This is a genomic window from Propionivibrio soli, assembly GCF_025770765.1.
GTDB lineage: Bacteria > Pseudomonadota > Gammaproteobacteria > Burkholderiales > Rhodocyclaceae > Propionivibrio > Propionivibrio soli.
In genome coordinates, this window is sequence record NZ_JANZKY010000002.1 from 1 (window position 1) to 57671 (window position 57671).

Consider the following 57671-nt stretch of genomic DNA (forward strand, 5'->3'; position numbering starts at 1 on the left):
CTGGAGAACGGGGACATCGTGCATTTCCGCCCCTCGGGCAATGCGCCGGAACTGCGCTGCTATGCCGAGTCGGGCTCGTCCGAGAAAGCCACCGCCCTCGTCCGCGACGGGCTTAGGCGGTTGGCAGCGCGCCGACATGCGGCGTTTCACCTCGCGCCGGCCAGCGTGCAATAAATACTCGCCACCCCGATCAAAGACACATTCGAGAGAAACGAGAGGACAACGAATGGCAAAAGGAATGATTCTGGCCGCCGGCCAGGGAACGCGCGTCCGTCCGCTGACCAAGGACCTGCCCAAGCCGATGGTGCCCATCCTCGGCAAGCCGGTCATGGAGTACCTGATCGAGCATTTGGCGCGGCACGGGGTCACCGACATCATCATCAATGTCGCTTACCACCATCGCCGTATCGAGGAGTATTTCGGCGACGGCCGCCGCTGGGGCGTGAACATCGGCTACGCCTTCGAAGGCGTTTACGACAACGGCGAGATACTGCCCAAACCCAAAGGTTCCGCCGGGGGCATGAAGGCGATCCAGGATTTCAGCGGCTTCTTCGACGAGACGACGCTGGTCCTGTGCGGCGACGCCATCGTCGACCTCGACATCGGCGCCGCGCTGGCCGAGCATCGCCGCAAGGGCGCTCTGGCCAGCGTCGTGGCGCTCGAAGTGCCGCGCGACCAGGTGCAGAACTACGGCATCGTCGTTGCCGATGACGACGGCCGCGTGCGCTCCTTCCAGGAAAAGCCGACACCCGACGAAGCCAAGTCGCAGCTCGCCAGTACCGGCATCTACATCTTCGAACCCGAGGTGCTCGACCTCGTTCCTTCGGGCAAACCATTCGACATTGGCGGCGAACTTTTTCCGTTGTTGATCGAGAAGGATCTGCCGTTCTATGCGCAGGGCCATTCGTTCAACTGGATCGATATCGGGCGCGTCACCGACTACTGGTCAGTCCTGCAGCGCGTTTTGCGCGGCGAAGCGGGCGCGTTCCCCATGCCCGGTCGCGAGGTCAAACCCGGTGTCTGGGTTGGCGTCAACACATCGATCGCCTGGGAAAGCTGCAAGATCGTCGGACCGGTCTATATCGGTTCCAGCGTCCGTGTCGAGCCCGGCTGCTCGATCATCGGACCGGCGTGGATCGGCCATGGCAGCCATCTACGCCGCGATTCGAAGGCGATACGCAGCGTACTGTTCGAGTACACGCGCCTTGGGGAGGCGATGGAGTTCTCGGAGATGATCGTTTCGCCGCGTTACTGCGTCGATCGCCTCGGGCAAACGTTCTTCGCCGGCGATGACCGCAACGAGTTGCGCTGGGGCGATGCCCGGGCGGAACGGCGCCACTTCCAACGCGAGGTCCTAGTCGCCGGGAAGAGGCAAAAGGGCGATAATCGCGCGATCGATCGCCAGTCGGCATGACATTCGCAGCCATCTTTGCGCCGAAGCGGAGCGATCGGCCATTCACCGATTAACCCAAACTCCCTTTCGGAAAGAACTCGTGATGACGAAACGCAAAGGCATCATCCTCGCCGGAGGTTCGGGGACACGTCTCTATCCTGCGACACAAGTGGTCTCGAAACAATTGCTGCCGATCTTCGACAAACCGATGATCTACTACCCGCTGAGTACCCTGCTCCTGGCTGGTATCCGGGACATCCTGGTCATTTCGACGCCGCAAGACACACCACGCTTCGAGCAACTGCTTGGCGACGGCCATCGATTGGGCATCGAGCTCAGCTACGCCGTCCAGCCCTCGCCGGACGGGCTGGCGCAGGCCTTCCTGATCGGCGAATCGTTCATCGGCGGCGACCTGTCGGCGCTCGTCCTCGGCGACAACATCTTCTACGGACACGATTTCGCAACCCTATTGCACGAGGCGAACGCGCAGGCCGAAGGGGCGACGGTCTTCGCCTACGCCGTCAATGATCCCGAGCGCTACGGCGTCGTCGAATTCGACACGACCGGCCATGCGATTAGCCTCGAAGAAAAGCCGAAGCAGCCACGTTCTCGCTACGCCGTGACGGGCCTCTACTTCTATGACCACCATGTCGTCGAACTTGCCAAGTCGATCAAGCCATCGGCACGCGGCGAACTCGAGATCACCGACCTCAATCGCCTCTATCTCGACAGCGGACGGCTGAGCGTCAAGACGATGGGGCGGGGCTATGCATGGCTCGATACCGGCACGCACGAATCGATGCTAGAAGCCGGCCAGTTCATCAACACGATCGAGAGCCGGCAGGGCTTGAAGGTCGCCTGTCCGGAAGAGATCGCCTGGCGCAACGGCTGGATCGACGACGGACAGCTGGAACGCATGGCCCACATCCTCGCCAAGTCGGGCTACGGACAATACTTGCAAGGTTTGCTGCGCGACAGGGTGTTCTCATGAAGATAACGCGGCTTGCCATTCCCGACGTCGTTCTGCTCGAACCGAGAGTTTTCGGTGACGAGCGCGGCTTCTTTTATGAAAGTTTCAACGCGCGCGCCTTTCAGGATGCGACCGGCGTCGACGCCGAGTTCGTTCAGGACAATCATTCGAAGAGCGCCCGCGGCGTGCTACGCGGCCTGCACTACCAGCTGGCGCCGCGGGCGCAAGGGAAACTCGTACGCGCGGTCGTCGGCGAAGTGTTCGACGTCGCCGTCGACCTGCGCCCCGACTCGCCGACACGCGGGCAATGGGTCGGCGACCGGCTCTCGGCCGGGAACAAACGGCAGATGTGGATCCCGGCCGGATTCGCGCATGGCTTTCTTGTGCTCAGCGATACCGCCGAGTTTCTGTACAAGACAACCGACTACTACTCGCCTGCGCACGAGCGCTGCATTGCCTGGAACGATCCGCAGCTGGCTGTGGACTGGCCGCTCCGTGAGCCTCCGGTGCTGTCGGCCAAGGACGCCCAGGGCGTGGCGTTCGGCGAGGCGGAGGTTTAGCACTGAGGAATTCCGCACGGCACACGTTGCGAAACTCGGATAGTTTCGCAACGTGTGTGCCGTCTGCTTTTTCTGGAACCATCAACATGGAGACCGTTGTATGCTGATTCAGCCCGTAGTTCTTTCCGGCGGTTCAGGAACCCGCCTGTGGCCGCTGTCGCGAGAGAAGTATCCGAAGCAGCTGCTGCCGCTGATCTGCGAAGACTCGCTGTTGCAGGCGACGGTGCGACGCGTCGAAAACATCGCCGGCGCTCAGATTGCAGCACCGATGGTCGTGTGCAACGAGGAATACCGCTTCGTCATTGCCGAGCAGCTGCGCCTGATCGGCAAGGAAGGTCCGATCGTACTTGAACCCTTCGGCCGCAACACTGCACCGGCGCTGACCCTCGCTGCCCTCGCCGCCATGCGCGACGGCGGCGATCCGGTCCTGCTCGTGATGCCCGCCGATCACGTCATCATCGACGTTCCGGCCTTCCAGGCCGTCGTTGCGGAGGGGGCGGCGCTCGCCGAAGGGGGCGCCGTGGTGACTTTCGGCATCACTCCCGAGTCGCCGGAAACCGGTTATGGCTACATCCAGGCCGACGGCCCGGCAGGCGAAGGACATGCGGCGACGATCGCGCGCTTCGTCGAGAAGCCCGATCTTGCGACGGCGCAACGTTATCTCGACGCCGGAAACTATCTCTGGAACAGCGGCCTCTTCATGATGAAGGCGTCCGTGTGGTTAGCCGCCATCGAAGCCTGCCGTCCCGATATTCATGCGGCCTGCCGGACGGCATGGGAACGCGGTACGGCGGACGGCGATTTTCTGCGCGTGGACAAGGAGGCGTTCAAGGATTGCCCGTCCGATTCGATCGACTATGCCGTCATGGAACGTATCGCCTCGCGTGAAAAGGAATCGTTGCCCCAAGGGGTGGTCATTCCGCTCGCCGCCGGCTGGTCCGACGTCGGTGCCTGGGATGCGCTGTGGAAGGTGCTCGAAAAGGACGAAGCAGGTAATGTCGCGCAGGGCGACACCTTGCTCCACGACTGCCACAATACGCTGGCCTTCTCGGGCAGCCGCCTCGTCGCCTGCGTCGGCGTCGAAGACCTGATCGTCGTCGAAACGCCGGACGCCGTTCTCATCGCGCACAAGGACAAGACCCAGGACGTGAAGCAAATTGTCGACTCCCTGAAGCGTGACGGCCGCTCCGAAGGGCAGCTGCATCGCAAGGTGTTCCGTCCTTGGGGTTCGTACGACGGCGTCGATTCCGGCGAACGCTTCCTGGTCAAACGCATCGTCGTCAAGCCGGGCGCCAGCCTTTCGCTGCAGATGCACCACCACCGCGCCGAGCACTGGATCGTCGTGCGCGGCACGGCGAAGGTGACGCGCGAGGACGCGAGCTACCTCGTCTCCGAAAACGAGTCCACCTTCATCCCGCTGGGCAAGAAGCATCGGCTCGAGAATCCGGGACGCATTCCGCTCGAGATGATCGAAGTTCAGTCGGGAACCTATCTCGGCGAAGACGACATCGTCCGCTTCGAGGACATCTACGGGCGCTCTGCCTAAGGCGGACCCAGGGGTCTTCCCGCCGGGAAGGCCCGTCCCCGCCTGGCTGACACGGTCAGGACTACTCGCTCTCCGGGAGGCAGTCACCTGCCGCGGCCATTTTGCGTGTTAGCCAAAGGCCGATATCCGTCAGTTCTTCCTGGCACACCGAGTGCGTCATCGAATACGTATGCCACTCGACCGGATAGCCGTGCTGTTGCAGGAAGTTGCGCGCGGCAATGCCAAGGTCGATGGCGACAACCTCGTCGTCGCTGCCATGGCCAGCAAAACAGGCGATCCCGCGATTGGCGGCCGCAGCTTCATGAGCCAACCGGCCCGGCCCTGGAATGTAGGTCGATAATGCGATGACACCGGCCAATCGGTGCGGATAAGTGAGCGCCGTCGTGTAGGCAATCGCGCCGCCCTGCGAAAAGCCAGCTAGAAAGACGCGCTCGCTCGGGACCCCACGCTCGTTCTCGCGTTCGATCAGGCGGCCGACTGCTTCGCATGACGCGCGGATTCCGGGGTCGTCGACATGGCGGCTGCGCGAATCGAGCGACACGATGTCGTACCAGGCACGCATGATGTACCCGCCGTTGCACGTCACCGGAATGTGCGGCGCATGCGGAAAGACGAAACGAATCGGGTATTCGGCAGGTAGCTGCAGCTCCTCCACGACGGGCACAAAGTCCGACCCGTCGGCTCCCAAACCGTGCAGCCAGATGATGGAGAACCGTGGCGATTCGCCTGTCTCCATTTCGATCGCGGGTAACAAAGGCTCCACGAATACCTCCCGATGCGTTACCGAAGGACAACAGCTTCTGAGCGACGTTAGCACACCGTCAGCGCCTGCTGTAGCCCCTCGCCCGTCAGAAAACGCGGTAGCCGCCGGAATGCGGCGTTCACGCAACGTTCGATCGGCGCAATACGCGCGTCAGCTCACTTTCTCGAAACGCAACAACGAGTGGCATATACCGAGACCATCCCGAATATCTGCCAGACGCAAGCCGTTACGCTCGGCACAAGCGACCACCGGCGCCGATTCATGCATCTTGCTGTTGCCGCTCGCCATCGACGTGAAATAAGGCGATGTGTTGATCAGGCAGTAGCTGGCAATGCCGTACTTCTGGCGGTCCCAGAAGGTGTCGAGAACCCAGACCGAGCCTCCGTCGGCGAGCGAATCCGTCGCCCGCCGGAAGATTTCGCCAACGGTATCAAGGCTGAAACAAGTCAGGAACTGGCTCATCCAGACGGCGTCGGCGTTGCCGGGAAATGCGGCGTTCGTATCCAGAATGTCAATCGGATACAACGTAGCCCGCTCAATCAGCCCTCGGTCTTCCAGCGCCGCCCTCGCACGTTCGAGTTGGATCGGGAGATCGAGCAAGGTGACACGAACCTCCGGATCGTGCAGTAGGCACTGCGAGGCCCACTTCCCCGTATTGGCTCCGATGTCCACGAGATGCCGCGGATGCCGCGCAAACACGTATTCGAGTGCATCGGCGAACGCCGAGTCCGAATAATAGTGATCAAAATTGAACCAGCTCGTACGCGCCGGTTCCGGCAGTTCGGAGAGTCCCTCATAGATCGTGGCCCAGTCGCCAAGCGCCTTCAGCCCAAGCGGCTTTTCCTCACGTAGCGACTCGTCTAGCATGAACAAGCCTTTGTAACAGACATCGTGGATGTAATCGATGTTGATCTGCGTAAGCTCGTCATGAAGAACGTTGTCGCCGACACGGGTCAGCGTGTAGCGCCCATCGACGCGCTTGACGACGCCTGCCGACAGCGCCGTTTCCAGTACGACGGAAATCGCGTAGGCCGACAAGGCAACGCTCTTCGCCAGTGTGCCAACCTCGGCACCCGGCGCTCCAGCCTCCTCGATGTGTTTGAGCAGGCCACTCTTCCATGCTGTGCGCACGCATTGGAATACGACCGGGCCAAAGGCAATGCGCTGAGCTTCGAACCGGGCGGGCAGCCCTCGCAAGCGGGCGGGTTCGAACTCGAAAATTTCGGGGGATCGATCGACAGTGGTATCCATGGTGTTCCTTAGAATCTGGGGCAGGCAAGGCAGGCCGCCGGCGGATCATCGCCAAGCATGCGTTGACGGTGTCGGATCATCGCCGGGCCGTTCCACCAGGCGTGCAGCGGCTGCCGATGAATGTTGCCGATAACTTCCGTGGGTTGGCAGTCACACAGCGTTATGTCGCCGTCTACGCCGACGGGAATGCTCTGCCAAGGAGAGGTACAGCGCGCACGCCGCGTCGAACGTTGCGCCACTTGGTAGCCGCGCGTAACGAGGAAATCCAGGTAACGTTGTTCGAGCGCGAACTCCTCCAAGGCATGCACGGAGAGTATGGGCAGGCCCCGCGCCACGGCTTTCCTAAGTGTCTTGCGTAGCCGCCGGTTTTGCGCGTCGTCCAGCGTTTGGTGCAACGAGCGTGCTTGATTGGAGGCGAAGTTGAGATCGCTCACCATCAAGGCGTCGAATTGATGGTCGGCGGCGAAATCGACAACGGCATCGAACTCGTCCAATGTATCGGCCGCAAGCGCGGTAAACGCCGAGACGCCAAGCCCTGGATTTAGGGTGCGGCGAGCTTCAATTAAGTTGGCCACATTCCGCCGGAATTCTGCTACATCGCACCCTGTACGGACCCGATCGGCGCTCGCCTGCGTCACGGCGTCGAGGCTCACCGTAATCGCGGACAACCCGGAACAACAAAGCGCCTGCGCTTTGTCAACCGTCAGCACCGTTCCGTTGGTGACCAACCCGACGCGACGGCCGGATGCAACGGCGAGTCCGATGAAGTCGATCGCCTCCGGGTGCAACAGCGGCTCGCCGAGGCCGACAAGGACGACCCGATAGGCATGGGGAAGATGGTCGAGCACTTTAACAAAATCGTCCTTGCTCATAAACCGAGACTTCGTTTTCAGTTGCGTCCGCGCGCAAGCCGGGCAGCCGAGGTTACACCGCGTTGTGATCTCGATGTTCGCCACGGTCGGCTCGCCCGCCATCTCCGGCACCGGGCGGAATTCCTTGCCGCATGCGCTTCGAGCAGCCGGGCTAAACCCAAGATGTCTTGCAGAGTCCGGCCAGGCGGTGACGAACGATTTTAGAGGCGGCACCATTTCGAACGACGTCGAGAGCCTCGTAGACGTTTGCGCTTGATGGCGGCGGGCGGCATCGTCTATGGCTCGACAAACGACGTCGATCGCCACGTCCGCTCCCGTACCGGAAAACAGGTGATGTTTGGCGTCCGCGATCCGTACCTGTCTGTGCGGTACGGTTCTCAGGAGGTCACCCCACTGGCTCGTCGCTGCAACGGGTACGAGTTCATCGGCTTCGCCCTGCACGATGAGCACCGGCGACGGTACGGCGAGCGGAGCATGCCGAGCAAGACGGTTAATCATGCTCACCAGTTCACCGACGTCATGCAGATATGTCGTGCGCGATTCCGTGTGTAACGCCCAACGTTGCGCGTAGCCGAGGTCGATCACCGGCGGCGTAGCACACAGAACAAGCAGATCAAGGTCGCTCAAGCTTCCCGGGTCACCAGCAAGGCGACGCGAGATCTCAGCCAGGAGAAGGCTGCCGCCGGTCGAGTGCCCAAGCAGAATCAGCCGGCGGCCGCGACTCCGTAGCATGTCGATCGTGGAGCCAATGACGTCCAGGCACGCGTCTTTGTCGAACGGTGGAATTTCAGTCCCATCCTCATGAGCGGGCAGGCGAACGGCGTGGACCGAGTCCGGACCGAAGCGCTCGGTCAGTGCAGACTCCAGCCGGGAGAGATCCGACGCACGGCCAAGATAGCCATGCACCAGAACCACAGTAAACGGGTCGGTCCGGCCACTTTCGTCGGCTTGCCGGTTCATCGATCCTCCAGCACAGTCGCGAGTTGCTCGGCACCCCGATATCCAGACTGTGTCCGCGCCGCCTCTTCGAGGCGTCGATGCAACCCATCGCTGGCAAGAAACGCGGCCATCTCATCGGCAAGGATGTCGATCGGTCGCTCCAGGAACGCATCAAGGTTATGGCTGGCTCGGCCTCCGAAAACGTTACCGCGCAGCAGGCGCGTCCCACACCCCATTCGTTCCAAACAGCGGCCGTTCTGCGCCTGTTCAGGTTGCATCGGCAGAACGAAAACCGGCACGCGTGCGCTCAACGCTTCGAAAATCAATCCTTGCCCGCCATGGCAAACGACGAGGCTGGCACGCGGCAACGCGACCTCGACGGGCAGGAAGTCGAACACGGCCAGCCGCAACGGATCCGGCGGTAGGTCGACCAGCACGGGCCGCCCGCCGAGCGCGATGGCCACGGAATAACCGATGTTCCACAAGGCCCGCACAAGGTGCGTTAGCCACTCGGGCGGCATGTCTCCGGTACCGAAGGCTACGTAAGCCACCGGTCCTTTCAGCGTATCGAGTTCGTTCCCACGGAGCTTAGGCGTCGGCCATTTGGTCCACAACACCGGCCCCACATGATGGAAACCCGGTGTGGCCGGCAAAGGCTGGAATTCGGGATAGTCCCAAAGGTAGGTACGGTGGCCGACGAGGAGTTGCCACGCATCGTCCACAGGTGGCAGGCCGAACGACGAGAAAACCGGATGCAGACGCTGTGCGCAGGTGCGACGAAAGAACCGCAGCGCCTTGCTCTGCTCCTCCTCACCCGGTTCGCCCGGTTCGAAGCCGAGAACATCGGGACACGCCGGCGTCATGCAACCGCAGATCAGCGAGTCGTAGGGGATCCCGGTCAGCGCCGCGGAGAGCGGACCAGTGAAACGGAACACGCCGAGAACCACGTCTGGCCTAAGCCGGTTCAGCAAGTCGACTTCGGCGCGCACACACGCTTCGAAACGTTCGGGACGAAACCAAGAAAAACAGGGCAACGGTGCCCCACTGGCTTCTTGGATATCCGGCAGGATGACGTACCGCCGTTCATCAATGCTTTCGAGGAAGGATGCACGCGCGGCCGACACGGCGAGGTGGACTTCATGCCCTCGGGCCTCAAGTTGCTCCCGCAGCGCCAACCCTTTGGCGATGTGCGACAGAGTGTTGTTGCAGGGCGTAACAAGAATCTTCATGCGCGGCACTCGCATAAGCCAAGTCCGCCGGCAGTTTCTGCGTCAACCTGAGGTAGCGGCTGACACTGCGGCCGAAATAGCGAAATTGAAGCAAGCTCGGCACGGTTGCATAGGCGAGCGAACCGATGGTTTCGGCGCGCTGATTCTCGGCGGGTCTCCCTGTTCACACGAGCTTTCTTCTTTTGTTGATTGTGTGGGCTTGGCTTATTTGACGCGCCATTCCAACAGAGCGCCTATGCGGCCAAGGTGTCGGCTCGCCGATCGAAGGTCGGATGGTGTGAACAAAGCCAAGAACGCCGCGTCGCTGCAAAACCCGAGGCCGGATTGTACTCGATCAGTGAAAACGCCGTCTTCACGCGGGTTGCCATGGGTCGGCAACACTCCGCATTGGCGACCTTGATGCCCTTTCGTCCCGGCAGCAACGACAGAAACGCAAGGGACTAAGGAAATGGAGCCGGGATTGCGGCATAATTCCATGCTTTACAAACGATGGGCGCAAACGAAAGATTTGCCCCGTCAAGAAGGTGCCGACCGGGAAACGGGCCGGCCAGATGACCGTGTGCCTCGTAAATCCGCCGCCCCGCCGGGGCGTCACCTCTTTCTCGCCGTGCTGCCGTCATGAGTAAGTCTCGCCGCAGCGCTCCGCAAGTTTCCAAAGGCGTGTCAATGGTCATGGTCGCCGTCGCCATCTTTTCTCTTGGCGACCTGCTGGCGAAATACCTCACCCGCTTCTACCCCATTCCGCTCATCGTCTGGGCGCGATTCACCTTCCACCTTCTGCTGGTCGTCGCCGTGCTTGGCCCTCGTTACCGTTGGGCGCTGGTCCGCACACGACACCTGGGGACCCAAATCGCCCGCGGTCTGCTCCTCGTCCTCGGCTCGGTCTTCTTCGTCAGCGCGCTAAAGTTCATGCCGCTGGCGGAATCCACAGCCATTGCCTACCTTGCACCGCTGATTGTCACGCTGATGTCGGTCGTCTTCCTCAAGGAACGCGTCGAATTCGCCCGCTGGGTGGCCGTGTTTGTGGGCTTCGCCGGTGTGCTGACGATCATCCGCCCGGGAAGCAGCGTTTTCAGTTGGGCCGTGTTGCTGCCCATCGGAAACGCGCTGGCCTTCGCGTCGTACCAGATTCTTACGCGCCGTATCGCCGGGCTCGAAAGCCCGTACACGTCGATTTTCTACGCCGGGCTCGTGGGCTCGGTGCTCTCGCTGCTGTCCTTGCCCAGCGTGGCGATGCCGCTACAGTCGCCCTATCACGCGATAGCCTTCGCGGGACTCGGTATGCTGGGCGGTCTGGGGCACCTGATTCTGATCAAGGCCTACGAGCACGCGCCGGCATCACGCTTGGCGCCTTTCAGCTACTCGCAACTTATCTGGGTTGCCGCCATCGGCTTCTTCGCGTTCGGGGATTTTCCTGACGGCTGGTCGCTGCTCGGGATCGGCATCCTGGTCGGTAGCGGGATCTACATCGCAAGGCATCAGCGCCGCACGGAGCAGGAGCAACGGATGATCGAGGAACCGCCGGACACGCCTTGATCCCGGCGCGAACTCCCTGCTCCGCATGACCGATCGCTTTCCGGGTTCCTATTCGCTCCTGGCATTCCTCGCTCGCCCTTGCGGCGGATGTCGATATCGCATTCTCTGAATCGTCGTATGCCTGAGGCAGCGGCTTTCGCCGCGTCGATCAAGGAGACCAACATGCGATTCATGATACTGATCAAGGCTGGCCAGGACAGCGAAGCGGGTGTGATGCCAAGTGAGCAGCAACTTGCTGAAATGGGGCAATTCAACGAGGCTCTGGCGAGGGCGGGCGTTCTAGAGGCAGGCGAAGGCTTGCGGCCGAGTTCGAAAGGTGCCCGGGTGCGTTTTTCCGGGGCCGAGCGTGTCGTCACGCGCGGGCCTTTCCCGGAGTTGAACGAACTCATTGCCGGGTTCTGGATATGGAAGTGCGCTTCTCTAGAGGAGGCGATCCAGTGGGTAAAACGCTGTCCCAATCCGATGCCGAACGACTCAACAATCGAGATTCGGCAGGTATTCGAGGCCGACGACTTCGGCGAAGCGCTTACGCCAGAACTGCGAGAACGAGAAGCAAAACTGCGGGCGCAAACGGCTCAACAATCGGCCGGTCGGCAGCATTGAGGCCGCCCAATCGGGCAGGCACTCGGCGATGCTGCGTTTTTGTAGTTGTCCGTCGGTGATCAGCCATCCTCCGGGAGCCTGAACGCGTGCCAACACCGCACGCGAGGTTCCCGGCAAGACAGAGACCGAGCGTCTTGGGCAAGCACGTCAGTCCACGCCACGGTGTCCCCGATTTACGAAGATAGCCCCTCCGCTGGGAGGCAGCGTCAGCCCTCCCGGCCGGCCAGCTTCAGTACCTCGGCCCATACACCGTCGTCGACGATGATGCCATTCGCCCGCTGATCGGCGCGGATGCGGAGCGTGGACTGTCCGGGGTACCGAACTTCCCGACCGTCTTCAGCCGGAACCGATCCGTTCACATAGTCGGCTACGCTATCGGCCACTTGATCCGTGAAGTCTTCCCCGCCCAACTGCCGGGGGTCGAAGACGATGAACACTTGCGAACAACCCGTGCAGCTGCCTCGGCCGATTTGGTCGATGCGGTTGGTGGGTAGGCCCTCCGAAAGAACAGCGGCCAGCGTGTCGAGAAGAATGGCAAAAGCCGACCCCTTCCAGTATCCCGTTGGCAAGATGCGCATCGACTGCTCGATCGGCCCCGGTTCCGACGTCAGATTTCCATCCTTGTCGAAACCGCCCGGATAAGGCAGTTTCTCCCCCTTAAGACGCGTTACCTGAAGCTTTCCGTATGAATACTGGGACATCGCCATGTCGAGAACGATGTGCCCCTTCTTGCGGGGAACGGCCATTACGAAAGGGTTGTTTCCCAGGCGCGGATTCTTTCCCCCCCAGGAAGGCATGCACGATTCCGTATTCGTCCAGCTGATTGCCACAAAGCCCTTGTCGGCAGCGCGCCAGCCGTACGTTCCTCCCCGCATCCAGTGGGTTGTGTTCCTCAAAGTCACGATCCCAACGCCATTCTCCGCGGCAATGGCCATCGCCCGGTCAGTGGCAAAGAACGCGTTCAGTATCCCCGGCCCGTAGCCGCCGTCATAGATCTCGATGACGCCGAGCTTCTTCACCGGCGCCGGCTTCGCCTTGGCGTCGACCCACCCGCGCTGCAGATAATCGACGAAGCGCGCGACGCGGTTCAAGCCGTGCGAATAAACGCCGTCACAACTCGATTCGGTGTGCACGCGGGCACAAGTCTCCGCGTCGCTCTGGTTCATGCCTGCGCGCACGAAGGCATCGGTCACGACTTCGTACATGCTCTCAAACGGGATACGCGTCATTTGTGCTCCAAGGATTTTCGGGGTTACACCGCCCCGGTTGTTGGGACGATCGATGGGGATTCTTGTTGGGCAAAACAAGCCCGGAACTTGCCCGGCATACCGCACTCATGGATGCTTCTGGCCACAACTCGCTTTGGAAGGCAAGAATAGTGGATTTCAGGGCGGCTACCATACTAGCAATCCGATTCCAGACCGGTCAAACGCTAGCCTACGTGATAAGGCACTCGTGCTTGAAATGTGAGCTCGGCGGCACACGCGAAACAAAAAAACCCGCAGAGCCATAAGCCGTGCGGGTTTTTCTTTACTGGCGGAGACGGAGGGATTCGAACCCTCGATTCAGGTTTATGCCCGAATGCTCCCTTAGCAGGGGAGTGCCTTCGACCTCTCGGCCACGTCTCCGGAAGGGCGCGATAATAGCGTTTCCGCCACGCCCGGTCAAACGGTCGTCAGTCCGCCTGATCAAGGCCGAACGTCTTGTGCAGCACGCGGACGGCCAGTTCCAGATACTTCTCTTCGATGACGACCGAAATCTTGATTTCTGAGGTCGAGATCATTTGAATATTGATGCCTTCTGCGGCGAGGACGCCGAACATCTTGCTCGCGACGCCCGGGTGCGAACGCATACCGACACCAACGGCTGACACCTTGCACATCTTGTTGTCACCGACGACACCGCGCGCGTTCAACTTCCCTGCGCTCTCGTTGAGAATCTTCAGCGCCTTGTTGTAATCGCCTCGCGTAACGGTGAACGAGAAATCGGTCGAACCGTCATGCCCGAGGTTCTGTATGATCATGTCAACATCGATGTTGGCGTCAGCGATGGGTCCCAGGATCTGGTAGGCGATACCTGGCCGATCGGGAACTCCGAGCACGGTGAGCTTGGCTTCGTCGCGATTGAAGGCGATCCCGGAAATAATCGGTTGTTCCATTTGCTTTTCTTCCTCAACAGTGATCAGTGTGCCTTCGCCCTCATCCTGGAAGCTGGAAAGCACGCGCAGTTTGACTTTGTATTTACCGGCAAACTCGACCGAGCGAATCTGGAGAACCTTCGAGCCCAGACTGGCCATCTCGAGCATCTCTTCGAAGGTGATCGTATCGAGCTTCCGAGCCTCGGGAACGACACGCGGATCGGTCGTGTAAACACCGTCCACGTCGGTATATATCTGGCATTCATCAGCGTTCAGTGCCGCGGCCAGTGCAACGGCTGAGGTATCCGAACCGCCGCGGCCAAGCGTGGTGATGTTTCCATCCTCGTCGGCACCCTGGAAACCGGCGACCACGACAACGTAATCATCGGCGAGATCCTTGCGGATCTTGTCGTCGTCGATCTGGAGGATGCGGGCTTTCGTAAACGTGCTGTCAGTCAAGACGCGCACTTGCGGCCCCGTGTAGCTTTTCGCTTTCAAGCCCTCTTCGTGCAGCGCCATGGAAAGCAAACCGATGGTGACCTGTTCCCCGGTCGACGCGATCACGTCGAGTTCGCGTGGATCGGGAGTCGCGGATATTTCCTTCGCCAGCCCGATAAGCCGGTTGGTTTCACCCGACATGGCCGAGGGCACCACAATGATGTCATGCCCCTCTTTTTTCCACCGTGCGACGCGTTTTGCCACGTTCTTGATGCGGTCAGTGGTGGCAACCGACGTACCCCCAAACTTCTGAACTATCAGAGCCAATTCATACTCCAAATGCGAGTCACGAAAGTCGTTGATTCTACCCGATTGTTTGCTTGATCTAGCAAGTAATTTTCGGAGTTTTTGGTCGTCGAAGGAACGGGCTTTTTCGGGCCCGGGCATGCCACTTGCAATCGTTTATGTGCTTGTTCTATACTGTCATCACTATTACCAAAGTTATATATCAATGATCATATTTCGGGGATAAAAACCTCGACTTCCACAGGGCAAGAAGCCAAAAACGAAAGGACGAACATGAACACCTCAAAAGCCGCCGAGAAGACCGATCCGCGAGAGATTCGCCGCAAGCTCGGTCTGAATCAACAGCAGTTCTGGTCGAAAATCGGAGTAACCCAGAGTGGTGGCTCGCGTTATGAAAGCGGCCGTAATATGCCGCGGCCCGTACGCGAGTTGCTGCGCCTCGTGCATGTCGAGCAGATCGACATTCAACGGATCAAGCGCGAAGACCTTGACGTCATTGACTATCTGAAGAGCGAAGAGTCGGACCTTTACAAACAGCTGAAGAAGTCTGCCAAGGCCAAGAAGAAGGCGGGTTGATTTAGCGTCGGCGTCAGGGATTGGCAACCACCTTGACGCCAAGCGAAGCAATAGCTTTGGCATAACTGTGGAAGATATCCAGAGACGGCTTCGATAGTTTTTCGGCATCAGGTTGCATCGAGGGGCGTGCCAGACCGTAAAGGTGCACGCCCCTGATTTTTTCCCTGACCGAAGCGATCAATTCTAGATAGGCGGCCTGCTCCGCTGCGTCCGGGACCACACCGTCGATCGCGAAGTAGCAAGTCTGAACCCAGGTCGGCGCGAGTTCAGCACATTTGAGCAGCGACGCGCGAACCTTCTCCGGATCGAGATTCACTTTGTTGACCTGCGCAGCTCCTGCCGAGGTCGCGCGGTCCACCTTGAACCAGACCTCACCATCTAGGGTTCCAATATCCGCGATGCCTGCGCACACATCGGGACGATGCATGAGGCTGCCGTTCGTAATCAAGCGGATCTTCACCGTATCCACGAGACCGAAATCGCGCAGAACCAAGGCCACACGGCCAACGGCGGGTGCGAACTCTGCCGCGCTCGTCGGCTCCCCATTCCCCGAGAAAGCCACATCCACGAGTCGGCGAGCGCCTTCCGGGACGTGTTTCTCCATGAAGTCACCGCTGGTGGTCCTTTCGAGAAACGTGCGCAATTCCCCCTCGAGGAGTTCAAGGTCAACGGGAGGCGGCCCGCCTCGTTTGAGGTCGGGCACCTGACAATACACGCAGGCCCAGTTGCAGGCGTTATTGACGTTCAGATTGACGCCCACCGAAACGCCTCCGGCACGCCTCGACACGACCGGATAAACGTACTTCATTCCCGCACTATCGCGACTGTGGTCGCTGACACCCAGCATATTCCAACTCCTCAACGATCCGGCTCCGGCAAAAGGGAGCTCACCTGCCAATGATATAATCCGCAGCGTTTTTTCTCCCCCGTTTTCCCGATGCTCATCACGCGCCGTCTGGAGTTCGACGCCGGTCACCGCATTCCCGATCACCGCAGCCAATGCCGCCATCTCCATGGCCATCGCTACGCGATCGAGATTACCTTGTCCGGCAATATCATTGCCCAGCCTGGCGACCCGGCCAATGGAATGGTGATGGACTTCTCGGAAATCAAGACCTTGGCCCGCCGGCATCTGGTCGACCTCTGGGACCATGCGTTTCTCGCCTATGAGGGAGATAACGCGGTCGTAGACTTCCTCAATACTTTGCCCGGCCACAAAACAGTGGTGCTCGATTGCATTCCAACGGCCGAGAACCTCGTTGAACGGGCCTTTGCGATTCTCGACGGAGTATACAAGGACACGTACGGCAATGCCTTGCGCCTGGAGCGCGTCCGTCTGTACGAGACACCGAACTGCTGGGCCGACGCCGTTCGAAGTTAGCCTAGGGTCGTTGGCTTTGGCGGTTGCCGGGCTTTCGTCTACTCCGTTTTACGCCTCAAAGTCGTCGCCACAGCGTGCGGGCTGATAATCTCCGCAATCAGTGTCGAGGAACAGCCATGGGCCGTGGCAATCCTTGCGTCCCGGGCGGCATCTCTGCCTTCTTTGCTATGATGCAACATACTGCGGCGGCGAGAGGCGTCTGCATTTCTGCTGAAGCTGGATAACAAAGGAAAGTGGCGCCAAGAAGCGCCAGCACTGGAAACACGGGGAACAGAACGGGAAAGAAGCACGCAGACGGCGTGCTCAGCTTGCCGGCCGGCCAATGCAGCATGGCTGGACTGGTGCCCCCGGTCGGAATCGAACCAACACCTGATGATTACAAATCAACTGCACGACCTTCATGCTACGGGGGCGGGCCGTATGGCCGAGGCGCGAATTATAGCCGAAGCGTCTGGGGCTCGCATGCTCTGCGAGAAGGACTAGCGTCGGCCGGAACAAGTCGACCGCGTCGCTCGGTACAACAATCAAACACCATGGCAAACCCATCGAATCCATCAGAAATCGCGCGCGAAACGCTCAAGCAGTTGATGGTGCGGCGTTTGGCCCCGTCGCCAGACAACTACCTGGCGATCTATAACGAGATCGCCGGAGTCACCGATAAAAGCGCGGAAGCCTTCCCGGAACGCGAACTGAAGAGCCTGTTGCTCGCCCTGCCAAAAGAAACGCCCGTTCAGCAGCGCCTCGCCCGCGAACTCGACCAGGCGTTGAAGACGGCCAATTGGGAGGACTACCGCAAAGGCTTGGTCGACTTCATCGTCGAGCACAGCGCCGAATCGGATCTGGTGTGGAATGACCTGATCGCCGACTTGCTACGCCAATGGGACGCGAAGCAGAGCGGCTTGACGCCAGCACGCAAGCGCGAATCACTTGAGCGCGTGCTGAACACTGCCAAGAACAACGAACTGCTTTTCTCTCGCCTGCAGAATCTGACCAAGTCGTGGTCGCTCAACGAGCCCGCCGCGGATTCCATCGAGGTGGCGGATTCGACGTCAGACACTGAGACCGAAGGGGCAATGGCCTCCCCCGTACAGACTGCCACGCCGGCAACGGGCCCGCTGAGCCGCGCGAGCGAACTGCTCCCCGAGTTGCGCGACATCTTCGCCTACACACTGGAAACCGTCGTCGCCACACAACTCGATGACGAGCCCGAATTGGCCAATCAGGTCAAGGCGCTCGCCGCCTCCGCGCGCAAGGCATCGACGATCAAGGCGATGAACGATCTGCTCGCCGAGATCAAACGCTTCGCCTTCCGTCTTGAATTCCTAGCCGAGGATCGCAACGAGCTGCGCACAGGACTCCTCAAGCTGCTGCAACTCGTGATCGAAAACGTCAGCGAGCTCGTCATCGACGACGGTTGGATGAGCGGCCAAGTCGCGGTCGTGCGCGACATCGTCGCCAAGCCGATGAACCTGCGCATGGTCACCGACGCCGAGCACCGGCTCAAAGAGGTCATCTTCAAGCAAAGCCAGTTGAAGCACAGCCTGGTTGAAGCCAAGGAAGCGCTCAAGCAGATGCTCGCCGGCTTCGTGGACCACCTCGCCGAGTTCGCCGACTCCACGTCGGATTACCACGACAAGATCGAAGTCTGCGCAGAAAAGATCAGCAAGGCAAATGACATTTCCCAACTGGAAAACGTGCTCGCCGAGGTGATCAAGGAAACGCGAATCATCCAGCTCAACGCGCAGCGGTCGCGTGACGATCTGCGTCTTACACGGGAGCGTGTCGAAGCCGCCGAGCGGCGCGTCAACGAACTGCAGCAGGAACTCGACAAGGCCAGCACCCTCGTCCGGCACGATCAGTTGACGGGCTCGCTGAACCGAAAAGGACTCGAGGAAACCTTCGAGGTCGAAGTGGCACGGGCGCAGCGGCGGAAATCGCCTTTGTGCGTCGCGCTCCTCGATATCGACAACTTCAAGAAGCTCAACGACACCCTCGGCCACGATGCCGGCGACGCAGCGCTGATCCACTTGGTCAGCGTCGTCCGCGAAACGCTGCGGCCGCAGGACACGCTCGCCCGCTTCGGCGGCGAGGAGTTCGTCATCCTGCTGCCCGACACGCCGGTCGAAGACGCCACCAAGGCCCTCGTGCGCCTGCAGCGCGAACTCACCAAGCGGATCTTCCTCACCGACAACGAGAAAATCCTCATCACTTTCAGCGCCGGGGTTACCGAGTACCGAACCTCAGATACGCAGGCGACGGTCACGAAGCGTGCCGACGAGGCCATGTACGCAGCAAAGAAGGCGGGTAAAAACCGGGTAATATCGGCCTAGATAATCGGCGCCCGGCAACTCGCCGAACGCGGTGCTGTTCAGCGGCGACAAGGACCCCATATGCCCCCAACCGAGTCGGAAACCCAAAAATCCTACTGCGTCGTACTCATCCAGCCCGAGGGCTACCAGCACAGCGCCGCGTTGTCCGAGCTCGCTGAAACGCTGCTCTACGGACTCGCCGAACTGGGTGTCGATTTCCAGCTTTCGATCAACGAAATCGTCCCTGGGCGAACCCACATCGTTCTCGGTGCCCACTTGCTCGCTCAGCCGCTCGCCGCCGGTTTTCCACCCGGAACGATCATCTACAACTCGGAACAGGTCGATTCGAAGTCGGGTTGGATGAAGCCGGCCTATACCGACCTGCTACGTGCGTTCGAAGTCTGGGACTACAGCGAGGAGAACATCCGGCGGCTAACAGCGCTCGGTGTGACCCGCGTCAAGTACGTCCCGATCGGTTACGTCCCTCAACTCACCCGCATACCGACAGTCGCACAGGACATCGACGTGTTGTTCTATGGGGCCATCAACGAGCGACGCAAGAATATCCTCGAAGCGCTGATCGCACGCGGCCTGCGTATCGAATTCCTCGCGGGAGTCTATCGGGAGGAACGTGATCGCTACATTGCCCGCGCCAAGGTGATTTTGAACGTGCATTACTACGAGGCAAGCGTTTTCGAAATCGTGCGCGTCTCTTATCTGCTCGCCAACGAAAAGGCGGTCGTCGCGGAATGCGGAGATGCGACAACGCTCGAGCCGGATATCCGCGACGCCGTGTGTGCGGTGCCCTATGACGGGCTGGCCGATGCTTGTGTGAAGCTCGTCCGCAACGCCTCCGAGCGAGCAAACCTCGCCCGCCGCGGGTTCGAAGTGTTTGTGCGGCGCAAGGAGGGAGCCATTCTCGGCACCGCGCTCGGACTGGCTGCCTCCCCTACCAACAGCAACCTGCCGGCATTTCTCAATCTCGGAAGCGGCAAGGATTGGCGGGAAAACTGTTTCAACGTCGATATCAGCGAAACCGTCCGGCCCGATGCCATCTTCGATGCCGGACAACCGCTCGGTGCGGGACAGATCGTCGAAACGAAACGTTTCGGGGCGGTTAAGCTCACTGACAACCAGTTCGAGGCAATCTTCGCCAACGATGTGCTCGAGCACATTCCAGACCTGCCGACCGCGATGACGAACTGCCTGCGCCTCCTCAAGCCGGGCGGAACCTTCCATATCTATGTCCCTTACGACCTGTCGCTCGGCGCCTGGCAGGACCCGACGCACATCCGTGCCTTCAACGAGAACAGCTGGCTCTACTACACCGACTGGTACTGGTACATGGGGTGGACTGAGGCGCGCTTCGAACAACTCGGCCTCGAATTCCGCCTCAGCGAACTCGGCAAACGGTTGCAGTCGGAAGGCATGCCGATCGACGTGCTGGCGCGTACGCCGCGTGCCGTAGACGGCATGGAGGTCGTTCTCAGAAAACGCTACCTGCTCGAATCCGAAGCGGCACGCGCCGCGACGGCGATGCGGCGGCCGTGGGACGACGAGGCAGACGCTTGAGAGGCATGATGTGACGGGACCATTCCCTGGCTTTGCGGAGGAGTATTACAAGAACGTCGACCTGCGCGTCGTACAGGCGGTCCCTGCAGAGGCACGCTCTATCCTCGACATCGACTGCGGTGAGGGCTACCTCGGGGAGGTACTCAAGCACCTCAACCCCGAACGCCATGTATCCGGCATCACGCGCCGTACAGAGCATTCGGAGGCATCCGCGCGCCTTGATCGGGTGATCGTGGCCGATCTGGATCACGATGAACCGAACCTGGCAAAAGGATCGTTTGACTGCATCGTCGCCGATAACGTCCTGGCTCGATACCGGGACCCCTGCGCCGTACTCAAACGACTGCGCCCCCTCCTCCGCTCCGGCGGTCGAATCGTTGCTTCGCTACCGAATCTCCAGCATTGGTCCTTCTACGAACGTCTGTTGCGCGGCGAATTGCCGTGGCAGGAGAACGACGCGCTGGCGAACACGCGCTTTCTCTCCGCACCCGGTCTAGTCCGGCTCTTTCTCGACGCCGGGTTTCTGCCGCTTATCGTCGACCGACGTTCGGTGGAACCACCGACCGGCTGGCACGAGGCCATGCGGCCAGCAATCGAGCGTCAACGACTCGATCCAGCCATCTTTGCCGCCCGCTCGCGCACCTGGCAATACATCGTCACGGCGCGAGCGATCGACGGCCTTCCTGACGCCACCGCCACCACCCGTCCTGTCACCTTCGGGGCCTGTACCAATGACGCTGATGTCCTGCGTGAAAACCTTCTCGCGTCGCCCTGTCTGCAGGACGCGATGCACCAGACGCTAATGGTCGAAGGCGCGGCAAGCGCGGCCGAGGGTTTAAACGCCGTAATTGATCAGGCCCAGCACGAGCTTGTCGTTCTTGCTCACCAAGACGTTTACCTCCCTGAATGGTGGGTCGCGAAGCTCTGGCAGCAGTACGAACTAGCCCGCCGGCTAACCGGCGACCGAGTCGGCGTTATGGGCGTTTATGGAATCAGGGGATCGCCTCAAGGCGTCGACCGGTTTGGCCGCGTCGCCGACCGCGATTTCCTGCTCGACGAACCGATGCCGCTCCCGGCCGGCGTGGAAAGTCTCGACGAACTCGTACTCATCATTCCTCGTGGTGGTGGCGCTCGCTTCGACCCCGCCTTGGGTTTTCACCTTTACGGCACGGACATCTGCCTTTCCGCCGTCAACGCAGGCAGAGAAGCGATTGTCATAGACGCTCCCTGCCACCACAACTCAAAACAGGGAGATCAACTGCCAGCCGCGTTCGAACGCAGCCGACGCAATCTGGGGGAGAAATGGGCATCCAGGCTTCCTGTGGCCACACCGTGTTGCATTATCATCTAGACACTTTCCGCCCGACTGACAAACGCTTTTTCGAAGCTTGTTCGTGTTGGATGGTTAGCACCAGTGATAAGCAGCGATAGCGAAGGGCGAAAGATGGATGAAGCGTCAGACCGATTGAATGCCGACTTGGCGGAGTATCAGCGCGCGATCGAACTCCGCAATGCCGGCGATGAGGCCGGCTTCTTTTCGCTTCTGCTTCGGCTTGCCGAAAGAAAGACGAAGTGCTGGCAGGTGTTCAACGATCTTGCGCGGCACGCTCTCCAAAACGGGGACACGCAACTGGCTGGCGAACTCCTCGACATGGCGATCGCCCGCGAGCCGTATCCGGCCGAAGCGACATTGCAGAAAGCCGGCCTCCTCATTCAGCAGGGGAAGGAGCAGGACGCCCGGACGCTGGTGGCCTATTGCCTGGAACATGACGCGACGAACGTCCACGCGCTCAAGATGTGGGAGCAACTGGAACAACCCGTCGATCTCTCCGTTCCCGGCCTCCCGAAACTAATCGCCTACTACTTGCCGCAATTTCACCCTATTCCGGAGAATGACCGCTGGTGGGGAAAAGGATTCACAGAGTGGACGAATGTCGTCAGAGCACAATCTCTGTTTTCCGGCCATCATCAACCGCGCCTGCCAACCGACCTCGGGTTCTACGATCTACGCGTACCGGAAACACGCGAAGAACAAGCCCAACTCGCGCGAAGGTACGGAATCTTCGGCTTTTGCTATTACTACTATTGGTTTGCCGAAGGCCGCCGCCTCCTCGAACGGCCGCTCGAAGAAATGCTGAAAACGGGAAAGCCGGATTTCCCATTCTGCATCTGCTGGGCCAACGAGAGTTGGACGCGTCGTTGGGACGGTGGCGACGAACTCGTGTTGATGCGCCAGGACCCGTCTGAAGCGAATGCGCTCGCCTTCATTCGCGGGCTGGTTCCCGTGGTAAACGACTCCCGTTATATCCGCGTCGCGGGGAAGCCGATGATTCTGGTGTACCGGGTGGATACCATCCCGGGCATGGCCGGCATCACGTCACTCTGGCGCAAAACGATGCGCGAAGACGGCGTTGGAGAAATCTACCTCGTCGCAGTCCAGACGACTGTCGAGGTCGACCCTGCAGCCATCGGTTTCGACGCAACGTGCGAGTTTCCGCCGCACCAACTCCCGCGCACAACGTATCACGAACGGCTTTGTTTCAACCAACCGTTTACGGGAAAGACTTTCGACTACAGGGAAGCCGTTCGCGCCAAGGAACGCGAGCCGGCCCATCCATACAAACGCTTCGGCGGCGTGATGACGCAATGGGACAACACCCCGCGCCGCAAGGAGCGGGCACATGTTTTTCTCAATGCGACGCCGGGCTGGTATCGTCATTGGTTGGATGACGCGCTGAGAAGGACTGTCAAACATAACGCACCTGACGAGCGCTTCGTTTTCATCAACGCCTGGAATGAATGGGCGGAGGGGGCGTATCTCGAACCCGACGAGCACAACGGTCATGACTACCTGCGCGCAACGCGTGCGGCCCTTGAGTCATGCAAAGACCTTTCTGGGACACCTGTTGGCAAATATGCAGAAATCACCGGAGATACGCCCGAAGACGACAGTCTATGGGAAGCGCGCAGCCGTGAGTACCCGGAAAATCTCTCATTTAGCTTGATCGTCGATTGCCGTTCGGCGGCACGCGAATCGGTGAAGCTTACGTTATCCAGCATCGCCGGCCAGAGTTATCGGCGGTCCCGCACTTATCTGGTGTTCGAGGAGGACGTCCCGGATTTAGGTTCGCTTGCGGCTCCGTTGCCCACCGAAATAACGACGTGGTACGCCAGCCGTATGGACGAAGGTCTTTGGAAATGCGCGGAGCCGTGGGTTATCTGCCTGAATGCCGGGGACATCCTGACGCGCCGTTGTCTGCACGTCTTTGCCGAGAGCATCCACCAGACACCAAGCGGCCAGCGCTTCGCGGCGGAAGCCGCGGCGTACGCTGGAGATGATCCGTGGGAATCGCGCTACCGCCCCAGGGTCGGGTTGTCGTCAGAGACAGGGCTGCAGGGCGAGTCGCTCAGCGTTAGTGCAAACCCGGGCCCTGAGGTGCTGCGCCGTCAGATAATGGACGACACCTCCGAGAGCAACGTGGCAGCTATTCGTATCCCGCGCCTCGCGGGGCTGCGCAAGACAACCGAATCACACCGCCTCCGTACCGATATTACGCGAGCCGGTCTGGATGCAATTTGGCCCACGCTCCCGTGGAAGCCGTTGCTGCGCGTCCTCGCGTATTCATGCGCCTGGAACGATCGCTGGTTCGAGCGCATGGCCGACCCGCTGCAAAGCTTGCGCCAACGTCAGCGCATCGAACTCAAGATCGTGAATACGCTGCCCGATCCGAAAACCGTCGCCGGCTTCGAGGCGGATGTTCTTTACGTCCATAATCCGTTCTCGCCGCAAGTCCCGGAAAAGATCGCGCGTATCAAGGAATCGTGCAGACTGTTCTGCGTGTTTTCGCTGGATCACAGTACCCCCGAACTTGCGTCAGACGTGCCCACGGAGCGCTTGAAAGTGCTCGCCCCCCTCGCTGACCGCCTCATCGTCGCCGACCCTGGATTCGCCGAAAGACTACGCGTGGTGCACCATGACGTCGTTGCGATTCCCGAGGCTCTGCCCGACATGTGGAGCCGCGATCCGATCGTCTCGCGTGCACCATCGCGGAAACTGCGCATCGGATGGTTCTCTGACCTGATGGCCGTGTCGGAAAACAAGCTGATTGCCGAGATCATGCGGGCGCTCACCAAAGAAGCGGACTGGATCTGCCTGGGTGCCTGTACGGACGAAGCACGCTCGATGCTCGCCGAACAGCGTGAGGACGTACCCCTCGAGCAAATGCCGGATTACCTGCGGCAGGCGGACCTCGATCTGGCACTGGTTCCGCTCGATACGTCGTCGCGAACCGACGACGCCAGTCTGGTTCGACTCCTGCGGTTCGGCGCCTGCGGATACCCCGTCATAGCGTCGAAGATGCCACCGCACCTGCAAGAGCTCCCCATCGTCCTGCTCGATAACGAGGCGAGCCTCTGGGTTGAGGCGATTCGGCGTCTTAGCAAAAACGACCGCGAGCGCAGGCAAATGGGCGACGCCTTGCGAAAGGCTGTCCTCGAACGGCACCTGCTCTCGCGAATGGAGGCGCAATGGAAGGCGGCCTTATCTCCGGCAACACGTACCCAGGAGTCGGAGTCAAATGAACCCGTCATTGAAGAGCCGCCCACTGATGCGGCGTTCGTGCGTGCCAAGCGATGTTTACAGCAGGGTGACGTCGAGCAAGGGCTTGCACTCCTGATCGAACTCGCCGAAAGCGGTACTGCGGATTGGCAGGTCTACAATGAACTCGGCTTGTACGCCTTGAGCACGGGCGATGCCGAGTCCGCTGCCGGTTTGTTCCAGCACGCGCTTCGCCTCAACCCCGGGTCGGCCGAGCTTTCCGCAGCCCTACAGAGGGCTATCGCGAAACAGGCCGAGAACAAAGCGTGAAGCGCCCCGAAGCGTCATAATTCTCCGAAGCAACCCTTTCGCCGAGAAAAGAGACCATGAAGAAGGATGTCTACGTAACGCAGCCGTTCTTGCCGCCCCTGGACGAGTTCCTTCCGTACCTGGAAGAGATCTGGACGAGCAAGATCCTCACGAACTGCGGCCCCTTTCACCATCGGTTCGAAGAGGCCCTCTGTCAGCATCTCGGCGTCGATCACATTGCGGTTTTCACCAACGGCACCCTTGCCCTGGTGACGGCGCTGCAATCGTTGCGCATCACGGGCGAAGTGATCACCACGCCCTACTCCTTCGTCGCCACCTCGCACTCCTTGCTGTGGAATGGCATCAAACCGGTGTTCGTGGATATCGACCCGGAAACGCTGAACCTCGACCCGCAGAAGATCGAAGCCGCCATCACGCCGCAAACGACGGCCATCATGCCCGTGCATTGCTACGGCCATCCGGCGGATGTCGAGGCGATCCAGACGATCGCGGACAACTACAACCTCAAGGTCATCTACGACGCCGCGCATGCCTTCGGCGTACAGGACGCGAACGGCAGCATCCTCCGGCACGGCGATCTCTCGGTCCTGAGCTTCCATGCGACCAAGGTATTCAATACCTTCGAGGGCGGCGCCATCGTATGCCCGGACATCAAGACCAAGACGCGTATCGACCAGCTCAAGAACTTCGGCCACGTGGGCGAAGTCACGGTGGTCGCGCCGGGCATCAACGGCAAGATGAACGAATTCAACGCTGCCCTGGGGCTCCTGCAACTCAAGCACATCGACGAAGCAATCGCCAAACGCCGCGTCATCGACGCCACCTACCGCGAACGACTCAAAGGCGTACGCGGTATCCGCTGCCTCGACAACAATCGCGAGAGGATCGCCAACTACGCCTACTTCCCGATCCTGGTCCAAGACGATTACCCGATCACGCGCGACGACTTGAACCAGAAGCTCAAGGACATCGGCATTCATCCGCGGCGCTATTTCTACCCGCTGATTTCCGAATTCCCCATGTACCGCGGTCTGCCCTCCGCGCACAAGGACAATCTCCCCGTCGCCACGACGATCTCGCGGCAGATTCTCTGTCTGCCGATCTACCCGGATTTGCCGCTGGAGGTTGTGGAGCAGGTTGCGGAGTTTGTTGCGGGGCAATAGGACCAAGCAGAGAATGGCCCATGGAAGTCGGTCGCAGAAGCATCCCAAAGCCTTCACTTTAGGTTCCCCTGTTCGAACGTGACTTCGAACGGGGTTGCGTATTGGAGGTTTTGTGCTGCGCGCAAGAATCCTAAGTGACTGAACTGTATAAACAGAGGACGACACCTCCAGCCATATCAATATCGTCAAGCCGCTGATGCCAAATTCTCCCGTACCTCCGCCGCCGACAGCAACAGGATTCCATATCACCCGTGGTGTAGCGCTTCGTATACCCTCTGGCGGACTCGCGCTGACGCTCGATGACAACGGTGAAGCCAAAGTTGAGTTGAAGGCGCTACTCTTGCGTCTCGACACGTCCGTTCACTGGCTTGAAATAGCGCTTGACCATCTCGCTCAAGCGAAAAGCTCGCATGAATCAATGGTTGCCGCTCATATAGAAGGCAACAAAGTAGGAGATCTGCTTGAAGCCACCTTCAAAGCTTCGATGCAGGCAATCGTAGCGAGTGCGACATTCTTTGAGGCTCTGTACGCTGCGTCAAGGGACTGCATGCCGTCTGCACGATTAGCACCAAAGGCTTCAGATCGTTCGGGAGCCAAACGATCAGCCCTTGTCGCTGAACAGATGAAGAGGTCATTCGGGCTCAAGCTAAAGAAGACGGCCGAGCTGGCTAGCGTTTCGGCCGAAGTCTACCGCTTCCGTGATGAAGCAGTGCACCCGTCATCATCCTTCGGTCCTCCTGCCGTCCATCCCACGCTTGGAGTGCTAGTCGAAAGGCGCCTTGCGATGTTCAGTTACCCCAATGCGCATCTGCTTGTCCGGGCCGCGCTCGCCTACTGCAAGATTCTTCCGACCATCGGAACAAAGAACGGTCCGAAAGAGGTGCAGGAATTTGCGCAGTACCTGCTCACTGCAGGACAGCCGTGCTTCCTCTTGTGGGAACAGACGTATGGTCCGCTGCTGGATGCGACGTAAGGTCGGTACTTCTGAAAACCTATATGTCCTATACAGACCATCCTTTTAGGGTCCATTCCAGCTAGGCGCGCCAGCGTAGGCAGCCAAAAGACAAATAACCGGCAGATGAAGGAAACACCGTGAAACTGGCGATTATGCAGCCCTACTTTCTCCCGTACATCGGCTACTACCAACTGATGGCGGCGGTCGACCTGTTCATCGTCTACGACAACATCAAGTACACCAAGAAGGGCTGGATCAACCGCAACCGGATGCTGCAGAACGGCGCTGATGCCATGTTCTCGGTCCCGCTGAAGAACGACTCCGACGCGCTGGATATTCGCGAGCGGCAGATCGCGGTGGATTTCAAACGGGACAAACTGCTCAACCAGTTGCGCGCGACCTACGGCAAGGCGCCGTATTTCGAGCAGACCTTTCCGCTTATCGAGGGGATCGTACGGCATGAGGACGCGAACCTCTTTGGCTACCTGCATCACGCCATCGAGAAGAGCGCCCGGCACCTGGGGATCGGAACGCCGATCCGTGTGTCGTCGACCGTTCCTATCGACCACGCACTGAAAGGCCAGGACAAAGTCATTGCCCTGTGCGCGGCAGTCGGAGCGGACACCTACGTCAATCCACCGGGCGGTGTTGACTTGTACTCAGGGGACGCTTTCCGCGAAAAGGACATCGACCTGAAGTTCATCCGGCCGCGCTTGGTTGAATACGCGCAGTTCGGCCAGCCTTTCGTTCCCTGGCTGTCGATCGTCGACGTGCTGATGTTTAATTCAATTGGGGCCGTCTCCTCGACACTCTTGAAACAATATGATCTGATCTAGCCGATGTTCATCTGGGAAAAACTGGGAAAAGCATTCACCCCTCAGGAAGCCACCGGTCGGCCCTGGCTTAAGGAGTTCGCGCAGGGACCGGCAACGTTGATTTTCGACGATTTCGTCCGAGTTTATTTTTCGTGTCGCCCGCCGGCCGACGCACAAGGGCAGTACGTCAGCTATTCGGCTTTCGTCGATCTCGACCGCGCCGATTTGCTCCGGGTAAGGCGGGTTGCAGACCGCCCGATCCTGCCGCTGGGAAGAACAGGCGAATTCGACGAATTCGGCACTTACCCGGTATCGATCGCCCGCAACGGGCCGCAGGTATGGGCCTATTACGGAGGGTGGACGCGCTGTGAATCCGTGCCCTTCAACGTGGCCATCGGCCTGGCGACCAGCGACGACGGTGGCGAAACCTTCGTCAAGGCGGGTCCCGGCCCGGTACTTTCCTATTCTCCTGACGAGCCGTTCGTTCTCAGCGGCCCCAAAATCCGCCGTTTTGAGGACACCTGGTACCTGTGGTACATCGCCGGCCGGAAATGGAAAATGGACAACGGGCGACCGGAACCCGTGTACAAGATTCGCCTCGCGACATCCGCCGACGGCATTCACTGGACCAAGCTCAACCGGGATCTGATCGAAAGCCGCATCGAGGAGGACGAAGCACAGGCGAGTCCCGATGTTTTTTTCTCCAACGGGAAATACCACATGTTCTTCTGCTATCGCCGCAGCGAGAACTACCGCAACCGGGAAAACGGCTATCGCATCGGGTACGCATGGAGTGACGACATGCTCCGCTGGACACGCGACGATGACAAGGCGGGACTCGATGTTTCAGCCGAGGGATGGGATTCCGAGATGGTCAGCTACCCGCACGTCTTCGAACTCGACGGCAGCATCTACCTGGCCTACCTCGGCAATCAGGTCGGCCGCTTCGGGTTCGGTCTGGCCAGGCTGCAGGGGTCACTGGAGTAAAGGCGCGTACGATGAGATGGCACAAGCTGGGGCACATATTCGACCCGACCCGATTTTCGCTGCCCAACGGCTGCACTGAGTTTGCCCAATCTCCTCAAGCGTTGGTGTTCGACGATTTCGTGCGCATCTATTTTTCGACACGCGCGCGTGATGCCGGCGGCAAATACCTAAGCCATGTCGCCTTCGTGGACATGGACAAGAACCTACGCGACATCCTTCGCGTTTCCGACCGTACCGTCGTTCCGCTCGGCGGCCTCGGTTGTTTCGACGAGCACGGAATTTTCCCGATCAACGTCGTGCGCCATGGGAAATCGGTCCTGGCCTATACAAGCGGCTGGAGCCGCCGGGTCTCGGTGTCCGTCGAAACCGGCATCGGCCTCGCGATCAGCGAAGATAACGGCGAGACATTCCGTAAACTGGGCACCGGCCCGGTGCTGACGGCCTCGCTGCACGAGCCGTTTCTGGTCGTCGACGGTTTCGTGAAGATCATCGATGGGCGCTTCCACATGTGGTATATCCGCGGCACCGGCTGGCAACATTTTTCTCCGAATGACGCGCCAGATCGCATCTACAAGATCGGCCACGCCACGTCGGCCGACGGTATCGAGTGGATCAAGGACGAAGGCTCGCAGCTCATCGCCGATCGGCTTGGAGAACAGGAGAGCCAGGCATTGCCCTGTGTCGTCGAAATCGACCGCGCGTACCACATGTTCTTCTGCTATCGGCAGTCGTTCGATTTCCGGAGCAACCGGGACCGAGCCTACCGCATCGGCCACGCTCGTTCCGCCGACCTCACCACATGGGTACGCGACGATGACGCCATTCCGCTACCCACGGCCACGGGCGAATGGGATTCGGACATGCAGTGCTATCCGCACGCCTTCGCATGCGACGGGAAAACCTATCTGCTTTATAACGGCAACGAATTCGGGCGATACGGTTTCGGCCTGGCGGTGCTTGAACGATGAACGGCGCAACGACCGACGAAGTTCGTTTCGTAACGAACAGCGCAGACATCGATGAAGTGGTCCGGCACCTCGAAGACTGCGACAAACGCTTCGTCCCGCCACTCGGCACGCGCGTCGACATTCGACTCTACGCGGCCAAGCTGCTCGAACGGGCGATGCGGTTCGAGGCCTGGCACAACGGGCGGTTGATCGGACTCGTCGCGGCCTATGGTAACGACCGCGAAAGCGGCGCGGTATTCATTACCAGTGTCAGTGTGCTGGATACATGGACCGGCCGGGGAATTGCTTCCCGCCTGCTCCAGGACTGCATCGGGCAGGCGTGCCAGCTTGGTATGCAGCGGATAGTGCTTGAAGTGTCGGGCGACAACCAAGCCGCCGTCGCCTTTTACGCAAACCACGGCTTCACCACTGGAAACCGAGCCGAACAGGGAATCGCCGGACCCCTCACCATGACACTCACCTTGCGGAACGGGAGCTAGCCATGCCTCGCAACTACGACAACGAACTGCGCGACACCGAGGATCACAAATACGCGTACGGGTTCGACTTCGACGTGATGCATCCTTTCATGGTCCGCAGCTTTGCCCCCTTCTTCAACCCGGGGAACCTGCTCGAACTCGGTAGCTTCAAGGGTGATTTCACCCAGCGGCTCATGCCCTGCTTCGACGACATCACGTGCGTCGAGGCGTCGGCGGCGGCCGTCGGCGAGGCACAGCAGAAGCTCGGCAACCGGATCAGCTTCATCAACGCGCGCTTCGAGGACGCGATGCTGCCCAGTCGTTACGACAACATCATCATGACGCACGTTCTCGAGCATCTCGACGATCCGGTCCGTGTTCTGCGTCGCATCAACGAAGAATGGCTGGCCGAGGGGGGGCGTTTCTTTCTCGTATGCCCGAACGCCAACGCCCCCTCGCGACAGATTGCCGTCAAAATGGGCCTTATCTCGCACAATGCCGCCGTCACGCCCGCCGAAGCTGAACACGGCCACCTGCGTACCTACTCGCTCGACACGCTCGAACGGGACGCTGTGGCGGCAGGTCTTCGCGTCATTCTGCGCAGCGGAATCTTCTTCAAGGCACTGGCCAATTTCCAGTGGGATCGCCTGCTGCAGACGGACATCGTGTCCAAGGAGTATCTCGAAGGATGCTACGCATTAGGCCAGCAGTACCCTGACCTCTGTTCAAGCATCTTCCTGCTGTGCGAGTCCGGGAACCGGGCAGGCTAGATGAAATTGATGTGCGGCACGTCCTGCCGTTCGAGGCGGTCGAGATAGCGGTTGACCTCGTCCATCCGACAATTCAGCCGGCATTCATGAATATCCAGTTCATGGCGCACATGGTGCCAGTTCTCCCGCCTTCGTTCGCCTTCCCAGATCGCCTGGAAGGATGACTCGTTGACGTTGCCGTACTCAAAGCGCTTGTCGAGCAGGTAGGCGCTGCAGCCATACACCGCGCCGGTAGCCATCACGTAGGCCCAGAAGTACGGGGTCGCGCGGCACTTCTCGTAACGCGCTCCGCCGCCGGCGTCGTGCTTCTGCATCGTCTTCTCGCGAAAGACCACGTGGAATCGGGCTGTATTCAGAGCGTCGAGCCGCTCCCCGAGTCCGCTGAATTCCTGATAGTTCAGCCCTTCGTAAACGTGGGTCAGGCTGGCGTTATGCTGCGAATACGGCTTGACTACGAGGTAGTCGAGACCGATCTCATCGCGGCACAGACGAGCCAGCGTCTCGACCTCGCCGGCGTTCTCGGGCAGCAGGAGGATCTGCGCTCCGAGTACGCACGAATACCCGTGGCGCCGCCGCGCGTCCGCCAGACGCTTGAGGTTGTTGACGGCGATATCGAAATCGCGAGCCTTGGTCCGGTGAATCGCCGCGTACGTCTCTGCCGTTCCCGCGTTGACCGAGGCTTTGATCCACGACATGCGTGGGAAGGCGTGGTCGACAAATGCGCCCGACAAGACCGTGGCGTTGGTCGTCATCGCCGTGTCGATCCCGGCTTTCGCGGCGGCGACGACCATGCGATGAATTCCCGTGTGCAACATGGGTTCGCCTTCGCCGGCGAACATCACGCTCTTCACCCCTAGGCGACCCATCTCGGCCAGCGTGCGCTCGGCCACGCCGACATCCAGGCGGATCGGTTGATACCCGACATAGTCGACGGCGCAGAACGTGCACCGATGGTTGCAGGCGCCGACCGGCGACATTTCGACGTAGATCGGGTAGACCCGCTTCGCCTTCTCCCAGTCATCGCCGGCCGACAGGTACTGAGCGACCCGCTGCGGGTGGTAGATCAGCTTGTGGCTGTCGATGGCGTAACGATCTGACACGAGAAGTTCTCTCAGAAAGGCCCGCGAAAGTCCTTTTGAGGGACGTCGCATGGCGTTGATCGGAAAAGCCTTTCGGCGAGTTCGGCGTCCGGGACCTCGCGCCCGAGGTGGGCGGCGATGTGGCGTGCCAAATACAGCGCGTCGGGATAGTAGTCCTTGACGAGGTACGGCGACGTCGGCACCGGATAGTCCGGAAGCGCAATGCGCACCGGCGGACGACGCAAGGCATCGAACGCGGTCTCAGCGACAGCGGCAATCACCTCCCCGGCAATTCCGCCTGTTTTCCACGCCGTATCGGCAACGACCAGGGTGCCGGTGCGCCGCACGGACTCGATGATGGTCGGCATATCGAGCGGGCGCACGGAACGGGCGTCGATCACCTCGATGTCGATTCCGTACTGAGAGAGCGCCTCCGCCGCCAGAAGCGCCTCGACGACCATGTAGGAAAACGCGACCAACGTCGCATCCTTTCCGGACCGGCAAATGGCGGCGCGGTCGAGCGGCACCGTATAAGGCGGTTCCGGAACCAGGTCCTCGATGCCATGCAGCCAGCGGTGCTGGATGAAGATCACCGGGTTGTCATCGCGAATCGCGGCCAGCAGCATGCCCTTCGCATCGTACCCGCTCGTCGGCATGACGACTTTCAACCCCGGGATGTGACCAAAAAACGCCTGCAAGCTTTGCGCATGCTGAGGACCGGGCCCCCAGCCACGGCCAACGATGACCATGATTACCAGAGGAACGTTGACCTGGCCGGCGAACATGTAACGCCATTTCGCGGCGTTGTTGACGATCTGGTCCATCGCCAGCAAGGCGAAATCGATGCGCTGGTGCACCATGACCGGGCGCATGCCGGAGATGGCGGCGCCGATGCAGATGCCGGTCATGCCGTTCTCGGACAGCGGGCTGTCAAACACGCGCGACGGGCCGAATTGCTGTTGCAACCCGGCGGTCGTGCCGAATACGCCCTTCGGGTCGGGAACCCCCTCTCCGACGACGATCACTCGTTCGTCCTCCTGCAACGCTTGCGCCAACGCTTCGCGGATAGCGTCGGCCTGCGTGATGTGGCGCTTCTTGTCGTCACGCATAAAGATACCCCGGAAGATCGGCGCTGTTCGGCAAGGGGCCCTCAAGTGCAAAGGCGAAGGCATCCGCAATTTCGGCAGCGATCTGCTTTTCAGCGCTTTCGATGAGCGCCGCCCCGTCTGGCATCGCTCGCAGAAAGGCCGCGGCGCGCTCCACCGGACAGACCGACTCCCAGCGAGCGAGCTCGCCTTGGGGCCGGTAGCCGAGATTGTCGTCGAGATTGGGACCGCAATGCTCGCGCCAGCGGTACGTTGCGCACTCGATGAAAGCCGGCCCCTGGCCGCTGCGCAGTCCGGCGACCGCCTCGCGCGAGACGTCGAAGACGGCCTGCACGTCGTTTCCGTCAGCGGTAAAGGTGCGACACCCTTGCGCAGCCGCCACTCCGTGGATGGGCCGATCGGGCTGACGGTCGTCGATGCGGCTGTAACAGGCGTAAAGGTTGTTCTCGCACACGAAGAGAATCGGCAAGCGGTGCAGCGCGGCGAAATTGATCGACTCGTGCACCACGCCCTCTTCGAACGTCCCATCACCGAAGAAAACCGCGATCACCCGGTTCTCGCCGCGCAGCTTCGCGGCCCATGCGGCTCCGACCGCCAGAGGAACCGTCGCGCCAACGATCGGTACGGCGCCGAGGAATCCGGCCGCGAGGTCGACCATATGCATCGATCCTCCGACGCCACGGCAACAGCCGTTCTCCCGCCCGTAGATCTCAGCCAGCATGGCTTTCAGATCACCACCCTTGGCCAGGTAGTGCGCATGCGCCCGGTGGTTGCTGAATACGCCGTCTTCTTTTCGGAGCGCGGCGCACACCCCGACGGCGACCGCTTCCTGCCCGATCGACAGGTGAACCGGACAGCGCATCTGCTGCTCGGCGTAACGGTCGGCGATCGCCTCCTCAACTCGCCGGACGCGCAGCATGCTCCCAAAGGCCTTCTCGAAGTTCATGGTGCGGCTTTCTGCAATCGCTCGCGTACGGCGGCGGCCACCGATTCCGGCGTGATGTGGCTCATGCACGGCGTGTCCCGCTCGCAATCGGCCCGTCCGCAGGGGATGCAATCCCACGTGAGCGGTGGAGTGAGCCGCATCAGCTCCGGACCTTCAACCTCACTGGCAATGGTCGGTCCGAACAGAGCGACGACTGGCATACCAAGACTCAATGCAATGTGCAGGCCTAGCGAGTCGTTCGTCACCAACAGGCGGCAGCTCGCGATCCAGTCGATATAGTCCTCGATATTGTTGACGCCTTCCTGCCACCCCACGGACAAGTCCTGGGACAGATTGTCATGCAGGGCCCGCCAGTGCTCGTCCGGCCAGCGCTTGAACGGAAATTTGGCACCGACCATATGGTTGAAGCCCACGTCGTACCGAATCCCGCCGGTCGGCTTGTAGCCGAGAACGTAGCGCTGCCCCTCATAGTGCTGTCCGAGCATCTCGTAGAGGATGTAGGACCACGATTTGGCTTTTAGGCGTTTGGCATCGGGATCGCTGGAGAACGACAACGCCTCGTCCGAATGATCGTACGAAACGGCCGTATGCGTCTGCGGATCGAGCCGGAAGCCATAACGCCGCCAGGCGGGGATCCGGTCCGATACCGCGCAAATCCCCGGCTCTTTCTCGAAATTGACGACGATGTCGAACCACTCGGAAAGCAGCAGATGCGGTGTGAATGCGTTCACGACGAGCAGCCGGTGAATGAACGGATTGCCCTTCAGCAACGGAACGCCGCGCTTGTCGACGACCCACGTGACGTGAAATTGCTCCGGCGGAAAAAGATGCAGGATGACCGTCGTGCGCAGGATGTCACCGAGACTCACGATACCGCTGTCGTCCGGGTCGAGCGTTTCGCTGTATCCGGGCTTGATGATCAGAACGCGCTTGCGACCGTCTTGGCCGCGCGCCCCAAGCTTGTCGCTATCCATGCTTTCCATTGCCGTCGTCGTTGCGGAAGAAGTGCGCCACCCGATCTATATCGTCGATTCCGGCGCGGAGTTGAGCCGGCATTTCGATGTTCCTGATCATGACCGAGGTGTGAGGAATCTGTTTGTCGTAAAAGCTTTGAAAACGGTCGTTCTTGATCTTCGTATCGCAACCGACGCAGCGCCCATAGTGCGTGCATGGGCGAAAGATCTCCAGATCGCTCATTGCGAACGCCGGGTCGAGAAGATGTCCCACAGGCGCCATCGATCTGCCTGAGAACAACCCTTCACCTCGTTCGCGGAAGCGAAATTGCATCGCTTCCAGTGCCTCGAACTCTTTGAGCGGTCCGCCCTGGACCCAGCTTTCGTAAAGGAAGAAATGACATCCCCAGACAAAACCGAGAGGATCGACGAGAAGCTCCGTCGTCCGGCATTCGCATTTCAAGGTGCGTGGGTAAATGCCACGCGCGACGAGATCGGTGGAGTACGGGTAAAGATAGTGGCCATACAGCCTTCCCTCGTGCACGCCCAGGAACTCTTTGCCCTCGAACGGCACTCGCCCCTCGACGAGTCGCTCCATCTCCGGAGTTACCACGTTGGCCGGATGCTCCACCATGTAGATTCCGACGTCGCTCTCGGCCTTGTCCGGCGAAACCCGGAAACCGTGCTCGCCAAGTGCCGCGCAACGCTGGACCAGTTCTGCGAACCCTTGCCCATGCCATACCCGGTCCATCTCCTCGGCGTGGTAGCTGACGCGAATCGACGGGTAAGGCGCATTGCGCTGCAACTTGGCCTGCTGGCCGTTCAGATTACGAGCAAAGACTTCGGGGCGCAAAGCGAAGTTGGTGAGGAGATCGAAGTAGTGCGGCAACCCCGCGAGCAGGGTCCCGAGCCCCCGCCCTCCGCCGTACAGCATGGGCTCGCCGCCCTGGAGAGTGATCGGCAAATCGGCCGAGAAGGGTATTCGGCCCAATCCTTCGATCCACTGCTCGGGACTCAACTCCTTGCGCACCGTTTTTGCCGCGATCGGAAAAAGCGAATTGCGGCGCCCGGCCTGCTGCGGGTCGTTGATGCAATAGCTACAGTTCAGGTTGCATTCGAGCGTCAGGAATACGCCGATGTAGTTCAACGACTCGGGCAACTGAAGGTGCGGCAGCGGCATTCGCTTAATTCTCCTCAACGGGCGTCCATCGCCGTGCTTTTCCGTGCAGCCGGCTCCCGCAACAGGCGTTCAGGAGGGATCCCGATAAATCCACTTGAATTCGTGCTGGAACACGTACCTCGCCGACTCCGGATAATAGTAGCTTTCGGCCTTCCGTCCGGCGAGAAAATCGCAATGGCGCGTCGGCCCCGTGAACTCGGCCCAAAAGAAGTAATCGCTGTCGTCGATGAGACGTAGCGCCCCGCTTTTGAACGCCGAGTCGACGAAATCGTGGTCCACCGTGTAGAAGCTCGCGATGGCATGCGGGCCGCACAACGGATTGCGCATCATGTGGTCCAGCATCTCCTCGCGCGCGTAAAAGCACAGCGGCGGTGGCGCCCAGTTGTGCGCCGAGTAATAGCCGTCTCCCTCGCGGTAGCGTAAACACGGGCTGTCGCTCACTAGTGCCGAATGTGTTTGGGGGTGCCTGAACTCGGTCATCGCTCTGTGCACGAAGTCTCGCGAATTCAAGGCGCCTTGGCCTTCGGCAAACCTGGCCCTCAGCGCTGGGTAGGCAAGATCGGTATTGATGCGCGGCATGGCGCAGACGACGGTCTCGCCCGGCTTCATATCGCCGATTACGCGATGGATCGACCCCGAGATGATCGCGTCGGGCAATGCCATGACGACGATGGAACGCATGGCCAGGGAACGCCTGACCTGGTCGATGATTGGCAGCGAAAGGATCGCGTACAGATCCTGCGAGAGACCAAGGAGTTCCACGTTGACGCGATAACGGATCCCCCGCTGTTCGAGTTTGCTGAGGAATCCCTTGAGCGCGCCCAGGTCGGAGGGTGTCGTATAGATGTTGTAGACGACGGTCCGCTCCTGCAGCAGTCGATCGAAACCCTCCGTCGAAGACAATGCGGGATAAGCGGCGTACTCGAGGAAATCGACGTGTTCCTGCCCGCTGACCATGCAGAAGAGTTCGACGATCTGGCCCGCACCGAAATCCGGTTTCGCCGGATCGAGCCCGGTGGTATCCACGAGCGATCTCGTTCCCGTGCACAGGCGGCCGGCGATTTCCTCAAGCCGGTAAAAGATGAGGCGGCTCTCGAGATTGGACGGCAGCGCCCGCAACCCCCAGTTGTTCGCCTCCCGGATCACGCGAGCCGCGAACAAACAGGCTTTCTCCGCCCCTTCCTTGTTACCGCTGCGGTACAGAAAATCCGCGAGCTGCAGCTGGCTATCAAGATTGCCAGGCGACATCTCAACGTTTTTCTCAAGCACCGCCAAAGCTTCGTCGGCACGCCCGCTCTTCTCCAGCAGTTCCGCGTAGAACTGCCATAGGGCGAGGTCGTCCGGAGCGCTGTTGATGGAGGCCGCAAGAATCGTTTCAGCATCGGAAAAACGCTCTTGCCTGAGCAGCACCCGGGCCAATGCAAGAGTCATACCCTGATTCTCGCCTCTAGCCTCGAGGAAGCATCGGCATAACGCTTCTGCATCCTGAAGCCGATCATCCCTGTTCAAGAGATCGAGCAAGGTTTCGTAAGCGCGAGCGTCACCAGGCGAGGCCTCGATGTATTGCCGCAGATGCCTCTCAGCGGATGGAAAGTCCCCCAGTTGCCAAAACACGTGGGCCAGAATGAATTCGATTTCCTGATTGGGAAGCAGGGTTTCCAGAATCTGAGTAGCTTCCTGCAACCGTTTCTCTTTCATCAACAGCTGAGCCAGACCGACCGCCGCATCAACATCGCGCGGCGAAGCATCGAGAACCTTCCGGTATGCCCTCTCGACTTCCGCCCCCGAGAGATACTTGGCAAGCTGCGCCCAAGCGGCCGTGTTTGCCGGGTCGGCCGCCACCGCCTTTTTCAGGCTCGCGGTAGCGCCTGAAGCATCGCCGCGTTGCGCCAGCACGAGGGCGTCCTGAAAATGCCGCGCCGACTGCGTCGCGCCGATGGCCCGGTAGATCCCGAGGGCCTCGGCAACTTGACCTTCCTGCGCCAGCTTCTGCGCTTCGACGAACCGGGGATCGAACATATACGAAAGGAAGTCATCGCATGCAAGCGCGGGTCCTGTAGCGTCGCTTGCGTGCACGAACAGAGAATTGCTGGTCATTTGAACGTTTCCCGGTACATCGGACTGGCACGATTATAGGGGCACCGCTCAAGAACGGCGACCGGGCTGACCGAAATTGGCATAATCTGCCTGCCGGCCAACCGTGGCATAAACAACGGCGTTCGCAACCCGAAAACGAGTCGTCAAATGAATCCCATCTATCTCCATCTCGGCGCAGGCTCTCGAAGAATCCCTGGATTCATCAATATCGACATAGAACCGGGCGCCGAGATGCAGCTCGATCTCACGCAGCCTCTTCCGTGGCCCGATCGGAGCGTCTCCGGAATATTCAGCGAGCATTTCATCGAGCACATCGCGCAGGCGGACGCGATCCGGCTGCTGCGGGAATGCCGTCGCGTTCTCGCCCCCGGCGGCGTCGTGCGGATCGCGACGCCGGATTTGACCGAGATGATCAAGGACTACACGGATCATCGCATTCACCCGGATTGGGAACATTTCGGCCTTGGTTGGACGGCGAATCGCTGCGAACGCCTGAATATCGGCATGCGTTGGTGGGGTCATCAGTGGATGTACGACGAAGAGGAACTGACTCGTCTCGCCCAGATGGTGGGGCTTGCTCCAGACGGCCGTTACGCGCTGGGCGAAAGCCGCCGGCCGGTGTTCCGCAATCTCGAATACCGGGAATCGTCGTCGCTGATTCTCGAGTTCATCAAGCCCGACCGGCAGCTTCCCGCGGACGCTTCACCTCTCGTGAGCATCACGATCCCCTCGTATCGGCCGCGCTTCTTCGAAGCAGCCCTGCAAAGCGCGCTGAATCAGACCTACCGAAACTTTGAGATCGTCATCTGCGACGACTGCCCAGACGACGCGATATTCAAGATCGTCGAGCGGTACACCAGCCGCTATCCGCAGATCCGTTATTTACGCAATAGCGAACGGCTCAATCGCGGGAACCTCGTCAAGTGCGTAAACGAGGCGCAGGGCGAGTTCGTGAAATTCCTCAACGACGACGACCTGCTGACCCCGAACTGCCTGCAACGGATGCTCGACTGCTTCCGAACCGTACCCGACATCACGCTCGTGACGTCGAAGCGGACACGGATCGATGAAGACGGCCGCATTCTTCCCGAGGTCTTCGAGACTCTCCCCGTCGTCCAGGAAGACGCCATCATCGAAGGCGTGACGCTCGGTGCCGCGCTGCTTTCCGCTTTCCGGAATTTTGTTGGAGAGCCGACAACCGCCATGTTCCGCAAGGCGGACGTGATTCACCTCAAGCCCGACTATTTGGCCGTGGACAATCACGAGGTCTTCGGTATCAACGACATAGCGGTCTGGACTAACCTGGCCACGCAGGGCAATGCGGCGTACCTCGTCGAGCCTTTGAGCCGTTTCCGCATTCACGCCAACCAGTCGCAGGCTGAACTGAGGGACGAAGTGTTTGCCGGTGCCGTTGAGGGCATCAGAGTGATGCGTGCCTCGTGGGATCGCCGAGGCCTGTCGAAAGGGCAATTTTTCGGCACGATTCTTTGGAAGCCGACCGGGGATGTCGATGGCTCTTGGCGGGTGCGGACGATCGACGCCGATTACTCAGGCTGGCGCGACGTTGTCCCCGATCAATCGAGTGCATCGGGCGAATCCCAACTTCAGGAAGAACCACTGGGGTTGTCGGCTGGAGAAAACTCCAGCGCGATGTCTCCAGCCGATAACGCTCATCGCTCCGAAGCGTTGTCTGTACCCACAACAGGCGCCGAGAAGCGGGAAGCCTTGGCCTATCAGCGCTGGATGACGACAAAAACGCTCGACGACCTCGACGCCACCGTTTTTCAAGAACACGCGACGAAGCTCTGGAAAAAGAGGCTGCTCTTCGAGTTTCTCCTGGTCGTTTCTCCCGGCCAGGAAGCGTTGCTTGCCGACAGCCTCGACTCGATATCCCAGCAATACTATGACGGCTGGCGGCTTACGATCTTCGCGCAAACGCCCTGCCCGGAACCGGAGTTCACACGCGACGGCAGCACGGTACGCTGGTTCGAGGTACCCGATGCGTCGCAAATACCGATTCGGATCAATGAGCATCTGCTCTCGGCGCGAAGCGACTGGGTCGGTCTCTTCACTTGCGGCATGCGGTTCGCGCCGCAACTGTTGCTATCGCTTGCCGACTACCTCGCCATCAACCCGGCGTGGAAGCTCGTCTACACCGATGAGGACAAGCTGAACGCGGACGCAGAACGTTATGCCCCGTTGTTCAAGCCCGATTTCAATCTCGAACTTCTGCGCTCGACCGATTACGTCAGGAATGTGCTCGTCGAACGAAATACGTTATTGCTGGCCGGCGGATACTCTCAGATCGCCGGCGCCGAGTGTCTGGACACGACTTTGAGGGTGTTCGACAAGGTCGGACAAGGGTCGATCGGCCATATTCCAGATGTCCTCGTCCATGTTCCGGAGATCGTTTTCGGTCCCGAGGACGAAGGCGGCGCGGCGGAGGCGGTGCAACAACACCTCGCTCGCCGTGGCATCGACGCCGAGGTGTTCCAGGGGCTTGCCGAAGGGCGAACGCGGCGCCTCGTTTATCGGCATCAGGAATCGCCAAAGGTCTCGGTCATCGTTCCCACCCGGAACCAGCCAACGCTGCTGCGCGCGTGCATCGAGTCGCTGCTGCAACAAACGGGATACCCGGATTGGGAGCTTCTTCTCGTCGACAACGCGAGTGACGACGCCGGCGTCCTCGCGTACTACGAGGAACTCCAGTCCCGGCTTGAAGAGCGGGTGCAAGTTCTGCACTTCGACGCTCCGTTCAATTTCTCGGCGATGAACAACTTGGCGGCAAGCCATGCGCGCGGCGAGTATCTGTTGTTGTTGAACAACGATACGGAGTGCATTCACGACGATTGGCTCGACGCGATGATGGCCCACGCGCAGCGCCCCGACGTCGGCATCGTCGGCAGCCGTTTGCTGTTCCCCGATTCGCTGACCGTTCAGCATGCCGGTGTCGTGCTCGGCTTAACGGGCACTGCCGGCCATGTTTTCCTGGGCTCGCTGTCGCACGAAGCACCCGGCTATCTCAATCGGGCGCTAGCCGACCAAGAGTACTCGGCCGTCACCGGCGCCAGCCTATTGATCCGCAAATCACTGTTCGACGAGGTCGGCGGGCTCGACGAACAAGCGTTTGGCATCAGCTTCAGCGATATCGATCTTTGCCTCAAAGTGCGGGCACAAGGTTATCGCATCGTCTGGACCCCTTTCGCGACCCTGCTTCACCACGGTTCGGCCACGCAGAAGAACGATATGCAAGACCCGCAGAAGGTCGCGACCTTCCAACGGGAATGCAACGAGTTCTATCGCCGCTGGAACAGCGTTCTCATCGCAGACCCTGCATGGAATCGCAATTTGAGCCTTTGCCTGCCGGCCCCGGTGGTCGAGGATGAACTGGCTGTGCCTTGGAACACGGATTTCCACGATCGCCCGCGCATTCTCGTCATGCCCGTGTCTGCGCAAGGAGCCGCCGAATACCGCAGCCTGACGCCGTTACGCGCCCTGCACGCGGCCGGAAAGATCCAATTTGCGTCCGTCTGCCAACCCCGCCCCGACTTCGAGCGGGCGCCGATGCCTATCGAGTTGGCGCGGCTGGCTCCCGACACGCTGGTCATGCATGCGCCGGTCGATAACGTTCGGGGCCAGGCGTTGCTTGCCTACGAGCGCTTCAACGACGACATCTTCCGTATCTATGCACTGGACGATCTCATCACCGAGGTGCCGGAGAGCAATCCGACGTACAGCGCCCTGCCCGCGGACGCGATTTCCGAGCGGCTGGCCCTCGGCGTCAAAGCCTGCCACCGTCTTATCGTCAGTACCGAGCCGTTGCGCGAGGCTTACCGTCACTTGATCGACGACATACGCGTCATTCCCAACACCTTGCCTTGGTCGGTGTGGGGCGGCCTCCGGTCGCAGCGCCGGCGTGGCAAGAAGCTGCGTGTCGGCTGGGCCGGTGCGCAGCAGCATGCGGGTGACCTGGTTTTCATGCAAGAGGTGGTAAAAGCCACGGCCCAGGAGGTTGAGTGGATCTTCCTGGGCATGCTGCCCGAGGGCACACGCCCGTTCGTCGCGGAGTTCCACGATTTCGTCCACGACTTTGCGGTTTATCCGGCGAAGCTCGCCTCACTCGATCTCGACCTGGCCGTCGCACCGTTGGCGAACCATCCCTTCAACGAGGCCAAGAGCAACCTGCGGCTACTTGAGTACGGAATTCTTGGCTGGCCGGTCATTTGTACGGATATCTTCCCTTACCGGACGGGCAACCCGCCGGTAACTCGGCTACCCAACGAAACGAGCCGGTGGATTGATGCCATTCGGGAAAAAATCGCCGAACCGGAAGCGTTGGCACGTGAAGGCGATGCTTTGCGCGAGTGGGTCAAGCGGAGCTATCTGCTGGAGAACCACCTCGACGAGTGGCTCGCCGCTTTCATCCGGTAAGCTCACGCGCCTATGTGCCCGTCAAGTGTTTGGACCGACCTCTCCGCCGATCCGCCCGCCCTCCTTGCAGCGGTGCTGCGAACCACGAGCGATCGCCAGCTCGAGACCACTCTCTGCTCGTTGCTGATTGAAGAGGTGCCGCATCGCGGCGGTAGTCTTGCGCGTATCGCTCAGCTTACGGCCAAGCACATGGGTGCCAACCTTGCCGACGAAGCCGTTGCACTTGCGTCGGCATACGCCGCCTATGCGCAAACAAGGCATGGACCGATCCTGTTGCAAGCGCTGGAGAGTCTGGCCGACCGGGTGCTACGGCAATCCAACGGCATCGAACGCCTGCATCTGCTCGAAAAAATCTGGTCCAGCGCCCGTTCTTCGCTAAAAACCTACGGCTACCTGCGCACCTGCCTTCTCGATGCCAGTCTGGACGAGATCTATCGGGCTTATCCCGACGAGCAGATTCCAACCGGCGATATATGCACGTGGATCGCCCTCGCCCAAGTAGCTCTTCGCGGCGGAGAGGGAGCCGATGCCTTTGCCATCCTGGACGTGCTCGACAAGCGAGACCCCGACAATCCCTTCGTTCGGGAGTTTCTGGCGAACGCGCACGTCGCCAGGGGGGACTTCGCTGCAGCCGACGTGCTCTATCGCAAGCTGGAGGATGACTATGTCTGGCCTGCCGGACTGATCCGGCTGGCCGACGCTTCGTTCGGCGCGGACATCGACTCTCCCCGTTGGGATGAGCCCCCCGACCGATTCTCCTGGATCCCTTGCGGGAACATTGATGCAAAGGCGCGGATATTCGTCGTGGGGATCGACGACCGCTATGCGCAGCGCTACCTTCCGGACCTCATCGACTCCCTGACGCATACACAGGCGGAGAGTCCTTGGTTGCTTCACGCACACCTCGTCAATCCTACGCAGGAAACGCTCAACTGGATCGCCGCGCGCCAACATGCTGGGACGCCGGTCGCCGCCACCGTCGAAAGCGTCCCTTTCCGCGAAACCGAGATCGTAGGAACTCGCCGGGTGGTCGAGATGCGCACGTATTACGCCTGTGCTCGTTTTCGCATGCTCCCCCACCTCTTGGCGCATTACGCGCAACCGTTGTGGGTAATCGACGCCGACATGCGTGCCTTACGGCCGGTCCACACCTTGCTCGAAGAGGCAGGGTACGGGGCCGCCAATATCGACGCAGGCATCGTTCCGCTCAACGAACGTGCCCGCTGCCTTACCGAGTACGTCTGGCTTTCACTGAGTTACTACGCACCTTCGCCGGAAACGCAACGCTTCACACAAGTGCTCGCGCGCTACCTGAATCGGCAATTGGCCCACGACCTGTGGGGCTGGGGCCTCGATCAGGCCGCGTTCTTTGCTGTGCTCGCCTGGTCCGAGCGACACACGCCGAGCTTTCGGGTGGCGCGGCTTCCGTACGATTTCATCGCCGACAGGGACGTACAGCACCCGCAGGCTTACTTCACAAGCCGGGTTGCTTCGCTGGAATAGCGGGAACGGCAACTTCTTCGAGCAATGCCTCGATTTTCCGCGCAAAGGCGGTGCCATCGAAGACCTCTGAGTTTTCCCGCAACTCGCGCATACGCCGCTGGAGCGCGGACCGGCGCCCCGTGTTTCGACAGAAATCGAAAACGATCTCCGCGTATCGTTCATGCGTTTCGGCAACCAATCCCCCGAACCCGGCCGTGACAAGTAGGCTGGCGGCCACGCGCGCCGCGAATGCTTCCCCACGCAAGGTAACCACGGGAACGCCAGCCCACAGGGCATCCGACGTGGTGGTGTGTCCGTTGCACGGAAACGTATCGAGCGCAAGATCCGCCAACGGCAGCCGAGCAAGATGCATAGCCTGTGGGCGGCCCTCCGCAAAGATCAACCGCTCCGCCGCGACACCCCGCGCTTCCGCTTCTCGGCGCAAAGCCTTTTCAGCCCACGGGTTGGATGCCCACAACCAAAGAACGGTGCCCGGGACGTCGCGCAAGACCGCCATCCATACATCAAAGAGTTCGGGCGTGATTTTGTATGTCTGATTGAAAGAACACAGGACGATCGCATCGTCCGGCAACCCTTCCTGGGCCCGGGTCGGTGGTACCGAGACTTCGCGAGCGCGGCAGTTCGGCTGATAACACCCGGGCAAATGCAACAGGCGCTCGCTGAACATCCATTGGTTTCCCGACGGCGCGACGACTTCGTCGGCGATCAGGTAATCGATCCACGGCGCACCGAGCGTTCCAGGGTATCCAAGCCAATTGATCTGAACGGGGGCCAATCGGTACTGCAGCCAGTCGCTGCGGTTGCCCTCGGTGTAGCCTTTCAGATCGATCAGGATATCGAGTTCCTGTGCGCGTATCCGCTGCACCGCATCGCGCGTCGGCAGACCGGCGAGTTCGACGAAGTGCTCGAAACTCGACTCAACCCGGCGGCGCATTGTGCTCGCGTCATCAATCCCGTAGGAGAGGCCGAAGGTTTCGAAACGCGACCGATCGTGCGCCTCGAGCATGTCGATCATCAGGAACGCCGTCGCGTGATTCTTGAAGTCGGACGACAAGTAGCCTACGCGCAAACGGCCCGGCCTCCTGCTTCCCGCGGGCAGCGCGGCGTCCTCGGTGCGGTGCAGCCGGAGACTGTGATTCTCAGCACACTTGCGTTGCAGCGCCGGCGTCGTTCCTGGCATCGAAAGCACGATGAAGGGCGGAATATCGGCGGTATTCTTCTCGACGGCGGCCATTACGTGGCGGCTCAGGGGTTCGAGCCCTTCCCAGGCACAGAGGTGCATCTTCTGAAACAGCAGATGTGCCGCAATCAGGCCGTCTTGCGGATCGCACCGCGCGGCATCCGCCAAAGACCGGGCGGCATCGAGACGCCGTCCGACATCAAGGTGCAGCATGCCGAGGTTGAAATGCGCCGCCGCGGAATTCGGGTCCAGGGCAATCGCGCGGGCGAAAAGAACCTGTGCCTCGTCATGGCGTTTGAGCGTCACGTAGAGGTTGGCGAGATTGACGAGGATCGGCAGCCCGCCCGGATCTTGGCGTAACGCTTCCGCGTAGGCCGTGCAGGCTTCCTCGTAGCGCCCATCTTCGGCGAGCGCCTTGGCGCGATCGTGATGCGACTGCGCCGCCAGCTTGCGCGTAAGGCCGGAGGCCTCTTCGTCGCTGGGCTGCAGCGCCGCCCAGCGTGTCGCAGCATCGTAAGCGGTCGGCGTGTCACCCGATTGCGCCGCACTCAATGCAAGGCCGCGCCAAAGCGACGGATCGCCGTGCAGACGCCGCACGGCGGCGGCAAACTCTTTCGCCGCTTCAGCGGGCTGCCCCGCATTGAAAAGTGAAATCGCCAAACCGGCCCGGTAATTCGCCGCCTGCGGGCGTGCATCGATCGCTGCGCGCATCTTGCGCTCGCCGATCTCCCGCTCACCGCTATCGAAGAGCGTTTGACCGAGGAGGAAGAGCGCATCAGGGTGGCCGGGAACGAGCTTGAGACCTCGTTCATAGCATTTGCGGGCTTCCGCCAACCGACCGGCCTGCTGGTGCTCCAGCCCGGCGGCAAACAGCCGCACGGCTTCGTTCTGCTTGCTCGCGCTCACGCCTTGTGCTCCCTCACGCCTTATCCTCGATGAGCTGCGTGATTGCAGAAGCGACTCCCTCGATCACCGGCGCCCACTGCCGGCTTTGGCGCTGCCGAAATATACGCATCGTCGGATACCACGGCGAATCGCTTCGCCCGACGAGCCAGCGCCACTCGCTCTCGGCCCGGTTGAGCAGCCACACGGGCTTGCCCAACGCACCAGCGAGGTGTGCCGTCGCCGTGTCCACCGAAATGACGAGGTCGAGCGCTGAAATCAACGCCGCGGTGTCGTCGAAATCCTTCAGTTCGGCCGTCCAGTCCGTGATCTTTAGCCGTTGCAACGTCGCACGGCTTTCAGATGAAAGCGGCTCCTTGTTCAAACTCACCCAGCAAATACCGGTGTTGGCAAGAAGCGGGTGCAACTGCGAGGGATCGAGTTCGAAGCTTCGCTTGTGCATGCCTCGCTTGCCGGTCGCCCAGGCCAAGCCCACCTTCGGACGGTACTCGTCGGCCAATCGGAGTTCCCACTCACCCGATTTGACTCCGTCCGGCAGCAAGTAAGGAACCTCTGCCGGAATGGTGTCAAGCGTCGTACCGAACGCCAGCGGCAAGCTCATCAACGGACAGTGGGCGGAATAGTCCGCCTCATCCGGCACCTCGGAAACGACTTCGCAGTACGCCCCGAAACTGCGTCGGAACAGCGTGAGCAGTGGTGGGCGCGTCTGCAGACGGACACGGCCAAAGCGCGCCGCGGCCATGCCGACGAAACGCGAAAACTGGATCGAGTCGCCAAACCCCTGCTCGGCGTAGATGATGAGCCCGCTGTCGTTTTTGTCGACCGGCTCGCCGGACCAACGCGAAAGCCCGGTCTTGGGCGGTTTGATCGATTCGCCGTTTTCCCGGGACGCATATCGCCATTCGTATTCCTGCCACCCCTCGCCGAGGCGACCGGTGAGCAACAGTACGCAGGCCAGGTTGAAATGCGCGTCCGCATCGTCGCCATCCGCCGCGATGATCTGCCGATAGATGGCTTCCTCTTCGGCGAAGCGGCCGAGCGCTCCGAGCACGAGCGCCATATTGCGCTTGAGTCCGGGATCATCCGGACTGATCGTCAAAGCGCGTTCGAACTGTTCGATGGCCAACTCATAGCGTCCCTGACGCTTGTACAGCACGCCAAGACCGTTCACCGCTTCCAGCCGGTTCGGATCAATGGCAAGAGCCGTTTCGAAGCTGCGGATCGCGTCCTCCTCCCAACCGGCGTCGGCAAACGCCATCCCCATCCCGGTAAAGGCCCGGCAATGCCGAGGGTCGAGTTGGAGGCATCGCTCGTAACACGCGAGGGCCCCTGGGACGTCCCCGCTTTCCTGGAGGACGAGCGCAAGCTCGTCGAGCGTCGCCAAGGCGCCGCCATTCAGCTTTGAGGCCTGCTCAAGACAAGAACGGGCTTGCGGCAGATCACCCAATCCACGGCAAACGACCCCCAGATTATGGAAGAGCTCGGCGGAAGGGGGGGCCACAGCCAAGGCTGCTTCGTAGCAGGCGCGCGCCTCAGCGAGTTCGCTCGCCTGCTGCTTCTTCAAGCCCAGCAGGCAGAGCGACCGGTAATCGCCCGGTGATCGAGCGAGAAGCGCGTCGAATTCGGGAAAACGAGAGGGTTGAACGCCGGGATTCATCAATCAACGCCAGGCCATCAGTCGGCCTTCCGTTTTCGCACCCGCCAAATGATCGTTGACTGGACGATGACGTTGTTGAACTGGCGAGCGGCTTGCTGCATCTCGGCGTCTGACAATTCGCCCGAAGACAGCTTTTGCTGCCAGTATCCGTCGAGCGTGTGCGTGACCGTGTCGATCTCGAAGTCGACACCGAGAATCTGCCCCAGCGGCGTATTCGCCGCTCCCTGCTCGGCCCATTCCCGATTGAGTCTCTGGTCGAACAGACTGAGCATGGAAGGCGTTACCGGGCGCACATGGGTCGGGTCGCCAAGAAAATGGTCGCTCCGGGGATGCGGGACGATGATCTCGATGCGCGCCGCATCCCGGCACACACGGTACATTTCCTTGACGATAGCCAGGAAAACGTCGGTACGCTGCCCGAGGTGTTCGAGCACATGGATCAACTTGATTTCATCAACGGAATCAGTCGCCCATGGCCATGGTGTTTCTTCGAGATTAACCACCTGATCGGGATGGCAGGCCTCAACGAAATCGACGTTGAGAAAGCCGGCCATCTTGCGGTTTCCGCAGCCGAGGTTGAGCTTCAGCCCGGCTTCGCTCAGAGCCATCGTCGGAGCCATGTCCAGCCGCTCGGTAGGTACCGCAGAGCCCACGGCCCAGCCCGCCAAAGCGGAATGCACTGCACTCACCACCGAGTCCCAATTGGCGAACGACGTCTGCCGGAAAATGCGCAATGACGGATACCATGGGCTATCGGAGCGGTTGAGCAGCCAGCGCCAGTCGGTATCGAAGCGATCGAGCAACCAAACCGGCGCGCCCATGGCTCCGGCAAGATGGGCCACCGAGGTATCGACACTGAGCACCAGATCGAGGTTAGCGATAATGGCCGCCGTATCGGCGAAGTCGTCGACTTCACCCATGGCATCATAAATACATCCAGCCAACCCCTCCGCCTCGATCTGTTGGGAGGCGCCCCCTTTTTGCAAGGACACCCAGCTGATTCCCTCGATATCCAGAAGAGGCTTAAGTTGGGCCAGGCGCATCGTGCGGAACATGTGGAACAGATACGTTTCTCCGCTCGCCCACACCAGCCCGACTTTCTTCCCTTTTAGCCCGGAAAGACGTTCTCGCCAGCGCGCGACCAATTCCTCTGGCGGCTGCAGCGGAGGATCTTGTGGGGGAATGGTATCCAGGGTCGTTCCGAGGTGGCGCGGGATCGACAGCAGTGCGATGTGATAATCGATTTGGGGCACGCCGCCCGGAATGGTTTCGGGAAGGATTTCGACCTTGCAGTCGGCCGCAAACTCAGCGAAAAGGCGAGTGAGCGGGCGCAATCCCCAATAATAGATGCGCGCGGAGGGATAACGATCGCGCAAGACACGCAGGAAACGAATGAATTGCAGGTTGTCGCCCATCCCCTGTTCGACGTAAACAAGCAAGGTTTTACCGTCGAGCGGCTCGCCCGCCCACTCGGGCTGAGTGAAACGGGGGCGCTTCGCTCGTACGTGCGGCATATCCCAGCGCCGCTCGTAGTACTTCCATCCTTCCGCGAAATCTCCGCGCAGAAGGAGCAGGATACCCAGATTGAGTTCCGCTTCTCCCTGGCCGGGGTCGATAGCCAACGCCTTGCGGTAAGCGGCCTCCGCCTCGTCCAGCAGTTGCAGGCGATAACAGGTTTCGCCCAGGTTGTTCCAGGCCGCAGCCAGATCCGGCGAAAGCTTGACTGCCTTACGGAAACAGGCCAGCGCCAATTCCATATTTCCTTGCTGCAGGCGGGTATTTCCTAGGTTGTTATGGACGGCGGCCATTTCCGGCGCCGCTTGCAGCGCTCTCTTGAATGCCGCCTCTGCGCCGGCGTGGTCGCCTTGCGCCTGCATAACAAGACCAAGGTTGTTCTGCGCTTCGGCAAAATCGGGAAACGCCTCCACTGCCTTCGAGAAATGCTTCGCCGCTTTCGCGAGATCTCCTTGTTCGCGGAACAGTCGGCCCAAGTGAAAATTGGCGGCGGCATCCTCGGAGTCGAGCGCCCCGGCCTGGGCGAGAAGCGCAAACGCTTCGTCCTTATTACCCGCATCGCTCAAGGCAGCGCCCAGATGAGCAAGGATTTCGGCGTTGCGCAGACCGAGCTCGAGCGCTTTCGAGAGCGCCACGACGGCCTCGACCGGGCGTTTGAGGGACTGGAGAACTTCCCCGCGCAGGGCATACTGCTCGGCAAACTCCGGTGCCGCATTCTGCAGTTCATCAAGCGCCTCCAGGGCGGCCTCGCCCTTTTGCTGCCGAAGAAGTACCAACGCCAGATTGAATCGCGCGTCGAGCCCCGTCTTGTCGAGAACCAGCGACATCCGGTGTGCCGTTTCGGCCTCCGCCCACCGACCAAGCGCCGCAAGCATGACCCCGTAGTCATTGTGGTACGCGGCAGACATGGGGTTCAAGGCAAGAAGCGCTTCCATCGTCCGCACCGCCTCGACGTAGCGGTTTTGCTTGTATATGGCTTGGGCCACGAGATAGAGCGCCTGCTCGTTGTTGCCTTCAGCCCCCAAGCGCCGGGCCAGCCTTTCGGCCTGCTGAAAATCCCCTGCCCGGAAGCTGGCAGCGATTCCCGAAACGATTTGTTCCTTGTCGTTGTTGGTGTCGGTCATCCGTTTTCCCATAGCCATGGCCACGAAGAGGAGGCCAGTCTATCAGCATGACCTCGGTTTAGGCAGCGGCAGACCGTCTCCCACTGGGCATCGGGACCCGTTCTGAAAAAGCCCCTAAAGTTTTCGCGGCAATGTCCGTGAAAGGAACCAAGGCTGGCGAAAACCTGCCCGTAAGGTAAAACGAAACGCCGTTTGTCCCACCGGCGTAGGTCATAAACCAAACTAGGAGTAGAGAAATGGCACAAGTAATCAACACAAACGTGATGTCGTTGAATGCTCAACGCAACCTGAATAAGTCGCAAAGCGCTTTGAGCACCTCGATTCAGCGCCTATCTTCGGGTTTGCGCGTCAATTCGTCGATCGACGACGCCGCCGGCCTCGCCGTTGCCACCAAGATGACGGCTCAGATCAAGGGTATGACGGTCGCGTCGCGTAACGCCTCCGACGGTATTTCGTATGCGCAGACAGCCGACACCGCGCTCGCTACCGTCGCTGACCAGCTTCAACGTATGCGCGAACTGGCCACGCAGTCGCTGAACGGTACCCTGTCCGACACAGAACGGTCGCAGATCAACCAGGAATACTCGGCGTTGCAAGCTGAAGCCTCCCGTATCCAGGGCGCTGCCAAGCTGAACGGCCAAAGCGTGTTCAGTACGTTCAACTTCCAAGTTGGCGCGGATGCCGCCGACACGATCAGCGGTACGTTCAGCAGCGTCGGCGTCACCGGTACCAGCGTCAGCACCAGCGGCGGCGCCTCGACGGCTCTTGCCAGCATCGACGCGTGGCTGGGCAGCGTTGCGAGCAACCGCGCACAGATCGGTGGTACGCAGAGCCGCTTGACCTTCACGGTTTCGTACCTCGAGGGCGCGATTGAGAACCAAACGGCCGCACGTAGCCGCATCATGGACGCGGACTTCGCGGCGGAGACGTCGGCGATGACGAGCGCTTCGATCCTGCAGCAAGCCGGTACGGCGATGGTGTCGCAAGCGAACTCGATCCCGCAGAACGTGCTCTCGCTCCTCCGGTAAGTCGCACCGTAGTAGGCGTTTCCCCCCGGTACGGATAAACTACCCGTACCGGGTTTGCACATTGGGAGGAGGAAAACATCATGGCCATCAATGGAATAGGTTTGGCGACGACGCTTCCCACGTTGCGACCGGCCAGCGAACCCGCTGCCGGAAAAGCAGAACAGGTGATGACCAAGCAAGCCCAAGCAAAAACAGCCACGGCGCCAACCGCCGAAGGCGCCGGCTTGGTGCCCAAAGTTCAGAACACGGGAACCGACAAGCAGGCAGAAGCAGAGGCCGTACAGGCCGCTGTCGACAAAGTCCAGAAATTCGTCAATCCGGTCGCGGCCTCGGTGCAGTTTACTGTGGACCGCGAATTCGACACGATGGTGGTTCAAGTTGTCGACCGAGATACGAAAGAAGTCATCCGCCAAATTCCCTCGGAGGAGATGCTTGAACTCGCACGAGCACTGGACAAGCTCCAAGGCCTGCTGGTAAAGCAACAGGCCTAGCAAACGAAAAAGAAGGAGGCTTAATATGGCAATCTCGTCAAGTACCGGCCTGGTTTCTGGCCTTAATACGGACAGCATCATCTCGGCGCTGATGGCGCTCGAGAACCAGAAGGTCAATACAGTCAAGGCGAAGCACACCACCGTCGAAAGTCAGATTTCGGCGATGGGCAAGATCAAGAGCGCCATCGCCTCCCTCCAAACAGCCGCGGATGCCATATCAACCGCTAAATCTCTGTATTCGTACAAGGGTACAGTCGCTGACACCTCGGTAGCTTCGGCGACCGTCGGCACAAGCGGCGTGGCCGGCACATACAGCATCGAAGTTGAGCGGCTAGCCACCAATCACAAGATTTCCTCGGCCGCGGGGGTTAACCCTTCCGCTGGCGGAACACTCACTATCCAACTGGGAAGCACGTCGACCGGAAGCTTCGTCGGAACATCGTCGGCCACGGTGAACGTCAGCGCTGGCGCAACCCTCGCAGACGTAGCACAGGCCATCAACGACTCCGATGCGGGAGTCACCGCGAGCGTCATCAACGGACAGGGCGGTGCGCAGCTTGTGGTGACGAGCAAGGAGACCGGCGAGACAAATCAGATCAAGATCGCGTCGACGATCAGCGGTCTCGGATTCGATCCCGATGCCCCCGCCACCCCAGGCAACATGAGCCAAATCACAGCCGGGCAGAATGCGATCCTCAAAGTGGATGGCATCACCATAGCGGGCACGACGTCGAATACGGTAACGAACGCAATAACGGGAGTCACGCTCACTCTCACCAAGACGAACGACGACAATCCCACAACTCTGACCGTCGCCAACGATTCGTCCGGCCTGCAGACCAAGTTGAAGGCGTTCGTTGACGCCTACAATACGGCGCGCAGCACCATGAAGACTCTCTCCAAATACGACTCAAAGGGCGAGAGCACGGGCGTGCTGAATGGCGATACGTCGGTCAGTTCGGCGCTCAATCAATTGCGCGGCCTATTGTCCTCTGCGCCATCCGGCGTCAGTAGTACGTATCAATATCTGTCGCAGCTTGGCGTAGAAACGTCAGGCGACGGGACGATGACGCTCAATACGGACAAGCTTTCGAAGGCCATGCAGTCGAACTTCTCCGATGTGGCGAAAACGGTCGCCGCCTACGGCACGGCGTTCGACGATCTGACGACGAAAATGAACGCCACGGAAGGCTTGATTACAACCCGACTTGAAGGGCTGAACAAGACGTCCGACAACCTAGCAGACCGCATCGACCAAATGGAGCGTATGCTGGAGTTGACGCAGACACGTTACGAAAAGCAGTTCACCGCGTTGGAGACACTCCTGTCGAAGATGCAAACGACGTCGACCTACCTAACCCAGCAACTGGCCAAACTGAACAGTTCGAGCAGCTAGAAGGGCATTAAATGTTTGGATCAAGCACAAGCCCCGTTAACGCGTACAACAAAGTCAGCCTTGAAACGTCGGTGGCCAATGCCAGCCCACATCAGTTGATCGTGTTACTGTTTGAAGGCGCCCGGCAGGCGATCATCATCGCCCGTGCGGGCATTGAGGCAGGCGACACACCGAGGAAGGGGACGGCGATCACCAAGGCGATCGACATCATCCTCAATGGTCTGCGCGCCAGTCTGAATCTCGAAGAAGGCGGCAATATCGCGCAGAATCTCTACGCGCTTTATGACTACATGGCCCGTCGCCTTCTGCACGCCAATCTGACCAACGACAAAGCGGCGCTCGATGAGGTCCTCAAGCTTCTTTCCGAGATTCATGAAGCGTGGGTAGCCATCGGCGACAAGGTCAACAACGGAACGGCGAACTAGATGGCAAGCGCGCTGCATCTACTGCGCATGGCGGAAGAGCATCACCGGCGCATGGTGTCGCTCGCCGAGCAGTTGGACTGGGATGGAGTAAACCGTGAATGGGAGGGGATTTACCCCGCCCTGCTCGAACTGCAGAAGATGTCGTTGAACGAGTTGCCCGCATCCGAGGGCGGTGAAGTCAGGCACCTGATCGAGGGCCTTTTGGATTGCCAGAAGCAACTTTCGTCCAAGATCATTCCCTGGATGGAACAGGTACGCCCGCTGCTGCAGAGTTTCAAGGAGTACCCGCTCCCCGCTCACGCGGCAAGAAACGTGGGGAATCCCTAAGCGTCCGCCGCCTTTGAAGCGGCGTGGCCCCAGCACGATCTCGGAGTATCTAAATGATCCCTGCTGACGTCGCCAGCCGCCTGCAAACATCGGCCGACACCGTCCTGCGCCCCGTTGCGCCGACGCAGGAGATTTCTGACAAGCTTTCCGACCTCGTCGTCGGCCAGCGTGTCATGGCGGAAATCACCGCCCTGCTTCCGAACGGAACCTACCGCGCCCTCATCAATCAGCGCAACATCACGCTGGCGTTGCCCTTTTCCGCACGCAGTGGCGACACGCTCGAACTGCAGGTCACGGAGTCCGACGGCAAAGTGGCACTCGCCGTCATTTCCCATGAAGGCGAATCTGCGCAGGGCGCCAGTGGTAAAGCGGCCGTTTCCGCGACCCTGAGCCGCACGGGGCAGTTCATCAGCCAGCTTTTGTCCGATAGCCGGGAGACCGGCTCGCAGAAACAGGCGGCTCCCGTCCCTTTGAACGGCAACCAGGCCATCGCGAACGGCCCCAGCGCGATGACTTCATCGGCCCTCGTACCGCTGTTGAGGCAAGCTCTTACCGAAAGCGGCATGTTCTATGAGGCCCATCAGGCGGAATGGATCGAAGGCCGCTTTGCCAAGAACGCGCTTCTGCAGGAACCGCAGGGAAAACTATCGTCGCCGATCGCCTTTCAGGCACCGCAGGGGGCAACCGAGACAGCCGAGGCGAGACCGTCGAATGCGAACAATGCGACGACGACCGTTCCGCCATCTCAAGCAGGGGTAACGCTCAAGGAAGCCGGTCAGGACGTCATGACCGCCAAGACGCCCGTTCCCGGGATGGATTCCGGTCATGCGTCGAGCAGCCTCGTCGCACCGCAAACTCAACCGATCGTGCAGCACCAACTCGAAGCGCTGGCGTCGCAGAACTTCTCCTGGCAGGGGCAGATATGGCCCAACCAGGAAATGCGATGGGAAATCGAGGAGGATGCTCACGGAGCACAACCGGACGATCAGGAACCGGCCGGCAACTGGCAAACTCGACTACATCTGATTTTGCCGCTATTGGGGAATGTCGACGCGCGCATCCGGCTCAGCGGGGATCAGGTCATCGTTGCCATCAACACCGGCGGTGCGGGCGCGGCCGAATTGATGCAATCCGAAAGCGAAAGCCTGCGGCAAGGGCTGACGCGCGCTGGAATTGCCGTCACCTCGCTCAGCATCGGCCAGAGCCAGAATACGGAAAAGGTTCAAGATGGCGGCGAAACACCGGCATGACGATCTGAAAAGCGCCGTCGCGCTCACATATACCCAGACGGACGCGGCGCCCCGTGTCGTTGCCAAGGGTCGCGGCTTCCTCGCCGAGCAGATCATTTCGCGAGCGAAGGAAAGCGGCGTCTACGTACATGAATCGCCCGAACTCGTCTCGCTGCTGATGCAGGTCGATCTCGATCAACGAATTCCGCCGCAACTCTACGTCGCTGTCGCCGAACTGCTGGCCTGGATTTACCGCCTCGAAAGCGGCGCTCCTGCCGGCCCGGCTCCCGGCTTGCCGCCCCTTACGCCTAACACGTCGGACACACGCTGACCGGAGCGATGCCAAGTCTCTCGGCGCCTTTTGTGCGCCGTGATATGCTGTTCAGATGCTCTGTTCTGGTGGCTTGAACCCCGTCTCTTCTGAAGCCCAACGCCTCTTTCTGGAAGGTGTTGGCCATATGGACGAGGAGAATAACGACGAAGCGCGCCTCGCCTTCATCGCGGCACTCGAACTGGCGCCGGACTTCGCCGAAGCCCACGGGAACCTGGGTATGGTTCAGGAGGTTCAAGGTGAACTCGCCGAGGCTGAGCTCCATCAGCGCCGTGCCATCGAGCTTTCGCCCCAGCAGCCCGAATTCCATCTGAATCTGGGCGCGCTTCTCGTCAAGCAAAAAAGGCTAAGCGAAGCGGAAATCCCCTGTCGGCAGGCATTATTGCTGGCCCCGAACTCCCCGCGCGCGTGGTCCAACTTCGGTGTTTTCCTCGCATGCACCGGGCGCGCAAGCGAAGCCGAACAGAGTTACCGAACGGCGATGGCGATCGATCCTTCGTATCGCACAGCGCGCCATAACCTTGCCTATCTGCTGTTGCGCGACGAACGCTACGACGAGGGCTGGGAATGCCTCGAAGCCCGGAGCATGTACGAACCGCTTGCCAGGCAACTCGCCTGCCCGCGCTGGCAAGGTGAGCCCTTGCAGGACAAATCGTTGCTGATCGGACTCGAAACGGGTCATGGCGACATGATCCAGTTCTGCCGTTACGCTCGCCTCGCAAAGGAAGCAGGAGCCGCGCGAGTGAGCGTCGTCTGCCATGCCGCGTTGAAAACGCTGTTCCTTACGCTCGATGGCATCGATGAAGTGATTGGCGCCAATGAGAGTTTCCCGGCATCCGGTTGGGATTTCTGGACGCCTCCGATGAGTTTTCCCTTTTTCTTCAAGACGCGGCACGACTCTATCCCGGCCCGCGTCCCGTATCTCAAAGCAGAACCGGACGCCGTGCGCCGCTGGGCTGAGGAAATATCCTCCACTCCGAGCCATCCGAGGGTTGGGATCGTATGGCGCGGCAACCCGCGTTTTGAAAACGACGCGGACCGCTCGCTTCCCTCGCCGGCTGTGCTCGCTTCCCTGGCTGATGTACCTGGCGCGGCGTTCTTTTCGCTGCAAAAAGGCCCGACCGCGGAAGACGAAAGAGCGCTGGCTGCCTATCTGCCATGTGTGACGCTAGGCCACCAGCTAAGCAACTTCGCCGAAACGGCGGCCGTCATCGAAAACCTGGATATCGTCCTCACCGTCGACACCGCGGTGGCCCATCTCGCCGGCGCTTTGGGACGTCCCTGCTGGCTTCTGCTTCCCGCCTTCAAGACCGACTGGCGATGGCTTCTGGACCGAGACGATTCCCCGTGGTACCCCGAAGGCATGAGGCTCTTCCGGCAACAAGCCCCCGGGGATTGGGCGCCGG

The 57671-nt window shown here is 60.4% G+C and carries 46 protein-coding genes and 2 tRNA genes (1 of these 48 running past the window's edge); 30 read left to right on the forward strand and 18 right to left on the reverse strand.

Features of this window, described 5'->3' with window-relative positions:
• Positions 1-15 precede the first annotated feature (15 nt).
• The 5 genes from NZ453_RS22095 to NZ453_RS02070 all read left to right on the forward strand — a co-directional run bounded on the left by NZ453_RS22095 (position 16) and on the right by NZ453_RS02070 (position 4469).
• Entirely contained in the window at positions 16-174 is a 159-nt protein-coding gene (locus NZ453_RS22095; protein WP_476746524.1) for a hypothetical protein, read from the forward strand.
• Between the two features lie 52 nt (positions 175-226).
• A complete protein-coding gene (locus NZ453_RS02055) occupies positions 227-1414 on the forward strand; it encodes a nucleotidyltransferase family protein (protein ID WP_263768640.1) in 1188 nt (395 codons plus the stop codon).
• An 82-nt stretch (positions 1415-1496) separates the two neighbouring features.
• A complete protein-coding gene (gene rfbA, locus NZ453_RS02060; protein WP_263768641.1) occupies positions 1497-2384 on the forward strand; it encodes a glucose-1-phosphate thymidylyltransferase RfbA in 888 nt (295 codons plus the stop codon).
• Entirely contained in the window at positions 2381-2923 is a 543-nt protein-coding gene (gene rfbC / locus NZ453_RS02065) for a dTDP-4-dehydrorhamnose 3,5-epimerase (RefSeq protein ID WP_263768642.1), read from the forward strand. Before rfbA ends, rfbC begins: the two co-directional genes overlap by 4 nt.
• Positions 2924-3023: 100 nt before the next feature.
• The gene (locus NZ453_RS02070) at positions 3024-4469 is read left to right on the forward strand and encodes a mannose-1-phosphate guanylyltransferase/mannose-6-phosphate isomerase (RefSeq protein WP_263768643.1); all 1446 of its coding nucleotides are present in this window, start codon (positions 3024-3026) and stop codon (positions 4467-4469) included.
• 61 nt (positions 4470-4530) lie between these two features.
• On the opposite strand, the gene NZ453_RS02075 is transcribed toward NZ453_RS02070, so the two are convergent.
• From NZ453_RS02075 to NZ453_RS02090, 4 genes are all read right to left on the reverse strand, one after another.
• Positions 4531-5232 (reverse strand): alpha/beta hydrolase, encoded by a 702-nt coding sequence (locus tag NZ453_RS02075; protein WP_338051135.1) that lies wholly within the window; start codon positions 5230-5232, stop codon positions 4531-4533.
• 150 nt (positions 5233-5382) lie between these two features.
• Positions 5383-6483, reverse strand: coding sequence for a class I SAM-dependent methyltransferase (locus NZ453_RS02080; protein ID WP_263768644.1), 1101 nt, complete (start codon positions 6481-6483; stop codon positions 5383-5385).
• An 8-nt stretch (positions 6484-6491) separates the two neighbouring features.
• Positions 6492-8315, reverse strand: a complete 1824-nt coding sequence (locus NZ453_RS02085; protein WP_263768645.1) for an alpha/beta fold hydrolase — start codon at positions 8313-8315, stop codon at positions 6492-6494.
• Positions 8312-9523, reverse strand: coding sequence for a glycosyltransferase (locus tag NZ453_RS02090; protein ID WP_263768646.1), 1212 nt, complete (start codon positions 9521-9523; stop codon positions 8312-8314). The genes NZ453_RS02085 and NZ453_RS02090 overlap by 4 nt, the downstream gene beginning before the upstream one ends.
• Positions 9524-10141: 618 nt before the next feature.
• Between NZ453_RS02090 and NZ453_RS02095 the strand changes: the two genes are divergently transcribed.
• Positions 10142-11059 carry a DMT family transporter gene (locus NZ453_RS02095; protein WP_263768647.1) on the forward strand — a complete coding sequence of 306 codons (918 nt, stop codon included), beginning with the start codon at positions 10142-10144 and terminating at the stop codon, positions 11057-11059.
• Positions 11060-11221: 162 nt separating this feature from the next.
• Complete coding sequence (locus tag NZ453_RS02100) at positions 11222-11662, forward strand: YciI family protein (RefSeq protein ID WP_263768648.1); 441 nt, start codon at positions 11222-11224, stop codon at positions 11660-11662.
• A gap of 206 nt (positions 11663-11868) precedes the next feature.
• On the opposite strand, the gene yiaK is transcribed toward NZ453_RS02100, so the two are convergent.
• The 3 genes from yiaK to NZ453_RS02115 all read right to left on the reverse strand — a co-directional run bounded on the left by yiaK (position 11869) and on the right by NZ453_RS02115 (position 14564).
• A complete protein-coding gene (gene yiaK / locus NZ453_RS02105) occupies positions 11869-12891 on the reverse strand; it encodes a 3-dehydro-L-gulonate 2-dehydrogenase (RefSeq protein ID WP_263768649.1) in 1023 nt (340 codons plus the stop codon).
• Positions 12892-13196: 305 nt separating this feature from the next.
• A tRNA-Ser gene (locus NZ453_RS02110) sits at positions 13197-13290 on the reverse strand.
• Positions 13291-13337: 47 nt separating this feature from the next.
• Positions 13338-14564 carry an aspartate kinase gene (locus NZ453_RS02115; RefSeq protein ID WP_263768650.1) on the reverse strand — a complete coding sequence of 409 codons (1227 nt, stop codon included), beginning with the start codon at positions 14562-14564 and terminating at the stop codon, positions 13338-13340.
• A 252-nt stretch (positions 14565-14816) separates the two neighbouring features.
• Here NZ453_RS02115 and NZ453_RS02120 point away from each other — a divergent pair, with 252 nt between their 5' ends.
• Positions 14817-15119, forward strand: coding sequence for a helix-turn-helix domain-containing protein (locus NZ453_RS02120; protein ID WP_263768651.1), 303 nt, complete (start codon positions 14817-14819; stop codon positions 15117-15119).
• Positions 15120-15132: 13 nt separating this feature from the next.
• On the opposite strand, the gene NZ453_RS02125 is transcribed toward NZ453_RS02120, so the two are convergent.
• Positions 15133-15966 carry a radical SAM protein gene (locus tag NZ453_RS02125; RefSeq protein ID WP_263768652.1) on the reverse strand — a complete coding sequence of 278 codons (834 nt, stop codon included), beginning with the start codon at positions 15964-15966 and terminating at the stop codon, positions 15133-15135.
• A 90-nt stretch (positions 15967-16056) separates the two neighbouring features.
• On the opposite strand from NZ453_RS02125, the gene queD reads away from it, so the two are divergent.
• Entirely contained in the window at positions 16057-16500 is a 444-nt protein-coding gene (gene queD / locus NZ453_RS02130) for a 6-carboxytetrahydropterin synthase QueD (protein WP_263768653.1), read from the forward strand.
• A gap of 339 nt (positions 16501-16839) precedes the next feature.
• Here queD and NZ453_RS02135 read toward each other — a convergent pair.
• Positions 16840-16913 (reverse strand) — tRNA-Thr (locus NZ453_RS02135).
• Between the two features lie 120 nt (positions 16914-17033).
• Between NZ453_RS02135 and NZ453_RS02140 the strand changes: the two genes are divergently transcribed.
• The 11 genes from NZ453_RS02140 to NZ453_RS02190 all read left to right on the forward strand — a co-directional run bounded on the left by NZ453_RS02140 (position 17034) and on the right by NZ453_RS02190 (position 31364).
• Positions 17034-18830, forward strand: a complete 1797-nt coding sequence (locus NZ453_RS02140; RefSeq protein WP_263768654.1) for a GGDEF domain-containing protein — start codon at positions 17034-17036, stop codon at positions 18828-18830.
• Between the two features lie 60 nt (positions 18831-18890).
• Positions 18891-20381 carry a methyltransferase domain-containing protein gene (locus tag NZ453_RS02145; protein ID WP_263768655.1) on the forward strand — a complete coding sequence of 497 codons (1491 nt, stop codon included), beginning with the start codon at positions 18891-18893 and terminating at the stop codon, positions 20379-20381.
• Between the two features lie 10 nt (positions 20382-20391).
• Positions 20392-21732, forward strand: coding sequence for a class I SAM-dependent methyltransferase (locus NZ453_RS02150; RefSeq protein WP_263768656.1), 1341 nt, complete (start codon positions 20392-20394; stop codon positions 21730-21732).
• A 93-nt stretch (positions 21733-21825) separates the two neighbouring features.
• Positions 21826-25248, forward strand: a complete 3423-nt coding sequence (locus NZ453_RS02155) for a glycoside hydrolase family 99-like domain-containing protein (protein ID WP_263768657.1) — start codon at positions 21826-21828, stop codon at positions 25246-25248.
• Positions 25249-25304: 56 nt separating this feature from the next.
• Complete coding sequence (locus NZ453_RS02160) at positions 25305-26411, forward strand: DegT/DnrJ/EryC1/StrS family aminotransferase (RefSeq protein ID WP_263768658.1); 1107 nt, start codon at positions 25305-25307, stop codon at positions 26409-26411.
• Positions 26412-26751: 340 nt separating this feature from the next.
• A complete protein-coding gene (locus NZ453_RS02165) occupies positions 26752-27384 on the forward strand; it encodes a hypothetical protein (protein ID WP_263768659.1) in 633 nt (210 codons plus the stop codon).
• A gap of 119 nt (positions 27385-27503) precedes the next feature.
• On the forward strand, positions 27504-28202 hold the full coding sequence (locus NZ453_RS02170; protein WP_263768660.1) for a WbqC family protein: 699 nt from the start codon (positions 27504-27506) through the stop codon (positions 28200-28202).
• 3 nt (positions 28203-28205) lie between these two features.
• Positions 28206-29168 carry a glycoside hydrolase family protein gene (locus tag NZ453_RS02175; protein ID WP_263768661.1) on the forward strand — a complete coding sequence of 321 codons (963 nt, stop codon included), beginning with the start codon at positions 28206-28208 and terminating at the stop codon, positions 29166-29168.
• Between the two features lie 11 nt (positions 29169-29179).
• The gene (locus NZ453_RS02180; RefSeq protein WP_263768662.1) at positions 29180-30136 is read left to right on the forward strand and encodes a glycoside hydrolase family protein; all 957 of its coding nucleotides are present in this window, start codon (positions 29180-29182) and stop codon (positions 30134-30136) included.
• Positions 30133-30615: a GNAT family N-acetyltransferase gene (locus NZ453_RS02185; RefSeq protein WP_263768663.1), complete on the forward strand. Its 483-nt coding sequence runs from the start codon at positions 30133-30135 to the stop codon at positions 30613-30615. Before NZ453_RS02180 ends, NZ453_RS02185 begins: the two co-directional genes overlap by 4 nt.
• A 2-nt stretch (positions 30616-30617) precedes the next feature.
• The gene (locus NZ453_RS02190) at positions 30618-31364 is read left to right on the forward strand and encodes a class I SAM-dependent methyltransferase (RefSeq protein ID WP_263768664.1); all 747 of its coding nucleotides are present in this window, start codon (positions 30618-30620) and stop codon (positions 31362-31364) included.
• Here NZ453_RS02190 and NZ453_RS02195 read toward each other — a convergent pair.
• The 6 genes from NZ453_RS02195 to NZ453_RS02220 all read right to left on the reverse strand — a co-directional run bounded on the left by NZ453_RS02195 (position 31361) and on the right by NZ453_RS02220 (position 38725).
• Entirely contained in the window at positions 31361-32464 is a 1104-nt protein-coding gene (locus tag NZ453_RS02195; RefSeq protein ID WP_263768665.1) for a radical SAM protein, read from the reverse strand. The genes NZ453_RS02190 and NZ453_RS02195 overlap by 4 nt on opposite strands.
• Before the next feature lie 11 nt (positions 32465-32475).
• Positions 32476-33552: an alpha-ketoacid dehydrogenase subunit beta gene (locus tag NZ453_RS02200; protein WP_263768666.1), complete on the reverse strand. Its 1077-nt coding sequence runs from the start codon at positions 33550-33552 to the stop codon at positions 32476-32478.
• Complete coding sequence (locus tag NZ453_RS02205) at positions 33545-34495, reverse strand: thiamine pyrophosphate-dependent dehydrogenase E1 component subunit alpha (RefSeq protein WP_263768667.1); 951 nt, start codon at positions 34493-34495, stop codon at positions 33545-33547. The genes NZ453_RS02200 and NZ453_RS02205 overlap by 8 nt, the downstream gene beginning before the upstream one ends.
• Positions 34492-35478 carry a glycosyltransferase family 9 protein gene (locus NZ453_RS02210; protein WP_263768668.1) on the reverse strand — a complete coding sequence of 329 codons (987 nt, stop codon included), beginning with the start codon at positions 35476-35478 and terminating at the stop codon, positions 34492-34494. Before NZ453_RS02210 ends, NZ453_RS02205 begins: the two co-directional genes overlap by 4 nt.
• On the reverse strand, positions 35462-36628 hold the full coding sequence (locus tag NZ453_RS02215; protein WP_263768669.1) for a hypothetical protein: 1167 nt from the start codon (positions 36626-36628) through the stop codon (positions 35462-35464). Before NZ453_RS02215 ends, NZ453_RS02210 begins: the two co-directional genes overlap by 17 nt.
• Before the next feature lie 69 nt (positions 36629-36697).
• Entirely contained in the window at positions 36698-38725 is a 2028-nt protein-coding gene (locus NZ453_RS02220; protein WP_263768670.1) for a tetratricopeptide repeat protein, read from the reverse strand.
• Between the two features lie 147 nt (positions 38726-38872).
• On the opposite strand from NZ453_RS02220, the gene NZ453_RS02225 reads away from it, so the two are divergent.
• Together NZ453_RS02225 and NZ453_RS02230 are read left to right on the forward strand one after the other, a co-directional pair.
• Positions 38873-43156, forward strand: a complete 4284-nt coding sequence (locus NZ453_RS02225) for a glycosyltransferase (protein WP_263768671.1) — start codon at positions 38873-38875, stop codon at positions 43154-43156.
• A 72-nt stretch (positions 43157-43228) separates the two neighbouring features.
• The gene (locus tag NZ453_RS02230; RefSeq protein WP_263768672.1) at positions 43229-44659 is read left to right on the forward strand and encodes a tetratricopeptide repeat protein; all 1431 of its coding nucleotides are present in this window, start codon (positions 43229-43231) and stop codon (positions 44657-44659) included.
• Here the strand turns inward: NZ453_RS02230 and NZ453_RS02235 are convergent.
• From NZ453_RS02235 to NZ453_RS02245, 3 genes are read right to left on the reverse strand one after another with little or no spacing between them, the layout of a single operon-like run.
• Positions 44631-46745 carry a tetratricopeptide repeat protein gene (locus tag NZ453_RS02235; protein ID WP_263768673.1) on the reverse strand — a complete coding sequence of 705 codons (2115 nt, stop codon included), beginning with the start codon at positions 46743-46745 and terminating at the stop codon, positions 44631-44633. The two genes, NZ453_RS02230 and NZ453_RS02235, sit on opposite strands and share 29 nt — an antisense overlap.
• Before the next feature lie 13 nt (positions 46746-46758).
• Positions 46759-48399, reverse strand: a complete 1641-nt coding sequence (locus NZ453_RS02240) for a tetratricopeptide repeat-containing glycosyltransferase family protein (RefSeq protein WP_263768674.1) — start codon at positions 48397-48399, stop codon at positions 46759-46761.
• Positions 48400-48416: 17 nt separating this feature from the next.
• On the reverse strand, positions 48417-51038 hold the full coding sequence (locus NZ453_RS02245) for a tetratricopeptide repeat protein (RefSeq protein WP_263768675.1): 2622 nt from the start codon (positions 51036-51038) through the stop codon (positions 48417-48419).
• 236 nt (positions 51039-51274) lie between these two features.
• Between NZ453_RS02245 and NZ453_RS02250 the strand changes: the two genes are divergently transcribed.
• The 8 genes from NZ453_RS02250 to NZ453_RS02285 all read left to right on the forward strand — a co-directional run.
• Positions 51275-52066 (forward strand): flagellin N-terminal helical domain-containing protein, encoded by a 792-nt coding sequence (locus tag NZ453_RS02250; RefSeq protein ID WP_263768677.1) that lies wholly within the window; start codon positions 51275-51277, stop codon positions 52064-52066.
• Positions 52067-52146: 80 nt separating this feature from the next.
• Positions 52147-52557 (forward strand): flagellar protein FlaG, encoded by a 411-nt coding sequence (locus tag NZ453_RS02255; RefSeq protein WP_263768678.1) that lies wholly within the window; start codon positions 52147-52149, stop codon positions 52555-52557.
• A gap of 25 nt (positions 52558-52582) precedes the next feature.
• Positions 52583-53953, forward strand: coding sequence for a flagellar filament capping protein FliD (gene fliD, locus NZ453_RS02260; RefSeq protein WP_263768679.1), 1371 nt, complete (start codon positions 52583-52585; stop codon positions 53951-53953).
• A gap of 11 nt (positions 53954-53964) precedes the next feature.
• The gene (gene fliS / locus NZ453_RS02265; RefSeq protein WP_263768680.1) at positions 53965-54378 is read left to right on the forward strand and encodes a flagellar export chaperone FliS; all 414 of its coding nucleotides are present in this window, start codon (positions 53965-53967) and stop codon (positions 54376-54378) included.
• On the forward strand, positions 54379-54705 hold the full coding sequence (locus NZ453_RS02270; protein WP_263768681.1) for a flagellar protein FliT: 327 nt from the start codon (positions 54379-54381) through the stop codon (positions 54703-54705).
• A gap of 53 nt (positions 54706-54758) precedes the next feature.
• Complete coding sequence (fliK, locus tag NZ453_RS02275; RefSeq protein WP_263768682.1) at positions 54759-55955, forward strand: flagellar hook-length control protein FliK; 1197 nt, start codon at positions 54759-54761, stop codon at positions 55953-55955.
• A complete protein-coding gene (locus tag NZ453_RS02280; RefSeq protein ID WP_263768683.1) occupies positions 55933-56265 on the forward strand; it encodes an EscU/YscU/HrcU family type III secretion system export apparatus switch protein in 333 nt (110 codons plus the stop codon). Before fliK ends, NZ453_RS02280 begins: the two co-directional genes overlap by 23 nt.
• A 55-nt stretch (positions 56266-56320) precedes the next feature.
• On the forward strand, positions 56321-57671 hold the 5' portion of the coding sequence (locus NZ453_RS02285; RefSeq protein WP_420851582.1) for a tetratricopeptide repeat protein. The gene runs 59 nt beyond the window's last position; 1351 of the gene's 1410 nt are visible here — the first part of the coding sequence; its start codon is at positions 56321-56323; its stop codon lies beyond the right edge, outside the window.

Excerpts from the sequence above, each read along its gene's own strand:
- NZ453_RS02055 (WP_263768640.1), top strand. The coding sequence starts at position 227 with ATGGCAAAAGGAATGATTCTGGCCGCCGGCCAGGGAACGCGCGTCCGT.
- rfbA (WP_263768641.1), top strand. The coding sequence starts at position 1,497 with ATGACGAAACGCAAAGGCATCATCCTCGCCGGAGGTTCGGGGACACGT.
- rfbC (WP_263768642.1), top strand. The coding sequence starts at position 2,381 with ATGAAGATAACGCGGCTTGCCATTCCCGACGTCGTTCTGCTCGAACCG.
- NZ453_RS02070 (WP_263768643.1), top strand. The coding sequence starts at position 3,024 with ATGCTGATTCAGCCCGTAGTTCTTTCCGGCGGTTCAGGAACCCGCCTG.
- NZ453_RS02080 (WP_263768644.1), bottom strand. The coding sequence starts at position 6,483 with ATGGATACCACTGTCGATCGATCCCCCGAAATTTTCGAGTTCGAACCC.
- NZ453_RS02085 (WP_263768645.1), bottom strand. The coding sequence starts at position 8,315 with ATGAACCGGCAAGCCGACGAAAGTGGCCGGACCGACCCGTTTACTGTG.
- NZ453_RS02090 (WP_263768646.1), bottom strand. The coding sequence starts at position 9,523 with ATGAAGATTCTTGTTACGCCCTGCAACAACACTCTGTCGCACATCGCC.
- NZ453_RS02095 (WP_263768647.1), top strand. The coding sequence starts at position 10,142 with ATGAGTAAGTCTCGCCGCAGCGCTCCGCAAGTTTCCAAAGGCGTGTCA.
- NZ453_RS02100 (WP_263768648.1), top strand. The coding sequence starts at position 11,222 with ATGCGATTCATGATACTGATCAAGGCTGGCCAGGACAGCGAAGCGGGT.
- yiaK (WP_263768649.1), bottom strand. The coding sequence starts at position 12,891 with ATGACGCGTATCCCGTTTGAGAGCATGTACGAAGTCGTGACCGATGCC.
- NZ453_RS02120 (WP_263768651.1), top strand. The coding sequence starts at position 14,817 with ATGAACACCTCAAAAGCCGCCGAGAAGACCGATCCGCGAGAGATTCGC.
- NZ453_RS02125 (WP_263768652.1), bottom strand. The coding sequence starts at position 15,966 with ATGCTGGGTGTCAGCGACCACAGTCGCGATAGTGCGGGAATGAAGTAC.
- queD (WP_263768653.1), top strand. The coding sequence starts at position 16,057 with ATGCTCATCACGCGCCGTCTGGAGTTCGACGCCGGTCACCGCATTCCC.
- NZ453_RS02140 (WP_263768654.1), top strand. The coding sequence starts at position 17,034 with ATGGCAAACCCATCGAATCCATCAGAAATCGCGCGCGAAACGCTCAAG.
- NZ453_RS02145 (WP_263768655.1), top strand. The coding sequence starts at position 18,891 with ATGCCCCCAACCGAGTCGGAAACCCAAAAATCCTACTGCGTCGTACTC.
- NZ453_RS02155 (WP_263768657.1), top strand. The coding sequence starts at position 21,826 with ATGGATGAAGCGTCAGACCGATTGAATGCCGACTTGGCGGAGTATCAG.
- NZ453_RS02160 (WP_263768658.1), top strand. The coding sequence starts at position 25,305 with ATGAAGAAGGATGTCTACGTAACGCAGCCGTTCTTGCCGCCCCTGGAC.
- NZ453_RS02175 (WP_263768661.1), top strand. The coding sequence starts at position 28,206 with ATGTTCATCTGGGAAAAACTGGGAAAAGCATTCACCCCTCAGGAAGCC.
- NZ453_RS02180 (WP_263768662.1), top strand. The coding sequence starts at position 29,180 with ATGAGATGGCACAAGCTGGGGCACATATTCGACCCGACCCGATTTTCG.
- NZ453_RS02185 (WP_263768663.1), top strand. The coding sequence starts at position 30,133 with ATGAACGGCGCAACGACCGACGAAGTTCGTTTCGTAACGAACAGCGCA.
- NZ453_RS02190 (WP_263768664.1), top strand. The coding sequence starts at position 30,618 with ATGCCTCGCAACTACGACAACGAACTGCGCGACACCGAGGATCACAAA.
- NZ453_RS02200 (WP_263768666.1), bottom strand. The coding sequence starts at position 33,552 with ATGCGTGACGACAAGAAGCGCCACATCACGCAGGCCGACGCTATCCGC.
- NZ453_RS02205 (WP_263768667.1), bottom strand. The coding sequence starts at position 34,495 with ATGAACTTCGAGAAGGCCTTTGGGAGCATGCTGCGCGTCCGGCGAGTT.
- NZ453_RS02210 (WP_263768668.1), bottom strand. The coding sequence starts at position 35,478 with ATGGAAAGCATGGATAGCGACAAGCTTGGGGCGCGCGGCCAAGACGGT.
- NZ453_RS02215 (WP_263768669.1), bottom strand. The coding sequence starts at position 36,628 with ATGCCGCTGCCGCACCTTCAGTTGCCCGAGTCGTTGAACTACATCGGC.
- NZ453_RS02220 (WP_263768670.1), bottom strand. The coding sequence starts at position 38,725 with ATGACCAGCAATTCTCTGTTCGTGCACGCAAGCGACGCTACAGGACCC.
- NZ453_RS02225 (WP_263768671.1), top strand. The coding sequence starts at position 38,873 with ATGAATCCCATCTATCTCCATCTCGGCGCAGGCTCTCGAAGAATCCCT.
- NZ453_RS02240 (WP_263768674.1), bottom strand. The coding sequence starts at position 48,399 with ATGAATCCCGGCGTTCAACCCTCTCGTTTTCCCGAATTCGACGCGCTT.
- NZ453_RS02245 (WP_263768675.1), bottom strand. The coding sequence starts at position 51,038 with ATGACCGACACCAACAACGACAAGGAACAAATCGTTTCGGGAATCGCT.
- NZ453_RS02250 (WP_263768677.1), top strand. The coding sequence starts at position 51,275 with ATGGCACAAGTAATCAACACAAACGTGATGTCGTTGAATGCTCAACGC.
- NZ453_RS02255 (WP_263768678.1), top strand. The coding sequence starts at position 52,147 with ATGGCCATCAATGGAATAGGTTTGGCGACGACGCTTCCCACGTTGCGA.
- fliD (WP_263768679.1), top strand. The coding sequence starts at position 52,583 with ATGGCAATCTCGTCAAGTACCGGCCTGGTTTCTGGCCTTAATACGGAC.
- fliS (WP_263768680.1), top strand. The coding sequence starts at position 53,965 with ATGTTTGGATCAAGCACAAGCCCCGTTAACGCGTACAACAAAGTCAGC.
- NZ453_RS02270 (WP_263768681.1), top strand. The coding sequence starts at position 54,379 with ATGGCAAGCGCGCTGCATCTACTGCGCATGGCGGAAGAGCATCACCGG.
- fliK (WP_263768682.1), top strand. The coding sequence starts at position 54,759 with ATGATCCCTGCTGACGTCGCCAGCCGCCTGCAAACATCGGCCGACACC.
- NZ453_RS02280 (WP_263768683.1), top strand. The coding sequence starts at position 55,933 with ATGGCGGCGAAACACCGGCATGACGATCTGAAAAGCGCCGTCGCGCTC.